At 73.3% G+C, this 57,671-nt stretch carries 43 protein-coding genes and 1 tRNA gene (1 of these 44 running past the window's edge); 28 read left to right on the top strand and 16 right to left on the bottom strand.

What is annotated here, in order from left to right; genetic code table 11:
• Nucleotides 1-101: 101 nt before the first annotated feature.
• The 5 genes from AC07FV_RS06240 to AC07FV_RS06220 all read right to left on the bottom strand — a co-directional run bounded on the left by AC07FV_RS06240 (nucleotide 102) and on the right by AC07FV_RS06220 (nucleotide 6,975).
• On the bottom strand, nucleotides 102-2,303 hold the full coding sequence (locus tag AC07FV_RS06240; protein ID WP_479085037.1) for a 3-hydroxyacyl-CoA dehydrogenase NAD-binding domain-containing protein: 2,202 nt from the start codon (nucleotides 2,301-2,303) through the stop codon (nucleotides 102-104).
• A gap of 48 nt (nucleotides 2,304-2,351) precedes the next feature.
• Nucleotides 2,352-3,566: an acetyl-CoA C-acetyltransferase gene (locus AC07FV_RS06235; protein WP_479085036.1), complete on the bottom strand. Its 1,215-nt coding sequence runs from the start codon at nucleotides 3,564-3,566 to the stop codon at nucleotides 2,352-2,354.
• 84 nt (nucleotides 3,567-3,650) lie between these two features.
• The gene (locus AC07FV_RS06230; protein WP_479085034.1) at nucleotides 3,651-4,799 is read right to left on the bottom strand and encodes an acyl-CoA dehydrogenase family protein; all 1,149 of its coding nucleotides are present in this window, start codon (nucleotides 4,797-4,799) and stop codon (nucleotides 3,651-3,653) included.
• Nucleotides 4,796-5,821, bottom strand: coding sequence for an LLM class F420-dependent oxidoreductase (locus AC07FV_RS06225; RefSeq protein ID WP_479085033.1), 1,026 nt, complete (start codon nucleotides 5,819-5,821; stop codon nucleotides 4,796-4,798). Before AC07FV_RS06225 ends, AC07FV_RS06230 begins: the two co-directional genes overlap by 4 nt.
• Entirely contained in the window at nucleotides 5,821-6,975 is a 1,155-nt protein-coding gene (locus tag AC07FV_RS06220) for a CaiB/BaiF CoA transferase family protein (protein ID WP_479085031.1), read from the bottom strand. The genes AC07FV_RS06225 and AC07FV_RS06220 overlap by 1 nt, the downstream gene beginning before the upstream one ends.
• A gap of 263 nt (nucleotides 6,976-7,238) precedes the next feature.
• Between AC07FV_RS06220 and AC07FV_RS06215 the strand changes: the two genes are divergently transcribed.
• The 4 genes from AC07FV_RS06215 to AC07FV_RS06200 all read left to right on the top strand — a co-directional run bounded on the left by AC07FV_RS06215 (nucleotide 7,239) and on the right by AC07FV_RS06200 (nucleotide 10,997).
• Nucleotides 7,239-7,976, top strand: coding sequence for a TetR/AcrR family transcriptional regulator (locus tag AC07FV_RS06215; RefSeq protein ID WP_479085029.1), 738 nt, complete (start codon nucleotides 7,239-7,241; stop codon nucleotides 7,974-7,976).
• A 73-nt stretch (nucleotides 7,977-8,049) separates the two neighbouring features.
• Nucleotides 8,050-8,559: a DUF4334 domain-containing protein gene (locus AC07FV_RS06210; RefSeq protein ID WP_479085027.1), complete on the top strand. Its 510-nt coding sequence runs from the start codon at nucleotides 8,050-8,052 to the stop codon at nucleotides 8,557-8,559.
• Nucleotides 8,556-9,647, top strand: coding sequence for an NAD(P)-dependent alcohol dehydrogenase (locus AC07FV_RS06205; protein ID WP_479085026.1), 1,092 nt, complete (start codon nucleotides 8,556-8,558; stop codon nucleotides 9,645-9,647). The genes AC07FV_RS06210 and AC07FV_RS06205 overlap by 4 nt, the downstream gene beginning before the upstream one ends.
• A gap of 153 nt (nucleotides 9,648-9,800) precedes the next feature.
• Nucleotides 9,801-10,997, top strand: coding sequence for a TetR/AcrR family transcriptional regulator (locus AC07FV_RS06200; protein ID WP_479085025.1), 1,197 nt, complete (start codon nucleotides 9,801-9,803; stop codon nucleotides 10,995-10,997).
• A 147-nt stretch (nucleotides 10,998-11,144) separates the two neighbouring features.
• On the opposite strand, the gene AC07FV_RS06195 is transcribed toward AC07FV_RS06200, so the two are convergent.
• Nucleotides 11,145-12,344 (bottom strand): oxygenase MpaB family protein, encoded by a 1,200-nt coding sequence (locus AC07FV_RS06195; RefSeq protein ID WP_479085024.1) that lies wholly within the window; start codon nucleotides 12,342-12,344, stop codon nucleotides 11,145-11,147.
• 182 nt (nucleotides 12,345-12,526) lie between these two features.
• Complete coding sequence (locus AC07FV_RS06190) at nucleotides 12,527-14,425, bottom strand: CASTOR/POLLUX-related putative ion channel (RefSeq protein WP_479085023.1); 1,899 nt, start codon at nucleotides 14,423-14,425, stop codon at nucleotides 12,527-12,529.
• 288 nt (nucleotides 14,426-14,713) lie between these two features.
• Between AC07FV_RS06190 and AC07FV_RS06185 the strand changes: the two genes are divergently transcribed.
• The 14 genes from AC07FV_RS06185 to AC07FV_RS06120 all read left to right on the top strand — a co-directional run bounded on the left by AC07FV_RS06185 (nucleotide 14,714) and on the right by AC07FV_RS06120 (nucleotide 35,244).
• Nucleotides 14,714-16,744, top strand: a complete 2,031-nt coding sequence (locus AC07FV_RS06185; RefSeq protein WP_479085021.1) for a flavin monoamine oxidase family protein — start codon at nucleotides 14,714-14,716, stop codon at nucleotides 16,742-16,744.
• A gap of 97 nt (nucleotides 16,745-16,841) precedes the next feature.
• On the top strand, nucleotides 16,842-17,735 hold the full coding sequence (locus AC07FV_RS06180; RefSeq protein WP_479085019.1) for an NAD-dependent protein deacetylase: 894 nt from the start codon (nucleotides 16,842-16,844) through the stop codon (nucleotides 17,733-17,735).
• 238 nt (nucleotides 17,736-17,973) lie between these two features.
• The gene (locus tag AC07FV_RS06175) at nucleotides 17,974-18,618 is read left to right on the top strand and encodes a bifunctional 4-hydroxy-2-oxoglutarate aldolase/2-dehydro-3-deoxy-phosphogluconate aldolase (protein WP_479085017.1); all 645 of its coding nucleotides are present in this window, start codon (nucleotides 17,974-17,976) and stop codon (nucleotides 18,616-18,618) included.
• On the top strand, nucleotides 18,615-19,568 hold the full coding sequence (locus tag AC07FV_RS06170) for a sugar kinase (protein WP_479085015.1): 954 nt from the start codon (nucleotides 18,615-18,617) through the stop codon (nucleotides 19,566-19,568). Before AC07FV_RS06175 ends, AC07FV_RS06170 begins: the two co-directional genes overlap by 4 nt.
• A gap of 55 nt (nucleotides 19,569-19,623) precedes the next feature.
• Nucleotides 19,624-20,340 carry a FadR/GntR family transcriptional regulator gene (locus AC07FV_RS06165; RefSeq protein ID WP_479085013.1) on the top strand — a complete coding sequence of 239 codons (717 nt, stop codon included), beginning with the start codon at nucleotides 19,624-19,626 and terminating at the stop codon, nucleotides 20,338-20,340.
• Between the two features lie 88 nt (nucleotides 20,341-20,428).
• Nucleotides 20,429-21,334, top strand: a complete 906-nt coding sequence (locus AC07FV_RS06160; RefSeq protein ID WP_479085011.1) for an endonuclease/exonuclease/phosphatase family protein — start codon at nucleotides 20,429-20,431, stop codon at nucleotides 21,332-21,334.
• Nucleotides 21,335-21,444: 110 nt separating this feature from the next.
• A complete protein-coding gene (locus AC07FV_RS06155; RefSeq protein WP_479085010.1) occupies nucleotides 21,445-22,455 on the top strand; it encodes a LacI family DNA-binding transcriptional regulator in 1,011 nt (336 codons plus the stop codon).
• Between the two features lie 332 nt (nucleotides 22,456-22,787).
• Nucleotides 22,788-27,074, top strand: a complete 4,287-nt coding sequence (locus tag AC07FV_RS06150; protein ID WP_479085008.1) for a discoidin domain-containing protein — start codon at nucleotides 22,788-22,790, stop codon at nucleotides 27,072-27,074.
• Nucleotides 27,075-27,150: 76 nt separating this feature from the next.
• Entirely contained in the window at nucleotides 27,151-28,152 is a 1,002-nt protein-coding gene (locus AC07FV_RS06145) for a LacI family DNA-binding transcriptional regulator (protein ID WP_479085007.1), read from the top strand.
• Between the two features lie 152 nt (nucleotides 28,153-28,304).
• A complete protein-coding gene (locus AC07FV_RS06140) occupies nucleotides 28,305-29,720 on the top strand; it encodes an extracellular solute-binding protein (RefSeq protein WP_479085005.1) in 1,416 nt (471 codons plus the stop codon).
• A gap of 67 nt (nucleotides 29,721-29,787) precedes the next feature.
• Nucleotides 29,788-30,741, top strand: coding sequence for a carbohydrate ABC transporter permease (locus tag AC07FV_RS06135; RefSeq protein WP_479085003.1), 954 nt, complete (start codon nucleotides 29,788-29,790; stop codon nucleotides 30,739-30,741).
• 16 nt (nucleotides 30,742-30,757) lie between these two features.
• Complete coding sequence (locus AC07FV_RS06130; RefSeq protein WP_479085002.1) at nucleotides 30,758-31,633, top strand: carbohydrate ABC transporter permease; 876 nt, start codon at nucleotides 30,758-30,760, stop codon at nucleotides 31,631-31,633.
• A 109-nt stretch (nucleotides 31,634-31,742) separates the two neighbouring features.
• On the top strand, nucleotides 31,743-33,347 hold the full coding sequence (locus tag AC07FV_RS06125) for a glycoside hydrolase family 13 protein (protein ID WP_479085000.1): 1,605 nt from the start codon (nucleotides 31,743-31,745) through the stop codon (nucleotides 33,345-33,347).
• Between the two features lie 115 nt (nucleotides 33,348-33,462).
• Nucleotides 33,463-35,244: an ATP-binding SpoIIE family protein phosphatase gene (locus AC07FV_RS06120; protein WP_479084999.1), complete on the top strand. Its 1,782-nt coding sequence runs from the start codon at nucleotides 33,463-33,465 to the stop codon at nucleotides 35,242-35,244.
• A gap of 34 nt (nucleotides 35,245-35,278) precedes the next feature.
• Here the strand turns inward: AC07FV_RS06120 and AC07FV_RS06115 are convergent, their stop codons facing one another.
• Entirely contained in the window at nucleotides 35,279-37,168 is a 1,890-nt protein-coding gene (locus AC07FV_RS06115) for an ABC transporter ATP-binding protein (protein WP_479085764.1), read from the bottom strand.
• Nucleotides 37,169-37,417: 249 nt separating this feature from the next.
• Between AC07FV_RS06115 and AC07FV_RS06110 the strand changes: the two genes are divergently transcribed.
• From AC07FV_RS06110 to AC07FV_RS06095, 4 genes are all read left to right on the top strand, one after another.
• The gene (locus AC07FV_RS06110) at nucleotides 37,418-38,317 is read left to right on the top strand and encodes a lysylphosphatidylglycerol synthase transmembrane domain-containing protein (protein ID WP_479085763.1); all 900 of its coding nucleotides are present in this window, start codon (nucleotides 37,418-37,420) and stop codon (nucleotides 38,315-38,317) included.
• Between the two features lie 235 nt (nucleotides 38,318-38,552).
• Complete coding sequence (locus AC07FV_RS06105; protein WP_384699770.1) at nucleotides 38,553-39,632, top strand: mechanosensitive ion channel family protein; 1,080 nt, start codon at nucleotides 38,553-38,555, stop codon at nucleotides 39,630-39,632.
• Between the two features lie 142 nt (nucleotides 39,633-39,774).
• Nucleotides 39,775-41,994, top strand: coding sequence for an NADP-dependent isocitrate dehydrogenase (locus tag AC07FV_RS06100; protein WP_479084998.1), 2,220 nt, complete (start codon nucleotides 39,775-39,777; stop codon nucleotides 41,992-41,994).
• Nucleotides 41,995-42,156: 162 nt separating this feature from the next.
• The gene (locus AC07FV_RS06095; protein ID WP_479084996.1) at nucleotides 42,157-42,954 is read left to right on the top strand and encodes an N-formylglutamate amidohydrolase; all 798 of its coding nucleotides are present in this window, start codon (nucleotides 42,157-42,159) and stop codon (nucleotides 42,952-42,954) included.
• A 30-nt stretch (nucleotides 42,955-42,984) separates the two neighbouring features.
• On the opposite strand, the gene AC07FV_RS06090 is transcribed toward AC07FV_RS06095, so the two are convergent.
• From AC07FV_RS06090 to AC07FV_RS06080, 3 genes are all read right to left on the bottom strand, one after another.
• On the bottom strand, nucleotides 42,985-43,506 hold the full coding sequence (locus AC07FV_RS06090) for a hypothetical protein (protein ID WP_479084995.1): 522 nt from the start codon (nucleotides 43,504-43,506) through the stop codon (nucleotides 42,985-42,987).
• Nucleotides 43,503-44,078, bottom strand: coding sequence for an RNA polymerase sigma factor (locus AC07FV_RS06085; protein WP_053140199.1), 576 nt, complete (start codon nucleotides 44,076-44,078; stop codon nucleotides 43,503-43,505). The genes AC07FV_RS06090 and AC07FV_RS06085 overlap by 4 nt, the downstream gene beginning before the upstream one ends.
• Nucleotides 44,079-44,149: 71 nt before the next feature.
• Nucleotides 44,150-45,583 carry a S8/S53 family peptidase gene (locus AC07FV_RS06080; RefSeq protein ID WP_479084993.1) on the bottom strand — a complete coding sequence of 478 codons (1,434 nt, stop codon included), beginning with the start codon at nucleotides 45,581-45,583 and terminating at the stop codon, nucleotides 44,150-44,152.
• 201 nt (nucleotides 45,584-45,784) lie between these two features.
• Here AC07FV_RS06080 and AC07FV_RS06075 point away from each other — a divergent pair, with 201 nt between their 5' ends.
• Nucleotides 45,785-48,427: a CHAT domain-containing protein gene (locus tag AC07FV_RS06075; RefSeq protein ID WP_479085761.1), complete on the top strand. Its 2,643-nt coding sequence runs from the start codon at nucleotides 45,785-45,787 to the stop codon at nucleotides 48,425-48,427.
• 11 nt (nucleotides 48,428-48,438) lie between these two features.
• On the opposite strand, the gene AC07FV_RS06070 is transcribed toward AC07FV_RS06075, so the two are convergent.
• Nucleotides 48,439-50,256: a LuxR family transcriptional regulator AbsR2 gene (locus tag AC07FV_RS06070; protein WP_479084991.1), complete on the bottom strand. Its 1,818-nt coding sequence runs from the start codon at nucleotides 50,254-50,256 to the stop codon at nucleotides 48,439-48,441.
• A gap of 72 nt (nucleotides 50,257-50,328) precedes the next feature.
• On the opposite strand from AC07FV_RS06070, the gene absR1 reads away from it, so the two are divergent.
• Complete coding sequence (gene absR1, locus AC07FV_RS06065; RefSeq protein WP_479084990.1) at nucleotides 50,329-51,408, top strand: beta-glucuronidase AbsR1; 1,080 nt, start codon at nucleotides 50,329-50,331, stop codon at nucleotides 51,406-51,408.
• A gap of 211 nt (nucleotides 51,409-51,619) precedes the next feature.
• On the opposite strand, the gene AC07FV_RS06060 is transcribed toward absR1, so the two are convergent.
• Nucleotides 51,620-51,693, bottom strand: a tRNA-Pro gene (locus AC07FV_RS06060).
• Between the two features lie 190 nt (nucleotides 51,694-51,883).
• Between AC07FV_RS06060 and AC07FV_RS06055 the strand changes: the two genes are divergently transcribed.
• Nucleotides 51,884-52,852, top strand: coding sequence for a bile acid:sodium symporter family protein (locus tag AC07FV_RS06055; RefSeq protein WP_479084988.1), 969 nt, complete (start codon nucleotides 51,884-51,886; stop codon nucleotides 52,850-52,852).
• A 28-nt stretch (nucleotides 52,853-52,880) separates the two neighbouring features.
• Here AC07FV_RS06055 and AC07FV_RS06050 read toward each other — a convergent pair whose 3' ends face one another.
• Nucleotides 52,881-53,327 carry an N-acetyltransferase family protein gene (locus AC07FV_RS06050; RefSeq protein ID WP_479084987.1) on the bottom strand — a complete coding sequence of 149 codons (447 nt, stop codon included), beginning with the start codon at nucleotides 53,325-53,327 and terminating at the stop codon, nucleotides 52,881-52,883.
• A 257-nt stretch (nucleotides 53,328-53,584) separates the two neighbouring features.
• Here AC07FV_RS06050 and AC07FV_RS06045 point away from each other — a divergent pair, with 257 nt between their 5' ends.
• The 3 genes from AC07FV_RS06045 to AC07FV_RS06035 all read left to right on the top strand — a co-directional run bounded on the left by AC07FV_RS06045 (nucleotide 53,585) and on the right by AC07FV_RS06035 (nucleotide 56,313).
• Nucleotides 53,585-53,932 (top strand): cupin domain-containing protein, encoded by a 348-nt coding sequence (locus AC07FV_RS06045; protein WP_479084985.1) that lies wholly within the window; start codon nucleotides 53,585-53,587, stop codon nucleotides 53,930-53,932.
• Between the two features lie 108 nt (nucleotides 53,933-54,040).
• Complete coding sequence (locus AC07FV_RS06040) at nucleotides 54,041-55,204, top strand: Gfo/Idh/MocA family protein (protein WP_479084984.1); 1,164 nt, start codon at nucleotides 54,041-54,043, stop codon at nucleotides 55,202-55,204.
• A 104-nt stretch (nucleotides 55,205-55,308) separates the two neighbouring features.
• Nucleotides 55,309-56,313, top strand: coding sequence for a Gfo/Idh/MocA family protein (locus AC07FV_RS06035; protein ID WP_479084982.1), 1,005 nt, complete (start codon nucleotides 55,309-55,311; stop codon nucleotides 56,311-56,313).
• Nucleotides 56,314-56,341: 28 nt separating this feature from the next.
• Here AC07FV_RS06035 and AC07FV_RS06030 read toward each other — a convergent pair whose 3' ends face one another.
• Complete coding sequence (locus AC07FV_RS06030; protein ID WP_479084980.1) at nucleotides 56,342-56,755, bottom strand: VOC family protein; 414 nt, start codon at nucleotides 56,753-56,755, stop codon at nucleotides 56,342-56,344.
• 112 nt (nucleotides 56,756-56,867) lie between these two features.
• Nucleotides 56,868-57,671, bottom strand: the 3' portion of a protein-coding gene (locus AC07FV_RS06025) for a sugar phosphate isomerase/epimerase family protein (RefSeq protein ID WP_479084979.1). 99 nt of this gene lie beyond the right edge of the window; the window shows 804 of its 903 coding nt (coding positions 100-903); its start codon lies off the right edge, out of view; it ends in the stop codon at nucleotides 56,868-56,870.

Here is a 57,671-nt window from a genome sequence, read left to right as displayed (position 1 = left end):
GAGGAGCGGGAGGGGGGTCGGGGCGAGGGCCGGGGGCGGGGCCGGGACCGGGAGCCCGCGCACCCCCGGCCGGAGCCACCGGACAGGTCCCTCTGTCGGGATCAGCGGTCGGTGAAGGTCTCCCCCCGCTCGGCCTTGCGCAGCAGCAGTGCGGGCGGGGCGAAGCGCTCGCCGTGTCGTGCGGCCAGTTCCCGCGCGCGGGCCACGCAGCCCGGCAGCCCCGTCCCGAACCGGGCGCCGCCGTCGTAGCCGTTGAGGTACTGCAGGACGCCGCCCGTCCACGGTGGGAATCCGATGCCGAGCAGCGAGCCGACGTTGGCGTCCGCGACCGAGCCCAGCACCCCCTCCTCCAGGCAGCGCACCGCGTCCAGGGCTTCGACGAAGAGCATCCGGTCCATCAGCTCGGTCAGGTCGGCCGGTTGCCCCGCCGGATCGGTGAAGTGTTCGCGCAGTCCCGGCCAGAGCCCGGCGCGCTTGCCGTCGACGTAGTCGTAGAAGCCGGCGCCGCCGGCCCGGCCGGTGCGGCCGAACTCGTCGATCATGCGGTCCACCACCGCGTCCGCGGGATGCGGTTGCCAGGTGCGGCCCGACGCTTCGGCCGCGCTGCGGTTCTCCTCGCGGATCCGGCGCGGGAGGGTGAGGGTGAGTTCGTCCATCAGGCCGAGGACCCTTGCCGGGTAGCCGGCCTGGGCGGCGGCCTGCTCGACGGAGGCCGGCTCGATGCCCTCCCCGACCATGGCGACGCCCTCGTCGAGGAAGCGTCCGATGACACGGGAGGTGAAGAACCCGCGCGAGTCGTTGACCACGATCGGCGTCTTGCCGAGCCGGCGCACCAGGTCGAAGGCCCGCGCCAGCGCCTCGTCCCCCGTCTCCTCCCCCTTGACGATCTCCACCAGCGGCATCCTGTCGACCGGTGAGAAGAAGTGCAGGCCGACGAAGTCCCGCGGCCGCCCGACCCCCTTGGCGAGGACGGTGATGGGCAGGGTGGAGGTGTTCGAGCACAGCAGCGCGTCCGGCGCGACGACCTCCTGCACCTCCTGGAACACCTGGTGCTTGACACCCGTGTCCTCGAAGACCGCCTCGATCACGGCGTCGCAGCCGGCCAGGTCCCGGACGTCGGTCGTCGCGGTGATGCGGGCCAGCAGGGCGTCCGCCTGCTCCCGGGTGGTCCGGCCGCCGGACACGGCTCGGGCGCACAGCCGCTCGGAGTGGGCCCGGCCCCGCGCCGCCGCCTCGGCGGAGACGTCCTTCAGGACGACGTCGAGCCCGGCCCGGGCACAGGAGTGGGCGATGCCCGCGCCCATCATGCCCGCCCCGAGCACGCCCACCCGGGTCACCCCGCGCGGTGCGACGCCCGCCGGCCGGCCGGCACCGGAGTCGACCGCCTGGAGGTCGAAGAAGTACCCCTGGATCATGTTCTTGGTGATCTGCCCGGTGACCAGTTCCGTCAGGTACCCGGCCTCCACCACGAAGGCCGTGTCCAGGTCGACCTGGGAGCCCTCCACGGCCGCCGCGAGGATGCCGCGCGCGGCCGGGCACGGGGCGCCGCCCGTCTTCCTGGTCAGGAGCGCGGTCAGGGCGGGGAGCCGCGCGGCCAGCTCCGGGTCCGCGGGAGTGCCGCCGGGGATGCGGTGGCCGGGGGCGTCCCAGGGCTGCGTGGACCGCGGGTGCGCGTCGATGAAGGCGCGGGCCGCCGCGAGCAGTTCGCCCGGGCCGGCGGCGATCTCGTCGACGAGACCCGCCTCGAGGGCGCGCGCCGGACCGTACCGGGTGCCTTCCAGGAGCACCTTCCGCAGCGCGTCCACGACGCCGAACATGCGGACCGTGCGGGTCACTCCGCCGCCGCCGGGGAGCAGCCCGAAGGTGACCTCGGGGAGCCCGACCAGGGCGGCGGGGCTGTCCAGCACCACACGGTGGTGGCAGGCCAGGGCGATCTCGTAACCCCCGCCCAGCGCCGCGCCGTTGATCGCGGCGACCACGGGTGCGCCCAGGGTCTCCAGGACGCGCAGCGCGCGCTTGACGCGCATCCCGGCCTCGAAGGAGGCGCCCGCGGTCTCCGGTGTGACGGAGATCAGGTCGCGGAGGTCGCCGCCGGCGAAGAAGCTCTTCTTGGCGGAGGTGACGATGACGCCCCGGACGGAGTCACGGCGCTCCGCCAGCCGCGCCGCGACGGCGTCCAGCGAGTCGATGAACGCGGCGTTCATGGTGTTGACGGACTGGTCCGGGTCGTCGAGGACGAGGGTGACGACGCGGTCGTCGCTCTCCTCCCAGCGGATGGTGGTGGGCCGTGCGGTGGTGTCCATGGCTGAGGTCTCCCGGGAAGGCGGACGGCTGCGGGTCCGGACGGTCGGTCAGAGGCGTTCGACGACGGTGGCGATGCCCATGCCGCCGCCGACGCACAGGGTCGCCAGCCCGTACCGCAGGTCGCGTCGCGCCAGTTCGTCGACGAGGGTGCCGAGGATCATCGCGCCGGTGGCGCCGAGGGGATGCCCCATGGCGATCGCCCCGCCGTTGACGTTGACCTTGTCCAGGCTCAGGCCCAGGTCCTTGGCGTAGCGCAGGACCACGGCGGCGAAGGCCTCGTTGATCTCGACGAGGTCGATGTCGCCGATGGTCAGCCCGGCCTTGGTGAGCGCCTTGCGGGAGGCGGGCGCGGGTCCGGTCAGCATGATCGTGGGGTCGGCCCCGGACACCGCCGCGGAGACGATCCGGGCGCGCGGGGTCAGGCCGTGGCGCTCGCCGGCCTCCGCGCTGCCGAGGACGACGAGGGCGGCGCCGTCGACGATGCCGGAGGAGTTGCCCGCGTGGTGGACGTGGTCGATCCGCTCCACCCAGTGGTACTTCTGGAGCGCCACCGCGTCGAAGCCGGCCGTTTCGCCCGGCCGCGCGAAGGAGGGGGTCAGCCCGGCCAGGCTCTCGGCGGTGGTGCCGGGCCGCATGTGCTCGTCCCGGTCGAGGACCAGCCGCCCGGTGCGGTCCCGCACGGGGACGACGGAGCGCTCGAAGCGCCCGTCCTTCCAGGCTGCGGCGGCCCGCTCCTGGGAGAGCGCGGCGTAGGAGTCCACGTCGTGCCGGGAGAAGCCCTCCAGCGTGGCGATCAGGTCGGCGCCGATGCCCTGCGGGACGAAGCCGGTGGCGTGCGCGGTCCGCGGGTCCAGGGCCCAGGCGCCGCCGTCACTGCCCATCGGGACCCGTGACATGGACTCCACGCCGCCCGCCAGCACCAGGTCCTCCCAGCCCGAACGGATCTTCGCCGCAGCGAGGTTGACGGCTTCGAGTCCGGAGGCGCAGAAGCGGTTCTCCTGTACGCCCGCCACCGTGTCCGGCAGTCCCGCGAGGAGGGCGGCCGTCCGGGCGATGTCCGCGCCCTGGTCGCCCAGGGGGCTGACCACGCCGAGCACGATGTCGTCGACGGCCGCCGGGTCGAGGTCCGGGAAGCGGCGGAGGGTCTCGTGGATCAGGCCGACGACCAGGTCGACCGGTTTGGTGCCGTGCAGGGCCCCGCCGGCCCTGCCGCGTCCGCGCGGGGTGCGGATCGCGTCGTACACGTACGCGTCGGTGCTCACCTTAGGTGCCTTCCGGGTCGGGTGGGTCGGAGATCGCGGACACCGCGTACGGGTGGCCGGCGGTGGTACGGGTCCGGTGCGGACTCAGTGGAGCAGCGAGCGGCCGATGATCTCCTTCATGATCTCGGTGGTGCCGCCGTAGATGGTCTGGACCCGGCTGTCGAGGAACGCCCGGGCGACGCGGTACTCGCTCATGTAGCCGTAGCCGCCGTGCAGTTGGAGACAGCGGTCGACGACGCGCTTCTGCAGTTCGGTGGCCCACCACTTGGCCATCGAGGCGTGCACGGCGTCGAGCCGCCCCTGGCCGTGCTCGGTGACGCACCGGTCGACGAAGGCCCGGGTGACGGCGGTCTCGGTGGCCATCTCGGCGATCTCGAAGCGGATGTGCTGGAGGCCGGACAGCGGTCTGCCGAAGGCCTCGCGTTCCTTGACGTACCGCGTGGTGACGTCGAGGATCTCCTCCGCCGCGGCGGCGGCGCCGATGGCGATGGCCAGGCGCTCCTGGGCCAGGTTGCCCATGAGGTAGGTGAAGGCCCGGTTCTCCTCCCCCAGCAGGTTCGCCTTGGGGACCCGCACGTCGTCGAAGAACAGTTCGGCGGTGTCCTGGGCCTTCTGGCCGATCTTGTCGAGGTTGCGGCCGCGTGCGAAACCCTCCGCTCCGCGCTCGACGACCAGCAGGCTCTGTCCGCCGCTGCCGCCCTCGGGGGTGGTGCGGGCGACCACGACGACGAGGTCGGCGAGGATGCCGTTGGAGATGAAGGTCTTGGCCCCGTTGAGCAGGTAGTGGTCGCCCTCGTCGGTGGCGGTGGTGCGGATGCCCTGGAGGTCGGAGCCGGCGCCGGGTTCGGTCATGGCGATGGCGGTGACGAGGTCGCCGGAGGTGAAGCCGGGCAGCCAGCGCCGCTTCTGCTCCTCGTCGGCGAGCCGGGTCAGGTACGGGCCGACGATGTCGTTGTGCAGGCTCAGGGCCAGCCCGGAGGCCCCGGCGCGGGCGAACTCCTCGATGAGGACGGCGCTGTAGCGGAAGTCATCGGTGCCGCCGCCCCCGTACTCCTCGGCCACGGCCATGCCGAGCAGGCCCTGCCGGCCGGCCGAGCGCCAGACCTCGCGGTCGACGACGCCTTCCTTCTCCCAGCGTTCGTGGTGCGGGGCCACCTCCTTGCTGAGGAAGGCCCGCACCGTCTCGCGGAATGCCTCGTGGTCGGGACCGTACAGACGGCGTTCCAGTGTCACAGCCAACTCCTCACGCGCTCGATCAGCCGAGCGTGGTCGGGACCGACGGGGGTGACGTTGAGCATCGTCACGCCCGCCTCGCGGAAGACCTCGACGCGGTCGCGGACGTAGCCCTCGGGGCCGGCCAGGCACAGCCGCTCCAGCAGTTCGGCCGGGACGGCGGCCTCCGCGTCCTTCTTGCGGCCGGCGAGGTAGTGCTCCTGGACGGCGGCCGCGGCGGCCTCGTATCCGTAGGAGCAGACCAGGTCGTGGTAGAAGTTGCGGCCCGGCGCGCCCATGCCGCCGACGTACAGGGCGACGGTGGGACGCATCAGGTCGCGGACGGCCTCGGCGTCGTCGCCGACGGCGAGGAGCCCGCCCGCGACGACGGACAGCGGCCCGAGCGCGGGATCGCGCCGCGCGGTGCCCTCGGCGAGCGGCTTGCCCCAGACCTCGGCGGCGTGCTCGGGGACGTAGAGGAAGGGCAGCCAGCCGTCGGCGATCTCGGCGGTCATCCGGACGTTGGCCGGGCCGAGGGCGGCGACGTGCACGGGGATGGTGTCGCGGACCGGGTGGTTCAGCAGCTTGAGCGGCTTGCCGGCCGTGCCCCCCTTCTCCGGCGGCAGGGGCAGGTCGGTGATGCCGTGGTGCTCGATCACCTCGCGCCGCCAGATCCGCCGGGACAGCTCGATCACCTCGCGGGTGCGGCCCAGCGGGCGGTCGTAGCGGCGGCCGTGCCAGCCCTCGACGACCTGCGGCCCGGAGGCGCCGATGCCGAGCAGGGCGCGGCCGCCGGTGAGGGCGTCGAGTCCGGCGGCGGTCTGGGCGATCAGTGCGGGGGTGCGCGAGTAGACGTTGAGGATCGCCGAGCCGATCCGCATCCGCTCGGTCCGTGCGGCGAGGTACCCCATGACGGTCGGGGAGTCGAAGCCGTAGGCCTCGGCCACCCACACGGCGTCGAGGCCCGCGGACTCCAGGGCGGCGGCCCGGTCCGCGGCGGCGCGCGGATCGCCGGCGTAGGCGAGGGGGGAGGACAGTTCCATCAGCGGTGGTCCTTCAGCAGTTCGGGTACGTCCCAGTCGCGGGCCACGTCGGGGGTGTGGGCGCCGGGGACGGCCGGCGGGCGCCGGAGGGTGCCGGGGGTGCGGGAGAAGCGGGGGGCCGGCGCGGGCTGGGTCACGCCGAACGCCTCGGTGTAGGTGCCGCGTGCGCTCAGGTGCGGGTGGCCGGCCGCCTCGTGCAGCGAGAGCACGGGGGCGACACAGGCGTCGGTGCCTTCGAAGACGGCTGTCCACTCCTGTCGGGTGGCGGTCTTGAACCGGGCGGTGAACAGGGCGCGCAGCTCGGGCCAGTTGCGTGGGTCGGTGCGGTCGGGCAGCTCCTCGGCGTCCAGGTCCAGGAGGGCCACGTACGCCGCGTAGAACTGCGGTTCCAGGGCGCCGACCGCCATCCAGCCGCCGTCGGCGGTCTCATAGACGCCGTAGTGGGGGCAGCCTCCGTCGAGGAGGTTGCGGCCGCGGTCGTCGCGCCAGGTGCCCTCGGCGAGCATGCCCCAGAACATGGCGGTCAGGTGGGCGGTGCCGTCCACGATCGCGGCGTCCACCACCTGGCCGCGGCCGGTGGCACGGGCGGTGAGCAGCGCGGCGAGGACGCCGGTGGCCAGGTAGAGGGAGCCGCCCGCGTAGTCGCCCAGCAGGTTGACGGGGAGGGCGGGCGGCCCGTCCGGTGCGCCGATCATGGAGAGGGCTCCGGTGGTGGCGATGTACCCGACGTCGTGTCCGGCCCGGGGCGCGAGGGGCCCGTGCTGGCCCCAGCCGGTCATCCTGCCGTACACCAGCGCGGGGTTGGCGGCCGTGCACTCCTCGGGTCCGATCCCTAGCCGCTCGGCGACACCGGGACGGTACCCTTCCAGCAGGATCTCGGCGCGTGCCGCCAGCGCCCGCACGGTCCGGGGGCCCTCGGGGGTCTTCAGGTCGACCACCACGGAGCGCTTGTTGCGGTTGGTGACGTCGTGGGAGGGGGCGCCGCCGAGCGGTGAGGGGCCGGGGCGGTCCACGCGCACCACGTCGGCGCCCAGGTCGGCGAGGAGCATCGCGGCGAACGGGCCGGGGCCGATCCCCGCCAGTTCGACCACGCGCACGCCGTCGAGCGGTCCCGCGGTGCGAGGGCCGGGAGGGTCGGGGCGGTGAGGGCTCATGGGTTCCTTTCCCGGAGCGCGGCGGACACACCGCCTGGCTCGACCGAGGACTTACTGAGCGTTCGCTAAAACGTAGGAGCGGGACGGCGACCGGTCAACTCCCCTGACAGGTCGAGTTTTCGAGGGATCACGTCGGGGAAGTGACCTCAGGCGAAGAGAAGTTCACCGAAATTCCTGATCGATCGCTAAGTAACCTTGAGGGAGATTTTCCGCAGGCGGGGCCGTACCATGTGGCCGACCGCCGTCCGTCCCGAGGAGAGCCGTTGAACACCGAGCCGAGCCAGGACCCCACGCCCCCGGCGGCACACTGGCGCTCCTACGGACCGCTGGACCTGCACCCGATCCTGCTGCACGCCATGGAGGCCTTCAACGAGCAGGGCTACCACGGCACTTCGGTCCGTGACATCGCCGGCCGGGTAGGCGTCACCGTGCCCGCGCTGTACTACCACTACGCGAACAAGCAGGCCCTGCTGGCCACCCTGCTGGAGACCTCCATCAAGGACGTCCTGGACCGCTGCCGGTCCGCGGCCGGCGAGGGCGGGGACGACCCGCTGGCCCGCTTCAGCGGCATGGTCGAGTCGATCGTGCTCTACATGGCGCACCGGCGGCGGCTGGCCTTCCTGGACACCGAGATCCGCAGCCTGGAGCCCGAGAACCGGGCCCGTTACGTCGCCCTGCGCGACTACCTCGAACACATGCTGCTGGACACGGTCGAGGCGGGCCGGGCGCAGGGCGTCTTCACCACGCCGATCCCGGCCGACGCCGTGCGTTCGGTGCTCATCATGTGCCAGGGCGTCGCCAACTGGTTCCGCGCGGACGGCCCTCTCAGCGCCGAGGAGGTCGCCGAACGCCACGTCCTGCTCAGCCTCGGCACCGTGGGCCACCCCGGCGTGGTCACCGGCGCCACGACGCTGCCGCTCCCCCGGCGCTCCTCGCCGCGCGTCCCCTCCCCCGCCCGGACTCCCGCCGACCGGGACACCGCACCGCCCGTGCCGCGCTGAGGCGCGGGACACCGCGCGTCCCCTGCCCCCACCCCCCGAGACCCTCCGCGACTCCAGCCGAGAGGACACCCGCATGGACCTGCCCGAGGCCCGCGCCCGCTTCCAGCAGCTCAGGAAGGCGGACGGTCGCGTCGTCGCCGCCGAACTCGACGACATCTGGACCGTGTTGCCCACCGCCCGCCCCGAGGAGATCCTCGGTGAGTGGAAGGGCGGCGAGTTCGACACCGGTCACCCGCTCAACGGCGTGCTGGCGCAGGCCGACTGGTACGGCAAGACGTTCGCCTCCGTGCACGACGCCAAGCCGCTGATCTGCCGCGACGCGGAGGGCGCGCTGTACTCCAACCGCGAGCTGGGCCAGGGCGAGGCCAGCCTGTGGACCGTCGAGTTCCGCGGCGAGGCGACGGCCACCATGGTCTACGACGGCAGGCCGGTCCTCGACCACTTCAAGTGGGTGGACGACACCACGCTGATGGGAATCATGAACGCCAAGGGAGTTCCGGCCGAGGGCCCCTACTACTACTTCTTCCTCGAGCGCGCTCCGGAGCCCCCGCACGAGGGCGCACGGGCCGGCGCGGGCTCGTGAGACGTGTCCGCGCGGCGGTCAGCGCGGCGCCGGGCGCCCCGTTCGCCGTCCGGGAGGCGGACCTGGAGGATCCGCGGCCGGACGAGGTGCTGGTGAGGATGACCGCGGCGGGCGTCTGCCACACCGACCTGGGGATGCGGGACGCCTGGCCCGGCCGGCTCACCCCGATGGTCTTCGGACACGAGGGCGCGGGCCGGGTCGAAGCGGTGGGCCCGGAGGTGACGGGGGTCGCACCCGGCGACCACGTCTGCCTCACCTTCGCCAGTTGCGGCGCCTGCGAGCAGTGTGCGGCCGACCAGCCGGCCTACTGCCACGAGGCGCGGGCGAGGAACTTCTCCGGCGGCCGCCCGGACGGCACCACTCCGCTCTCCGTCGACGGCACGCCGCTCCGCGCGGGCTTCTTCGGTCAGTCCAGCTTCGCCACCCACGCCGTCGTCCACGCCCGCGGCGTGGTCAAGGTGCCTGCCGATCTGCCCGCGTCGGTGGCCGCGCCGCTGGGCTGCGGAGGCCAGACGGGCGCGGGCACCGTACTCAACCGGCTGCGCCCCGAGCCGGGCTCCTCGCTGGTCGTCCTGGGCGCGGGCGGGGTCGGCCTCAGCGCACTGATGGCCGCGGTGGCCGTGGGCTGCGACCCGGTGGTGGCCGTCGATCCGGTCGCCTCCCGCCGCGCCCTGGCCAGCGGGCTCGGCGCCGCGGCGGCCCTGGCCCCCGGGGACGGTCTGGTGGCGGCCCTGCACGAACTGACCGGCGGTGGCGCGCACCACGTCGTCGACACCACCGGCCGTCCCGAGACGGCCCGCCAGGCCGTCGGCGCGCTGCGCCCGCGCGGCGAGCTGGCCCTCCTCGGCCTCGGTGGCGAGGTGGCGTTCGACGTGACGACGCTGCTCGCCAAGGGCGTCCGGGTGCACGGGCTGATCGAGGGGGACTCCGATCCCCGGCGCTTCCTGCCCGAGCTGATCGACCTGCACCGGCGTGGCCTCTTCCCCCTCGACCGGCTGGTCACCACGTTCCCGTTCGAGGACATCGGCGCGGCCGTGGCGGCCATGGAGGACGGGAGCGTGGTCAAACCGGTCCTCACCTTCGCCTGAGGCACCGTGCCGTCGCCGGGAGCCGCGGTGCCGGGGTACCGGGGTACCGGGGTGTGCGTCCCTCACGCACCGCACGCGGTGGCCGCAGGGGGTGCCCCGGGGGTCCGCGCCGAGGGGGACGGGCCGCTGACGGCGTGTGATTGACTGCTGCGCATGGCTCCCGCCTCCCCACCCGCCCGTCCCGGGGCGACCGCCGGTCCGGCCGCGGCCACGCGGCCCCGCAACCGCAAGCAGCTCATCGTCGACGCGGCGGGACGGGTCTTCAGCGAGCGCGGCTACCACAAGGCGTCCATGGAGGAGGTCGCCGCCGGCGTGGGGATCACCGCGGCCGCTCTCTACCGGCACTTCCCCAACAAGTACGCGCTGTTCGCCGAGTGCGCCCACGTCATGGTGGACCGACTGGTCGCCGCCCTCGACGAGGTGCCGTCCGACGCGGCCCTGTCCGAGGTGCTCACCGCCCTCACCCGGGTCGCCGTCGCGCACCGCGCTTCGGGCGGCGTGTACCGCTGGGAGGCCCGTTACCTCGACCGAGCGGACCGCCGGCGTCTCGCGGTGAAGTTCGCCCGCCTCGTCGGGCGGGTCGACGAGGCGGTCCAGCGCGAGCACCCGCTGCCCGACGAGCGGCTGCGGGCCATGGCGGCGCTCGGTGCGATCGGCTCCATCTCGATGCACCACACGTCCATCGCCGGGCGGCGGGCCGAGAGCCTGCTGCTGGCCTCCGCGCTGCGGGTGGCGGCGACCGATCCGTCCGCCGGCCGGCCGGCCGCGCATTCCGTACGGCTGCCGGTCCGGCCGGTGCCGCGCACGCGCCGCGCGGAGATCCTCGCGGCGGCCATCCCGCTGTTCGCCCGGGACGGGTTCGCCAACGTCACCAACGGGCAGATCGCCGAGGCGGTGGGGCTGACCCCCTCCGCGCTCTACCGCCACTACCCCGGCAAGGTCGACATCCTGGCCGAAGCCTGCCTCCAGGCGGCGGGACTGCTGGCCCAGGGGGTGGAGCAGAGCCTGCACGAGGTGACCGACCCGCACGACGCCGTCGTGGCGCTGGCGGCGACGTACGTGGCCTACTGCTTCGAGTGCACCGAGCTGAACAGCGTCGCCGAGGCCGAGCTGGCGGGCGTGCCGGCCGACCTTCGGCGGCCCCTGGTCCTCGCGCAGCGCAACCACATCGCCGTCTGGGAGCAGCAGGTGCGGCTGACCCGTCCGGAGCTGGATCCGCGCCAGGCCCGGGTGCTGGTGCACGCGGGGTTCGGGGTGGTGGTCGAGGCGGGGCGCAGACTGCGGTGGCGGGACAGCCCGGACCACCGTGCGGCCGTGACCGCCCTGGTCGTGGGTGCGCTGGGGCTGTGAACGGCCGTCGCGGCCCGGCGACGGCGGGGTGGCGCGGGACGAGGACGGGGCGGCACGCGTGTGAGGCTCCCTCCCGCGCGTGCCGCCCCGTCGCCCGTCGTCGGTCCCGGTGCCGCGGGACCGATGCGGGTGGGCCGGACCGTCGGCTCAGCCCTTCCTGTTGCCGGTGGGGATCGTGATGGGGGTGGTCTTCCCCGAGGTCCCCTTGTTGAGGAACAGCATGGCCAGGGAGCGCACGAACTGGTCGAACATGTAGAAGGTGCCGGGCATCACGGGCGAGAGCCCTTCGCGGAACAGGATGAAGGCCGGCCACGCGGTGCGGACCAGGGCCGCCGACGCGTAGTCGCGCTTCAGCCCCAGCCAGTCGCCGACGTCGTCACTGAGGACGTAGCGCACGAACTCGTTCAGGAACCCGCGCGTGACACCGAGGTCGATCTGCGCGGTCAGTCCGAGCAGTTCCTCGGCCAGCGCGATGCCCTCGGTCGACGGCGAGAGGATCGGGGTGAGCAGCTGCGCCGACTGCTTCTCGGCCGCCGCCCAGGTCCGGGGTATGTGCTCGTAGGGCACCCCCAGCAGGTGGACCGCGACCTGCCACGAGTGCAGGAACGCCTCCTGGTCCGCCGCCGGGTACGGGATCCGCCAGTCGAGCAGCTTCCGGTGGACGTAGGTGCCGAGGCTGTGGAAGGTGACCAGGATGTCGGCGGCGCTGATCGGTATGGACTCGTCGGCGACGGCCCGCCAGTGCGGCGACTGGGGCAGCAGGTGACGGACCGCGGCGTGCACCACGCGGGTCTTGTTGGCGGTGACGACGAACTGGCCCCTCGGCTCGAAGGCGCCCAGCTCGGCCAGGTCGTAGCCGAAGGTGAACGTCTTGGCCGCCCGGTCCTGCATGTCGGCGCCGCCCGCCGACCAGTAGACGCTCTTGGCCTCGCGCGGGATCACGGTGCTCATGATGCCGCTGCCGAGCCCGTACAGCATGAAGAGGTACGTGTCCCTGCGCCGGTTGAAGTCGGCGGCGCGGGCCAGTTTGACGGGGTCCGCCCACGAGGGCAGCCGGTTGACCTGCCGCAGGTACGCGGTGAACTCGGCCGGCAGGCCCCCGGGCAGCGGGTCGTTGTTGTTCACCCAGGACGCCCACGCGGTGTTGATCGCCGGCACGTGTCCCTTGTCGAGCATCGAGGCCATCAGCGGATCCGCCGCCTCGTCCCAGATCCACTCCGGACCGGTCCCCGCGGCGGCCTTGCCCGCCGTCCCCGTCGAGGCCCATGCCTGGACGGGGTTGGTCACGCCCACGATGCCGAGTGCGACGCCGAGCGACAGAGCCTTTCGCCTGCTGAGGTTCTCCATTGACTTACCTGCTTCCCTGAGGGGCCAGATGGTTCCAGGTGCGCTCGCAGACCTGCGAAATGCGCGTCCGAGGCGTGATGGCCCTCGCCGCACAGATGTGATTTCCGATTAACATAGCGAGGTGCGTTGCCGTCGGCAATGGTGAGGACCGAGGGCTCGTGTCCGACGTCGCCGGCCGTCCGTCAGTCCGCGCCGATGACGACCACTTCGTCCCCGGCCGCCCAGCGGCGCCGCTCGCCCTTGGGCGGATTGATCCGCACTCCGTAGCCGGGGCTCGACGTCGAGCCGTCCAGGCTCCGGTAGCCGATGGCGCATTCGCCGCGGCGCCGTGCCGCGGCCACCACCGTGGCGAAGGACGTCTCGCGCCCGGTCGGCACGTAGTCCCCGGCCGGCCGCAGCCGGACCCCCGCGCCCTCCGCGGAGAACAGTTCCTCGAACACCGCCGCCAGGTGCCGGTTCTGGGAGATCTGTGCCATGAGCAGGCCGATGAGCTTGCCGCTGATGATCACGTCGGCTCCCGGGCCGATGGGAGCCAGGGGCCGGTTGCGGTCGTCGATCAGCTCGGTGACCACGGGCAGTTCCCGCCCGCTGGTCTCCTCCATCCGGCGCAGCAGCAGGAGGGTGACGAGCGTGCGGTTGTCGGGATCCTCCGCCGGCTGCCCGCGGTCGGGATCCCGGCCGAGCACGATCACGCTGTCGTAGGAGTGGACGTCCAGGCGTCGCAGGGTCTCCGGGCGGGTGACGTCGCCGTGGTGCAGCGTCAGGCTCATGCCGGTGCCGCCGCCCTCGCCGGCCTCCTCCACCTGACGGTCCGTCACCTCGTCGGGCTCCGCCACCACGTCGACGGCGGATCCGGGCAGGGCACGGCGGCACAGCTGGTCGACCATCAGCGGTGCCCGACGGTTCCAGCCCAGCAGGAGGACGCGCTCGGCCCGGGCCGGTGTCGGCGGTCCGGAGACGATCGCCGCCTCGTCCACCAGACCCGCGCAGTCGGCCGTCCGGGCCGTGTCGTCGTCCTCGGTGATGACGACGAGCAGGTCGCCCGGGGCGAGGGGCGTCTCGGGCGGCGGACTGAGCAGCGGGGTGCCCGCGCGCACCAGCCCGACCACGCTCGACGTGGGGTAGGACAGCAGCGCGTCGCCGAACGGGCGGCCGGTCAGGGGCCCCGCGCCGACCAGGTAGAACTCGTCGCCGGCGAAGTCGAGGAGTTCCTGGTGGACGAGGGAGATCCCGGGGCGGCGGGCGGCCTGGACGATCAGCCGGGCGGTGACGGTGTCGCTCTCCAGCACGATGCCGCCCGGCCCGGCGGCGAGACGGGCGGCCAGGCGGTACCGCTCGTCCCGGACGGCGGCGACGACGGGCGGACGGTGCGCCGCCCCCGCCAGGGCCGCCCTGAGCGCCAGCAGCGTCTTGACCACCTCGGCGTCGGCCTCGGGCTCGTCGTGCGGCAGGACCAGCACGACACCGGCCGTGGCCGGGCTGGCCAGGGGAAGCACGGTGGGGTCGGTGGGGGGACCGCTGCGGCAGATCAGCCGCGTACGGCCGACGGAGCCCAGCTTCGTGCCCAGGGCCTCCTCCATGAGGGTCTTGTCACGGTCGGCCAGCACCGCCACCGCGGCCCGCCGCTGGTTGGCGTTGGCGGCCACCAGTTCGCTCACCACGGTGAAGACCTGCTCCGACCAGCCCAGGACCACGGCGTGCCCGTGTTCGAGCACGGTGGAACGGCCCCGGCGCAACGCGGTGAGCCGGTCCGTGAGCGCCGTCGTGACCAGGCCGACGAGCGTCGAGACGTACAGCAGGGTGACCAGCGCGAGCAGCACCGACATCGTCACCCGCAGTGGCGTGCCCGTCGCCCCGCCCAGCCGCAGGGTCTCCCCGGTGAGCCGCCACACCTCCGCCAGCCGGTCCGCCGGGGACGCCGGCGCGTCGGGGTCGGTCCACACCACCACCGCACTGGCCGGTACGACCACGGCCAGGCACAGCAGGGCCATCCAGCCGACGAGAGCGGCGGCGCCGCGGGCCAGCGTGCTGTCGAACCAGTAGCGGGCTCTGTCACCCAACGGAGTGCGCCGCTGCGCCACCCTTCCCCCTTCATCGCGTCGCACCCCGCGGGCCGCGTCGGCCTCGCGTACGCGATGTGCCGCGCGGGCCCGCCGGAGAGCACGGCCTCGGGCACACCAGTCGCAGTGTGCGGGACCGGCCACCGCGTCCGACGGCGTTCGCGTGGCGTTCATCCCTTCGGGTCTGCCGGGACCCCTCGCGGCGGCCGACCAGGCACGACGTCAGGGTCCGCCACCGTTTAGCTCCTTCGTGTCAACGCCGGAGCGAAGGCCGGGTGCCCCGTCCCGGCCGCCGGTACAAAGGCCGCCATGACCGAAGATCACGCAGCGATGCGTTCAGCAGGCGGAGTCTCCCGCAGGAGTTTCGCGGCGGTGGCCGGCACGGCCACGGCGGCCACCGCCCTCACCGGGGGTGTCGCCGCGGCCCGGCCCGCACCCGCCGCCCCGGCCGTCGGCGCCGCACCCGCCGCACCCGCCGTCCCTGCCGCCCGGCGGGAGACCGACTTCGACCGGTGTCTGGCCGTCGCCCGCGCCCTGCTCGTGCTGGACGCCGACGACCGCCCCCTGGTCCCGCGTTACCGGAGCGTCCTCCAGAAGGGGCTGCCCGCTCAGCGGCGGACCCGACCGAAGAACGTCCTGGTCGTCGGCGCCGGCCCGGCCGGACTGGTGGCCACCTGGCTGCTGCGGAACGCGGGCCACCGGGTGACGGTGCTGGAGGCCAACGGCAACCGGGCGGGCGGGCGCGTCAAGACCTTCCGCAGCGGGGGCCACGAGCGCGCCGAGCAGCCCTTCGCCGACCCCCGCCAGTACGCCGAGGCGGGCGCGATGCGCCTCCCGGGCAGCCACCCCCTCGTGATGGAGCTGATCGACCGGTTCGGCCTGGAGAAGCGGCGCTTCCACTACGTCGACGTCGACAGCGAGGGACGCCCCGCCCACCGCACCTGGATCCACGTCAACGGCATCCGGGTCCGGCGCGCCGACTACGCCCGTGCGCCCCGGCGCGTGAACCGGTCCTTCGGTGTCCCCAAGGCGCACTGGGACACTCCCGCCGCCGCCATCCTGCGCTCCGCGCTGGACCCGGTGCGCGACGAGTTCAGCCACCTGGACCGGGACGGCAAGCGGGTCGACAAGCCGCTGCCGGAGCGGCTGCGGGGCTGGGCCCGGGTGGTGCAGCGGTTCGGCGACTGGTCGATGTTCCGCTTCCTGACCGAGGAAGCCGGCCTGGACGAGCGGACCATCGACCTGATCGGCACCCTGGAGAACCTCACCTCACGCCTGCCCCTGTCCTTCATCCACAGTTTCACCGGCTCCTCCCTCATCAGCCCCGACACCCCCTTCTACGAGCTGGAGGGCGGCACGGCCGTGCTGCCGGACGCCCTGCTGGAACGGGTGCGCAAGGACGTGCGCTTCGACCGGCGGGTCACGCGCATCCAGTACCACCACCCCGACCGCCCGTCGCCGGACGCCGACCACGTCCGGGCCAAGGGGCCGCACGTGTGGGTGGACACGGTCTCCGAGGGCCGCGGCGGCCCCGTCGTGCGCGAGCAGTTCACCGCGGACGTCGCCGTGGTCACGGTGCCGTTCTCCGGGCTGCGCCACGTCCAGATCGACCCGCCGATGTCGTACGGCAAGCGGCGGGCGGTGTGCGAACTGCACTACGACAGTGCGACCAAGGTCCTGCTGGAGTTCAGCCGCCGCTGGTGGGAGTTCGACGAGGCCGACTGGAAACGCGAGCTGCGGGCCGTCGACCCGGGGCTGTACGACGCCTACCGCACCGGCCGCGCCGCCGACGACGGCAGTCTGCTCGGCGCCCATCCGTCCGTGCCCTCCGGGCACATCACCGCGGGTCAGCGCACCCACTACGCCGCCAACCGCTCGATCACGCGGGAGCAGCCGGAGGCGGTCGACGTCGTGGGCGGCGGCTCGGTGTCGGACAACGCCAACCGGTTCATGTTCCACCCCTCCCATCCGGTCCCCGGCAGTGCGGGTGGCGTGGTCCTGGCCTCGTACAGCTGGGCGGACGACGCCCTGCGCTGGGACTCCCTGGAAGACGACGCCCGGTACCCGCACGCACTGTGCGGTCTCCAGCAGGTCTACGGCCGCCGCATCGAGGTCTTCTACACGGGCGCGGGCCGCACCCAGAGCTGGCTGCGCGACCCCTACGCCTACGGGGAGGCGTCCGTGCTCCTGCCCGGCCAGCACACGGAGCTGCTGCCCGCCATCCCCGCCCGCGAAGGACCGCTGCACTTCGCCGGGGACCACACGTCGGTCAAGCCGGCGTGGATCGAGGGGGCCGTGGAGTCCGCCGTGCGCGCCGCGTGGGAGATCCACACCGCATGAGCCGAGCGGCGTCCGTCCGGGGCCGCCCGGCCGGACGCCGCCCGGGCGGCCCGGCGACCGCGGAAGCGGGCGGCGGCCCGTTCCGTACCCTGGGTGCATGCGCATGCGTCCCACCTTGAGCTGGACCCCGACGGAGGGCCTGCCGCCGGGCACCGCGGACCTGGAACCGGTCGTCGAGGCGCTGGGCGCCGGGGGCGTGCTCGTGCTCAGCGGGGCGGGGATCTCCACGGAGTCCGGCATCCCCGACTACCGCGGGGAGGGCGGCAGCCTGAGCAGGCACACCCCGATGACCTACCAGGACTTCACGGCCGACGCCCAGGCCCGGCGCCGGTACTGGGCCCGCAGCCACCTCGGCTGGCGCACCTTCGGCCGCGCCCGTCCCAACGCCGGGCACCGGGCCGTGGCCGCGTTCCAGCGGCACGGCCTGCTCGGCGGGGTGATCACGCAGAACGTGGACGGTCTGCACCAGGCCGCCGGCGGCGAGGACGTCGTGGAACTGCACGGCAGCCTGGACCGGGTCGTCTGCCTCTCCTGCGGCGCCCTCACTCCGCGCCGCGCACTGGCCCGGCGCCTGGAGGCGGCCAACGCCGGCTTCGCACCGGTGGCCGCCGGCATCAATCCCGACGGTGACGCCGACCTGACCGACGAGCAGGTCGGGGACTTCCGTGTGGTGCCCTGCGCGCGTTGCGGCGGCATCCTCAAGCCGGACGTGGTGTTCTTCGGCGAAGCCGTTCCCCCGGCGAGGGTCGAGCACTGCCGGGCACTGGTCCGCGGGGCCACCTCGCTGCTGGTCCTGGGCTCCTCGCTGACGGTGATGTCGGGGCTCCGCTTCGTCCGCCAGGCGGCGCAGGCCGGGAAGCCCGTGCTGATCGTCAACCAGGACCCGACCCGGGGCGACGGCCACGCCCTCACCCGCGTCGCGCTTCCGCTGGGCGCGGCCCTCACCACCGTAGCCGACCGCCTGGGCGTTCCCGTCGACCCGGTGGCGTAGGCCGGGCCCGGGCGGCGGACACCCCCCTTGGCAAATTTCGTTAATTAACATTTAATCGGTGCGCTTGATCGTTCTTCTCCCGACCCGGCTCAGGAGCCCCGGAGGATCAACCGCGGCGAGGCCTTCGACGTCCCGCCGCGACGGCTGCTGTGCCGGGCCGGGACCGAGGAGGGCGGGGCGGCACGCCCGCCCGGCCGTTCCTCCCGCACCACACAGTCCCCCCGCACCGGAGCCCTGCATGGACCTCACCGACTTCACCACCCGTCTGAGCCGCGACCGGCTCGCCGCCATCGTGCGCGGACGCTCGGCGGACGCCGCCCTGCGCACCGTGCTGACGCTCGTCGAGGAGGGGGTCGGCCTCGTCGAGGTGTCCCTCACCACCGACGACGCCTGCGGTGTGATCGCCCGGGCGGCCCGCGCGGTCGGCGACGACGCGTTCGTCGGGGCAGGCACCGTCGTCACCCGGGACGACCTGCTGCGCGCCCGGGACGCCGGTGCGACCTGGGTGGTCACCCCCGCCGGCGGCGAGGCGGTCACCGCCGCCGTGCGGGAGCGGCTGCCCGTCCTGGCGGGCGCCCTGACGCCCACCGAGGCCGTCGCCGTCATGGCCGCGGGAGCCACCGCGGTGAAGCTCTTCCCCGCCTCGTCCGGTGGGCCCGCCTACCTCAGGGCCCTGCGCGACCCGTTCCCCGACATGCCGCTGGTGCCCGTCGGCGGGGTCGACGCGGACCTCGCCGCGGAATACCTCGCGGCCGGCGCCCTCGCGGTCGGCGTCGGGTCGCCGCTGGTCGGCGACGCCGCGCACGGCGGGGACCTGGGCCTGCTCCGCGAGCGGGCCCGCCGGTTCCGCGCGGTGTGCGGCGGACGGGAGCCGGGCGCATGAGGGCCGACGTCCTGACCTTCGGCGAGACGATGCTGTCCCTGCAGACCGAGGGCCCCCTGACCACCGGGAACCCGGCCCGCACGGCGGTGGCCGGCGCCGAGTCCAACGTCGCCGTCGGCCTGGCCCGCCTGGGCCATCGCGTCTCCTGGGCCGGCCGGCTGGGCGCGGACGAACCGGCCCGCCTCGTCCTGCGGACCCTGCGCGGCGAGGGCGTCGACGTGCGGCACGCCACCACCGACCCCGAGGCCCCCACGGGCGCCCTGATGCGCGAGCGCCTCGCGGGCGACGTCGCGCGCGTGCACTACTGGCGCGCCGGTTCGGCCGCCTCCCGTCAGCGCCCCGAGCACCTGACCGCCGCGCTGACCGAGGGCGCGCGCGTCCTGCACGTCACCGGCATCACCTGCGCCCTGGGCCCCGGTCCGCTCGCGACGGTGGCCGACGCGGTCGCGTACGGGCGCGACCACGGCTGGACGGTGGTGCTGGACGTCAACCACCGGGCGCGCCTGTGGGCGGCGGAGGAGGCGGCGCGCGTCCTGCGCCGGCTGCGCGACGGCATCGACATCGTGATCGCCTCGGACGACGAACTCCCGCTGATCGCCGGCGACGACGACGCGGACGAGACCGCGCGGGTGGCGGAACTGCTGGCCGCCGGAGCCCGCGAAGTGGTCGTCAAACGGGGCGGCGACGGCGCCGACGCGTACGGTGCCGACGGCCGGCACCTCCACCAGCCCGCCCACCGCGTGCCGGTCGTCGACACGGTCGGTGCCGGGGACGCCTTCTGCGCCGGGTACCTCTCCGGTCTCCTGGACGGCCTGGAACCGGCCGCCCGTTTGCGACGCGCGGCCACGACCGGCGCTTTCGCGGTCGCCGCACGGGGCGACTGGGAAGGGCTGCCGCACCGCGACGAACTCGCCCTGCTCAACGCCCCGCCCGGCAGCGCCCTACGCTGAGCCCCGGCAAGCACCCGCCGGCCCCCGTCGTCCCGAGTCCAACCAGGAGATCCGCATGGCGTCCTACTCCGGCCGAGGCGTGCACGGACAGGTCGTGCACCGGCTGGGCGCGCGCATCGTGGGGGGCGACTTCGCCGAGGGCGAGATCCTGGACGTCGGCGCCCTCGGGGCGGAGCTGGACGTGAGCCTGACCGTCATGCGGGAGGCGCTGAAGGTCCTGGCCGGCAAGGGGCTGACGGACGCGCGGCAGAAGCGCGGTACCTACGTCAGGGAGCGGGCCCACTGGAACCTGCTGGACGCCGACGTGATCCGCTGGCGGATGGAGACCGGTGACGGCGCCCAGCTGCTGCGCGACCTCGCCGACGTGCGTTCCGTCGTGGAGCCCGCCGCCGCGCGCCGGGCCGCCCTGCACCGGACCGACGCGGACCTGACCGCCCTGCGGGCCGCCCTGGAGGCCCTGGGGCGGGCCCGGTCGGACGCCGCCGCGGTCGTCGAGGCGGACGCGGCCTTCCACCGGGCACTGCTCGCCGCCAGCGGCAACGAACTGCTCGGCCGGATGGACCTCCTTCTCGGACCCGGCCTCAGGGAACGCGACCGGCTGGTCCACGCGCACGGCGACGCCGACGACCCCGTGCCCAGTCACCGTGCGGTGCTCGACGCCGTCCGGGACCGGGACCCCGACCGCGCCGAGTCCGCCATGCTGGCCCTGCTCGCCAAGTCCGCCGCGGACACCGACCAGCTCCTGCCGACCGCAACCCGGCCCCCCGGGTGACGCGTCCTGGGGATCAAGGACGAGCGGACGGGAACCGACGGTGCGGTGGACACGGGTGCGGGGCGGAACGGTCCGGACGCGGGGGCGGGTGCCCGCCGGGTTCGCGGTGGTGACGGCGGCCGTGCTGCTGTTCCACGGGCTGGTTCCCAACGCGGTGCTGGGGTTGGGCAGTCTGCTGGAGTCGTTCCTGCCGTGGCTCGGCCTCGCGGTCGTGGTGCCGCTCGTCCTCGCGCTGCTGCGCCGGTCCGCGCTCGCGCTGGTCGCCGCGCTGCTCCCCGCGGCCGCCTGGACGTACCTCTTCGGTGCGTCGCTCCTGCCCGCGCCCGAGCCGGGCGCCGCCGACCTCGTCGTGGTGCAGCACAACGTCAGTGACGAGAACACCGACCCCGCGGGTACGGCCCGGGCCCTGGCCGACGCGGGGCCCGACCTCATCGCCCTCCAGGAGCTGGTCTCCCCCGCCCTCGGCGTCTACAGCGAGACCCTGGCCGCGCGCTACCCGTACCGGGCGGTGCGGGGCACGGTGGGCCTCTGGTCGAAGTACCCGCTCACCGACGTCCGTTCCCTGGACATCAAGCCGCGCGGCCTCGCGCGGGAGTGGAACCGCGGGCTGCGCACGGTGGTCCGCACGCCGGGTGCCGAGATCGCCGTGTACGTCGCGCACCTGCCCTCGGTCCGCGTCGGGGCCGGCGGCCTCGCGGCGTCCCTGCGCGACGAGAGCGCCGGTCTGCTGGGTGACGCCGTCGCGGCCGAGAGGCTGCGCCGGGTGATCCTGCTGGGCGACCTCAACGGCACGGTGCACGACCGTGCGCTGAAGCCGCTGACCTCACGGCTGGAGGGGGCCCGGCGGGGGGTCGCCCTCAGCTTCCCGGCCTCCTTCCCGCTGGCCCGGATCGATCAGGTCATGGCCCGTTCCGCGACCGTCGGCCACATCCGGACCCTGCCCGCCACCGGCAGCGATCACCTCCCGGTGGCCGCCCGCGTCAGGATCGACTGAGCCCTCGCCACCTGCCGGACCGCGGCGGCACGGACCGCGCGACGGGACGCGGCGGCCTCGCGCCGACCGACGAGCAAGCCGCTTGCGGGGCTTGCGTTAGCCTTGCGCCTGTGACGCGACGACTTGCTCAGGTGGCGAAGAAGGTCGGGGTCAGCGAGGCCACGGTGAGCCGGGTCCTCAATGGCAAGCCCGGGGTGTCCGAGGCGACCCGGCAGTCCGTGCTGAGCGCGCTGGACGTCCTCGGGTACGAGCGCCCGACGCAGCTGCGGGGTGAGCGGGCCCGGCTGGTGGGGCTGGTCCTGCCCGAGTTGCAGAACCCGATCTTCCCGGCGTTCGCCGAGGTCATCGGGGGCGCGCTGGCCCAGCAGGGGCTGACGCCGGTGCTGTGCACGCAGACCAAGGGCGGTGTCTCCGAGGCCGACTACGTCGAACTGCTCCTCCAGCAGCAGGTGTCGGGCGTCGTCTTCGCCGGCGGGCTCTTCGCCCAGGCCGACGCCCCGCACGACCACTACCGCCTCCTCGCCGAACGCAACATCCCCGTCGTGCTCATCAACGCGTCCATCGAGAACCTCGACTTCCCCTGCATCGCCTGCGACGACGCCGTCGCCGTCGAGCAGTCCTGGCGGCACCTCACGTCACTGGGCCACGAGCGCATCGGTCTGGTGCTCGGCCCCGGCGACCACATCCCCTCCCGCCGGAAGCTGGCCTCCGCGCGGGAGGCGGCGCAGGCCATGGGCGCCGCACTGCCCGAGGAGTTCGTCGAGCGGTCGATGTTCTCCCTGGAGGGCGGGCAGGCAGCCACCTCCCGCCTCCTGGACCGCGGCGTCACCGGCATCATCTGCGCCAGCGACCCCCTCGCCCTCGGCGCCGTCCGCGCCGCCCGCCGACGCGGCCTGCACGTACCCCACGACGTCTCCGTCGTCGGCTACGACGACTCCGCCTTCATGACCTGCACCGAACCACCCCTCACCACCGTCCGCCAACCCATCGAGGCCATGGGACGCGCCGCCGTCGACCTCCTCTGCGCCCAGATCCAGGGCACCGAAGTCCCCCACGGCGAGCTGCTCTTCGAACCGGAACTCGTCGTCCGCGGCTCCACCGCCCAGGCATCGCCCAAGTAACGGGACCCTGCCCGCCGCGATCTCCGCGCTGCGCAAATTTCTTGCAGGGACTGGCAATGGCTTGCGGCCGCCCGATGCGGTCGATGAAAGCCGCTGCTCCAGGCCACTTCCTGGCCGCCCGCATGCCCTCACAGGGAACGACGTGCCTTGATCGGCGCTGGTTTTCCGTGTCCGTCCTGTGGACGACTGGACAGTTCTCTGCAACTCTCTGAGCGCTTTCGCGTAAATGCCGAAGAACTTCCATGAACTTCGAGTGTCCACCTGATGAGCGCATCCGACTGAGCCGTGCCTCGTGGCCCTGCGGCGCGAGGCGGAGATCGGGGACAGAACAGATGAGAATCCGGAACTGGAGATCACGTGCCCTGTGCGCCGTGGTCGCCACCAGTCTCCTGGCGCTGGGAGGGCCGCTGCTATCGGCCTCGGCGGCCGGGGGCCCCAACATCGCCGTGGGGGACCCCGCGTCGGCGAGCAGCTCGCACGGCGAGTACGGCGCGGCCAACATCACCGACGGCAACCAGGGCACGTACTGGCAGAGCGGCGGCGGCAGCCTGCCGCAGTGGGTCCAGACCGACCTCGGCACCACCGAGCGGATCGACGAGGTCGTCCTGCGCCTGCCCGCCGGCTGGGAGAGCCGCTCCCAGACCCTCTCCGTGCAGGGCAGCGCCGACGGCACCAGCTTCAGCACGCTGAAGGGCTCGGCCGCCTACACCTTCAGTCCGGGGTCGGGCAACACGGTCACCGTGTCCTTCCCCGCCACCCGGACGCGCTACGTGCGGGTCGACGTCACCGCGAACACCGGGTGGCAGGCGGCCCAGCTCTCCGAGCTGGAGGTCCGCGCGGCGGGCGAGTCGTCCGCGAACCTCGCCGCGGGGCGCACCCTGACGGCCAGCAGTTCCAACGGCCCGTACACGACCGGCAACGGCAACGACGGGAACCGGGCCACCTACTGGGAGAGCGCCAACAACGCGCTGCCGCAGTGGCTCCAGGTCGACCTCGGCTCCTCCCGCCGCGTCGACCGCGTCGTGCTCCGGCTGCCGGACGGCTGGCCCGCCCGCAGCCAGACCCTGAAGCTCCAGGCCGGCGCGAACGGCTCCACGTTCACCGACCTCACCGCGGCCCAGGCCCACACCTTCAGCCCGGCCGGCGGCCAGTCCGCCACCCTCACCTTCGACGCGACGACCACCCGGTACCTGCGCGTCCTGGTGACGGCGAACACGGGGCATCCCGCGGCGCAGTTCTCCGAGCTGGAGGTGTACGGTCCGGCGACCGGTGACACCCAGGCGCCCACCGCGCCCGCGAACCTCGCCCTCACCGAGCCCGCCACCGGCCAGATCAGGCTGACCTGGAACCGGGCCACCGACGACACGGCCGTCACCGGCTACGACGTCTACGCCGACGGCGAGCTGCTGACCTCACTCGCCGGTGACGTCACCACGTACACCGACACGCGGCCGGCCGGGACCACGGTCACCTACTTCGTGCGGGCCAGGGATGCGGCGGGCAACCAGTCGGCGAACAGCAACGCGGTGACCCGGCGCGGCGACACCGGTGACACCCAGGCGCCCACCGCGCCCGCGAACCTCGCCCTCACCGAGCCCGCCACCGGCCGGATCAGGCTGACCTGGAGCGCCTCCACGGACGACCGGGGCGTCACCGGGTACGACGTCTACGCCGACAGCCGGCTCCGCGACAGCGTCGCCGGGGACGTCACCACCTACACCGACACCCAGCCCGCCTCCGCGCACGTGACCTACTTCGTGCGGGCCAGGGACGCCGCCGGCAACCGGTCCGGCAACAGCAACTCCGTGACCCGCACCGGCGGCGGAAGCGGATCGAACCTGGCCGTCGGCAAGCCGATCAGCGCCTCGTCCGTCGTGCACACCTACGTCGCCCAGAACGCCAACGACAACAGCACGTCGACCTACTGGGAGGGAGCACCGGGCAGCTATCCGAACACGCTCACCCTGAAGCTCGGCGCCGACGCGGACGTCAGCCGCGTCGTGCTCAAGCTCGCCCCGGACGCCGCCTGGTCGAAGCGCACCCAGACCGTAGAGGTCCTCGGCCGGGGACAGGACGCGTCCGGCTTCACCGGCCTGGTGGCTGCCAAGGACTACGTCTTCGACCCGGCGAGCGGCGGCAACAGCGTGTCCATACCGGTCGAGGGCCGGGTGGCGGACGTCCAGCTCAGGTTCACCTCCAACACGGGCTCGACGGCCGGGCAGGTCGCCGAGTTCCAGGTCATCGGCACCCCCGCGCCGGGCCCCGACCTGGAGGTGACCAAGCTGACCACCTCGCCCGCCTCCCCCGTGGAGTCGGACGCGATCACCGTGTCCGCCACCGTCCGCAACAGCGGTCCGGCCGACGCCCCGGCCGGCGAGGTCGCCCTGCGGCTGGGCGGCACGAAGGCCGCCACCGCCGAGGTGGGTGCCCTGCGGGCGGGTGCCGAGACCACGGTCGGCGCGTCCGTCGGGGCGCGCGAGGCGGGCTCCTACGAACTGAGCGCGGTCGCCGACGAGGCGAACGAGATCGTCGAGCAGAACGAGACCAACAACACCTACACCCGGCCCGAACCGCTGGTGGTCGCGCCGGTCCAGAGCTCCGACCTGGTCGCCGCGGTGACCACCTCGCCCTCCGGCCCGGCCGCCGGCGACGACGTGAGCTTCAAGGTCGCGCTGCGGAACCAGGGCACCCGGGACTCCGCGGGCGGTGGCCACGCGGTCGCCCTCTCCCTGGTCGGCTCCGACGGCACCACGGTCAGGACCCTGACCGGCACGCACACCGGTGTCATCGCCGCCGGCAGCACGGCCCCCGCCCTGACCCTCGGCCCCTGGAAGGCGTCCAACGGCTCCTACACCCTGAAGGTCTCGGTCGCCGCCGACGCCAACGAACTGCCGGTCAAGCGGGAGAACAACACCTCCACACAGCCCCTGTTCGTCGGGCGCGGCGCCAACATGCCGTACGACATGTACGAGGCGGAGGACGGCACGGCCGGCGGCGGCGCCAAGGTGGTGGGCCCCAACCGCACCGTCGGCGACCTCGCGGGCGAGGCCTCCGGCCGCCGGGCCGTCCACCTCGACGCGACCGGCGAGTACGTCGAGTTCACCACGAAGGCCGCCACCAACACCCTGGTGACGCGGTTCTCGATCCCGGACGCTCCCGGCGGCGGGGGCATCGACGCCACGATCAACGTCTACGTCGACGGCGTCCTGAAGAAGGCGCTCCCGCTCACCTCCAAGTACGCCTGGCTGTACGGGAACGAGGCCGCGCCCGGCAACTCCCCCGGCGCCGGCGCGCCGCGGCACATCTACGACGAGGCGCACCTCATGCTCGGTGAGACCGTGCCGGCGGGCAGCCGGATCCGGTTGCAGAAGGACGCCGCGAACACCACCCACTACGCCATCGACTTCGTCAACCTGGAGCAGGTCGCGGCGGTTGCGAACCCCGACCCGGCGGCGTACACGGTGCCGGCCGGCTTCACGCACCAGGACGTGCAGAACGCGCTCGACCGGGTCCGCATGGACACCACCGGCAAGCTGGTCGGCGTCTACCTGCCGCCCGGCGACTACCCGACGTCGAGCAAGTTCCAGGTGTACGGCAAGGAGGTGAAGGTCGTGGGCGCGGGACCCTGGTTCACGAAGTTCCGCGCTCCCTCGACGCAGGACAACACCGACATCGGCTTCCGGGCCGACGCGAGCGCGAAGGGCTCGTCGTTCGCGAACTTCGCCTACTTCGGCAACTACACCAGCCGCATCGACGGGCCGGGCAAGGTGTTCGACTTCTCCAACGTGTCGGACATCGTGATCGACAACATCTGGAACGAGCACATGGTCTGCCTCTACTGGGGCGCCAACACCGACCGGGTCACGATCAAGAACTCCCGGATACGCAACATGTTCGCCGACGGCGTCAACATGACCAACGGCTCGACCGACAACCTCGTGTCCAACAACGACGCCCGGGCGACCGGTGACGACAGCTTCGCGCTGTTCTCGGCGATCGACGCGGGCGGCGCGGACATGAAGAACAACCTCTACGAGAACCTGACGACGACGCTGACCTGGCGCGCCGCGGGTCTGGCCGTCTACGGCGGCTACGGCAACACCTTCCGCAACATCCACATCGCGGACACCCTGGTCTACTCGGGCATCACCATCAGCTCCCTGGACTTCGGCTACCCGATGAACGGCTTCGGCACCGATCCGACGAGCTTCGAGAACATCTCGATCGTGCGGGCCGGCGGGCACTTCTGGGGCAGCCAGACCTTCCCCGGCATCTGGGTGTTCTCCGCCTCCAAGGTGTTCCAGGGCATCCGGGTCACCGACGTCGACATCGTCGACCCGACCTACAGCGGGATCATGTTCCAGACGAACTACGTGGGAGGACAGCCGCAGTTCCCGATCAAGGACACGGTCTTCACCGACGTCTCCGTGACGGGCGCGCGCAAGAGCGGTGACGCGTTCGACGCCAAGTCCGGTTTCGGTCTCTGGGCCAACGAGATGCCCGAAGCGGGGCAGGGGCCGGCCGTCGGCGAGGTCACCTTCAACGGGCTGAGGCTCGACGGCAACGCCGTGGACGTCCGGAACACGACGTCCACCTTCAGGATCATCCGCAACCCGTAGCCCGACACGTTCCACTGTCGGACGACTCAACGACTGGCGCAAGCTCCTTGCAGGAGTTTGCGCTAGTCTTGCATTCGTGACGCGACGACTTGCTCAAGTAGCGAAAAAGGTCGGGGTCAGCGAGGCCACGGTCAGCCGGGTCCTCAACGACAAACCCGGCGTGTCCGAGGCGACCCGGCAGTCCGTGCTGAGCGCGCTGGACGTCCTCGGGTACGAGCGCCCGACGCAGCTGCGGGGTGAGCGGGCCCGGCTGGTGGGGCTGGTCCTGCCCGAGTTGCAGAACCCGATCTTCCCGGCGTTCGCCGAGGTCATCGGGGGCGCGCTGGCCCAGCAGGGGCTGACGCCGGTGCTGTGCACGCAGACCAAGGGCGGTGTCTCCGAGGCCGACTACGTCGAACTGCTCCTCCAGCAGCAGGTGTCGGGCGTCGTCTTCGCCGGCGGGCTCTTCGCCCAGGCCGACGCCCCGCACGACCACTACCGCCTCCTCGCCGAACGCAACATCCCCGTCGTGCTCATCAACGCGCCCATCCCCGACCTGGACTTCCCGTGCATCGCGTGCGACGACGCGGTGGCCGTCGAGCAGTCCTGGCGGCACCTGGTCTCCCTCGGGCACGAGCGCATCGGGCTGGTGCTCGGTCCCGGCGACCACATCCCCTCCCGGCGCAGGCTCCAGGCCGCCGTACGGGCGGCCGGCGGCTCCGTGCGGGACGAGTTCGTCGAGCGGTCGATGTTCTCCCTGGAGGGCGGGCAGGCAGCCACCTCCCGCCTCCTGGACCGCGGCGTCACCGGCATCATCTGCGCCAGCGACCCCCTCGCCCTCGGCGCCGTCCGCGCCGCCCGCCGACGCGGCCTGCACGTACCCCACGACGTCTCCGTCGTCGGCTACGACGACTCCGCCTTCATGACCTGCACCGAACCACCCCTCACCACCGTCCGCCAACCCATCGAGGCCATGGGACGCGCCGCCGTCGACCTCCTCTGCGCCCAGATCCAGGGCACCGAAGTCCCCCACAGGGAGCTGCTCTTCGAACCGGAACTCGTCGTTCGGGGGTCGACGGCACAGGTGGCCGCCCGATAGCAGGAACCTCGACATCTTCAGCAAGCTGTCGAGCAATTACGAAATCAGCGCGAGATATTGCGTTCACTTGTTCACGGTGGTTGAGTGTGCGGCGCCCCACAACGCATCGGCGGTGGGGCGCCTTCCTCGTTCATGCCCGAAGGGGACCACCCATGAGAAGTGCTCGGTTCCGCCGTACCCGCCGTGCCGGCGCCATCACGCTCGTCTCCGCTCTCACGCTGACCGCTCTGGCCGCCTGCGGCACGAGCAGCAGTGACGACGGCGGCGGTTCCGAAGGCGGCAGCGGGTCCTCCGACCCGGCCGCTCCACTGGACGCGAAGACCAAGGTGACGATCACCATCGACTGCATGCCCCCGGCGGCGAAGGCGGCCGAGCTGAAGGAGTGGAAGGAGGACGTCAAGGCGTTCAACAAGATCTACCCGAACGTCACCATCGACGGCCGCTCCACCCCGGGCCAGTGTCTGGAGCCGCCGCGCTTCACCGCGATGCTCAAGGCCAAGTCCCAGCCCGACGTCTTCTACACGTACTTCACCGACCTGCCCCAGGTGCTGGACAACGACGGCGCCGAGGACATCACCGCGTACGTCAACGACAAGACCGTCCCCGCGCTCGAGGACATCGACCCGAACGTCATCGGCCAGCTCAAGCACGCCAACAAGCTCTACGGGCTCCCGGAGAGCAACTACACGATGGGGCTGCTGGTCAACCGGGGACTCTTCGAGAAGGCCGGCCTCGACCCGGACAGCCCGCCGCGCACCTGGGCCGAGGTGCGCACCGCGGCCGAGAAGATATCCGGCCTGGGCGACGGCATCGCCGGCTTCGGCGAGTACAGCGCCGGCAACACCGGCGGCTGGCACTTCACCGCGCAGATGTACAGCCTCGGCGGCGAGGTCGTCGACGGGAGCGGCAGGAAGGCGGCGTTCAACGACGCGATCGGCAAGCAGGTCGCCGAGAACCTCCACGCCATGCGCTGGGAGGACGAGAGCATGGGCAAGACCCAGCTGCTCAAGTGGGGCGACCTCCAGAAGCAGATCGCCACCGACAAGCTCGGCATGTTCCTCGCCGCGCCCGACGACATCACGTACATGGTGCAGCAACTCGGCGCCGACTACGAGAACTTCGGCATGGGGCCGATTCCGGGCGAGAAGAACACCCTCGCCGGCGGCAACGGCTACATGATCAAGAAGGGGATCTCCGCCGACAAGATCAAGGCGGCCGTCGCCTGGCTGAACTTCAAGAACCTCACCGTCGGCAAGGGCCAGTTCGACTGGGCCCGCAAGAAGGCCGACAAGCTGCCGGTCGGGCTCCCGCAGCCCAACTTCTGGCTGAACGGGTCGAAGACCGAGGACGACGCGGCCCGCGTCGAGCACGCCACCATGCCGGTCGCGAACTTCAAGGCGTTCATGGACGCCCCGGTCCCGGGCAAGGCCGAACCGCCGAAGGCCCAGGAGGTCTACAAGGTCCTGGACAACGTGATGTCCGGCCTCCTCACCAACGAGGACGCCGACATCGACAAGCTGCTCTCCACCGCCGAGCAGCAGGTCGACCAGGTCCTGGCCACGCAGTGACCGGCTCCCTCGGGGGGCGGGCCGCACCGCCCCCCGGGGCCCATGAGATCAGTCCCAAGGAGCGACGATGTCGGCCCCCAGCCTGACCCCGAGCAAGGCGGCGGTATCCCCCCACCCCCAGCCGCCGCCGGACCGCGCGCCCGCCGGGTCCTTCGCCAGGAGCCTGCGGCGCAACCTCACCGCGCACGGCTTCCTCATCGGCGCGGTCCTCTGCTTCGCCTTCTTCTCCTGGTACCCGATGGTCCGGGAGTTCCTCCTCGCCTTCCAGACGACGGACCAGGGCGAGGTCTCCTGGGTCGGCCTGGACAACCTGCGCACGGTCTTCGACGACCCGGCCTTCTGGCAGGCCTGGCGCAACACCCTGCTCTTCACCGTCCTGGCCCTCGTCCTCGGCTTCGCGGTGCCCTTCGTCGTCGCGCTGGTCATCAACGAACTCCGGCACGGCAAGGGCTACCTGCGGCTGCTGGTCTACCTGCCCGTGATGCTGCCGCCGGTCGCCGCCGTCCTGCTCTTCAAGTACCTCTACGACCCCGGCTACGGCCTGCTCAACGAGCTGCTCGGCTCCGTCGGCCTGCCGGAGCAGCAGTGGCTCCAGGACCCGGACCTGTCCATGCTCTCCGTCGTCGTCGCCTCGACGTGGATGAACATGGGCGGCGCGGCCCTCATCTACCTCGCCGCGCTCCAGGGCATCCCCGGCGAGCTGTACGAGGCGGCCGAACTCGACGGCGCCGGCCTGCTGCGCAAGATCTGGCACGTGACGATCCCGCAGACCCGGCTCATCCTCGCGCTGATGCTGCTCATGCAGGTCATCGCCACCATGCAGGTCTTCGTGGAACCCTTCCTGCTCACCGGCGGCGCAGGCCCCGAGGGCTCGACCACCACCGTCGTCTACCTCATCTACCAGTACGCCTTCAACTTCAACAACTACGGCGCCGCGGCCGCCCTCGGTCTGCTGCTTCTCGTACTCCTCGCCGGTGTCTCGGCGGTCTACGTGAGGCTGACCCGCGCCGAGGACGAGTAGGCCGGGGGAAGAACCGATGTCCACACGCACCCTCATCTCGCCGGCCGCGCTCGCCCGGCCGCGCGGCAAGCGCCTGTACTGGCTCACCTTCGGCCTGGTCGTCACGGTGTTCACCGTGGTCTTCCTCGGCCCGATGTACTGGATGGTGTCCAGCGGCTTCAAGGACACGCAGGAAGCGGTCCGGACCCCGCCGACGCTGATCCCGGAGTCCTTCGAGTCCGACAACTACACGCAGGCCTGGAACGTCATGGACCTGGCGGGCCTGCTCGGGAACACGCTGTACTACGCCTTCGGCGCGCTCGCCTTCCAGCTGGTGTTCGACGTGGCGGCGGCCTACTCGCTGTCCAAGCTGCGCCCGGTCCTCGGCAAGGCCATCCTCGGCATGATGCTGGCGACGCTGATGATCCCGGCGACGGTGCTGGTCGTGCCGCAGTACCTCACGGTGCTCGACGTGCCGATCTTCGAGCGCAACCTGCTGAACACCCCGTGGGCGATCTGGCTGCCCTCGGTGACCAACGCCTTCAACATCTTCCTGCTGAAGCGCTTCTTCGACTCGATCCCGAGGGAGCTGCTGGACGCCGCGTCCATGGACGGCGCCTCGCCGCTGCGTACGCTCCGGTCGATCGTCCTGCCCATCTCGCGGCCGATCCTCGGCGTGGTGTCCATCTTCGCGGTCGTGGGAGTCTGGAAGGACTTCCTCTGGCCCATGCTGACGCTGCCCGACCCCGCCAAGCAGACGCTGAACGTCGGCATCTACTCCCTGTCCAACGGTGTGCCCGTCAACGTGCTGATCGCCGCGCTGACCATGGCCTCGCTGCCGACCCTGATCATCTTCCTGATCTTCCAGCGCAACATCATGAGCGGACTCACCGCCGGCGGGCTCAAGGGCTGAGGCCCCACCCCGTCCGGACGTCCCCGTCAGCCTTCGCCGCCGGCCCGTCCGACGCCCCGCCCCGTCCGGGCCGGCGGCGAAGATCCACCCTGCCCGAAAGGACCGTCACGTGGCAGCCCCCAACCCGCCCCGCACCGCCGACTGGTGGCGCGACGCCGTCATCTACCAGGTGTACCCCCGCAGTTTCGCCGACGGCGACGGCGACGGCACCGGTGACCTCGCGGGCGTCCGGGCGAGACTGCCCTACCTCGCCGAACTCGGCGTGGACGCCGTGTGGTTCACCCCCTGGTACGTCTCCCCGCTCGTCGACGGCGGCTACGACGTCGCCGACTACCGCACCATCGACCCGGCCTTCGGCACCCTCGGCGAGGCCGAGAAGCTGATCGCCGAGGCCCGGGAGCTGGGCATCCGCACCATCGTCGATATCGTCCCCAACCACGTCTCGGACCAGCACGCCTGGTTCCGGGCGGCGCTGGAGGCCGGCCCCGGCAGCGCGGAGCGGGAGCGGTTCCACTTCCGGCCCGGCCGCGGTCCGAGCGGCGACCTGCCGCCCAACGACTGGCCCTCCCAGTTCTCCGGCCGCACCTGGACCCGGGTCCCGGACGGCGAGTGGTACCTGCACCTGTTCACCCCGGAGCAGCCCGACCTCAACTGGGCCCACCCCGAGGTGCGCCGGGAGCACGAGGACGTGCTGCGCTTCTGGTTCGAGCGCGGGGTGGCGGGGGTGCGCATCGACTCCGCCGCGCTGCTGGCGAAGGACCCCGCGCTCGCGGACTTCGAGGAGGGCGTCGATCCGCACCCGTACATCGACCAGGACGAACTCCACGACATCTACCGCTCCTGGCGGACCGTCGCCGACGCGTACGGGGCGGTCTTCGTGGGCGAGGTGTGGCTGCCCGACGCCGAGCGCTTCGCCCGCTACCTGCGCCCCGACGAACTGCACACAGCCTTCAACTTCAACTTCCTCTCCTGCCCCTGGGAGGCGGACCGGCTGCGCCGCACCATCGACGACACCCTGGCCGAGCACGCGCCGGTCGGCGCCCCCGCCACCTGGGTGCTCTGCAACCACGACGTCACCCGCACGGTGACCCGGTACGGCCGCGAGGACACCGGTTTCGACTTCGCGCGGAAGGCCTTCGGCACGCCCACCGACCTGTCCCTGGGCACCCGGCGCGCCAGGGCCGCCGCGCTGCTGACGCTGGCCCTGCCCGGGTCCGTCTACGTGTACCAGGGGGAGGAACTCGGTCTGCCCGAGGCGGACGTCCCGCTGGACCGCATCCAGGACCCCATGCACTTCCGCTCCGGCGGCGTCGATCCGGGCCGGGACGGCTGCCGAGTCCCGCTGCCGTGGTCGGCCGACGCACCGTACTGCGGTTTCGGCTCGGAGACGGAGCCGTGGCTGCCGCAGCCGGAGGGCTGGTCGGCGTACGCGGCCGACCGCCAGGAAGCCGATCCGGAGTCGATGCTGTCCCTCTACCGCCGGGCACTGCTCCTGCGACGCTCCACCGACGGGTTCGGCGACGGCCCGCTGCACTGGCTGCCGGCGCCGCACGGCGTTCTCGCGTTCCGGCGGACGGCGGGCCTGACCTGTGTCGTCAACCTGTCCGCCGACCCGGTGGCGCTGCCCGCGCACGACGCGCTCCTGCTGGGCAGCGGACCCCTCGACGAGGACGGGCGGCTGCCGCGGGACACCGCGGTGTGGCTGCGCGGCTGAGGTGCTGCCGGTGGGCCTTCCCGGACGGGCGGGCCCACCGGGCGGTCGCCGCCGTCGCCGGTCGTCCCCGAGCAGGGCAGAATCGGGGGGAGGAGGCCCTGGGAGGAGGCGACGCGTGCGGGAACGACCCTGGCTGCGCGGGGCCCGTCGGCCACCCGAGCCCCTCTACGGCCGCCGACGCGCGCTGAAGGCCGCGCTGCACCCGGTGACCGACGCGGTGCGCGCCCGGCGCCGGCTGGCCTGGCTGAACGAGGCCGGCATGCGCATCGGGACCACCCTGGACCTGCGCCGGACGGCCGAGGAACTGGCCGGCTTCACCGTGCCGGAACTGGCCGACGGCTGCGCGGTGGACCTGCTGGAGTCCGTGCTCCGGTTCCAGGACGTCGACCGCTTCGAGGGCTCGACCGGCACGCCCGAGCTGCGGGCCATGGCGGTCTCCGAGGTCCCGGGGCTGGATCTCGCGCCGGACCTGGTCGGTGAGCTGTCCGTGTACACCGCCGACCGGCTGGTGCGTACGTGCCTGACCACGCGCAAACCCGTCCTGGTCGCGCGCATGCGGCCGTCCGACTTCGACTCCGTGGCGCCCAACCGGAAGGCCGCCGACCTGATGCGCCGCGCCGGCGTGCACTCGTACCTGGCGGTGCCGCTGATCGCCCGGGGGGTGCTGCTGGGCCTGGCCGACTTCGTCCGGGCCGGGAGCCGGACACCGTTCACCCAGGCCGACGTGGCCCTGGTCACGGAGCTGGCGTCGCGGGCCGCCCTGTACATCGACAACGCCCGGCTCTACGGGCGCGAGCACGAGCACGTGGTCACGCTCCAGCGGGCCCTCCTCCCCCGGTCCAGCCCGAGCACACCCGGACTCGACGTGTCCTCGTGCTATGACCCGGCCGGTGATCCGGCCGCCGTGGGCGGCGACTGGTTCGACGTCGTCGCCCTGCCCAGCGGCCGGACCGCGCTGATGGTGGGCGACGTGATGGGCCGCGGCCTGGCCGCCGCCGCGACGATGGGCAGACTGCGGACGGTGGCCCGGACGCTGATGGCGCTCGACATCGCGCCCGAACGGCTGCTGGCCCGGCTGGACCTGGCCGCCCGCGACCTGGAGGAGGACCAGGTCGCCACCTGTCTGTGCGCGGTCTACGACCCGTACGGCAGCACGTTCCGCATCGCCAGCGCCGGTCACCCGCCGCCGCTGCTGACCGGGCCCGACGGCACCGCCTCGTTCCTGGACGTACCCGTCGGGGCGCCGCTGGGCGCGGGGGTGATCCCGTACGACCCGGTCGACTGCCCCGTGCCCGAGCGGGGCCGGCTGACGCTGTACACGGACGGTCTGATCAGGTCGCGCGCCGCCGATCTCGACACGCGGCTGGACCGGCTGCGCGAGGCGGTCGGGGGCGGGGCCCCGGGGGACGGCACGGCGGGCCGGTCGATCATCGAGCGGGTCGGCGGCGACCGGTCCGACGACGCGATCGTCCTGGTCGCCGGCGCCCGACCGCTCGGCCCCGAGGGCGCCGTGTACGTCCGGACGCTGCCGCCGGACGGCAAGGCCGCCGGGCAGGCCCGCACCGCGGTGCGGGAGCAGTTGGCGAAGTGGGGCCTGCACGACCTGGTCGACACGACGGAGCTGGTGGTCAGCGAACTGGTCGGCAACGCCCTGCGGTACGGGAACGCCCCCGGTGAGCTGCGGCTGCTGCGCGACGAGCGCCTCTCGGTGGAGGTCTCCGACTCCGGGCCGGACCTGCCGCAGATCCAGCACGCGGACGTGAGCGACGAGAGCGGGCGCGGCCTCCAGCTGATCAACATGCTGTGCCGGCGCTGGGGCTCCTGCCGCACGCCCGAGGGGAAGGTGGTCTGGGCCGAGCAGGACCTGCCGGTGCGGGCCGGGGCGACCGGCCCCTGACCGCCCCGGCCCGCATCCTCGCGCGTCCGGGCCCTCAGGCCGCCCGCTCCGCCTCGTCCTCGTCCGGCGTCCCCCGTCCGAACTGGGTGCGGTGCAGCTGGGCGTAGCGGCCGCCGGCGACGACGAGTTCGTCGTGGGTGCCGCGTTCCACGATGCGGCCCGCCTCGACCACCAGGATCTGGTCGGCCGCCCGGATCGTGGACAGCCGGTGGGCGATCACCACGGCGGTCCGGTCCGCGAGGGCTTCGGCCAGTGCCTCCTGGACGGCCGCCTCGGAGGTGTTGTCGAGGTGGGCGGTGGCCTCGTCGAGGATGACGACGCGCTGGCGGGCCAGGAGCAGCCGGGCGATCGTCATGCGCTGGCGCTCGCCTCCGGAGAGGCGGTAGCCGCGCTCGCCGACCACGGTGTCGAGGCCGTCGGGCAGGGACCGTACGAGATCGACCAGGCGGGCGCGGCCCAGCGCGTCCCACAGCTCGGTGTCGGTCGCCCCGGGCCGGGCCAGCAGCAGGTTGGCGCGGACCGTGTCGTGGAAGAGGTGGCCGTCCTGGGTGACCATGCCCACGGTGTCGCGCAGGGACCGGGCGCTCAGGTCGCGGACGTCGACGCCGCCGACGCGCACGGTGCCGCCGTCGGTGTCGTACAGGCGCGGCAGCAGCTGGGCGATGGTCGACTTGCCCGCGCCGGAGGAGCCGACGAGCGCGATGGTCCGGCCGGGCTCGGCGCGGAAGGAGAGGCCGTGCAGGACCTCGGCGCCGCCGCGGGTGTCCAGGGAGGCGACCTCTTCGAGCGAGGCCAGGGAGACCTTGTCGGCGGACGGGTAGCCGAAGCGGACGTCGTCGAACTCGACGGCGACCGGGCCCTCGGGGACCGGGCGGGCGTCGGGCTTCTCGTCGATGAGCGGGGTCAGGTCCAGCACCTCGAAGACCCGCTCGAAGCTGACGAGGGCGCTCATCACCTCGACGCGGGCGCCGGCGAGCGCGGTGAGCGGCGCGTACAGGCGGGTCAGGAGCAGCGCCAGCGCCACGACGGCGCCCGCGTCCAGGGTGCCGCGCAGGGCGAGGAAACCGCCGAGTCCGTAGACGAGGGCCAGGGCGAGCGCGGAGACCAGGGTGAGCGCGGTGATGAACGCCGCCTGGGCGGTGGCGGTGCGTACGCCGATGTCCGCGACGCGGCGGGCGCGTTCGGCGAACTCGGCCGACTCGTCCTCCGGACGGCCGAAGAGCTTGATCAGGGTGGCGCCGGGGGCGGAGAAGCGCTCGGTCATGCGGGTGCCCATGGCCGCGTTCAGGGTGGCGGCCTCGCGTTGCATGCGGGCCATGCGGCGGCCCATGTGCCGGGCGGGGAGCACGAACACCGGGAGCAGCACCAGCGCGAGCAGGGTGATCTGCCAGGACAGGGTGAGCATGACGGCCAGCGTGAGCAGCAGGGTGACGAGGTTGCTGACCACGCCGGAGAGGGTGTTGCTGAAGGCGCGCTGGGCGCCGATGACGTCGTTGTTGAGACGGGAGACCAGGGCGCCCGTACGAGTACGTGTGAAGAACGCGACGGGCATGCGCTGCACATGATCGAACACAGCCGTGCGCAGATCGAGGATGAGTCCCTCCCCGAGCACCGCCGACAGCCTGCGGGAGAGGATGCCGAGGGCCGCCTCCGCGACCGCGATGAGCGCGATCAGCAGGGCCAGGCGCACGACCGTGCCCTCGTCGTCGCCGGCCACGATCGCGTTGACCACCCGTCCGGCGAGGACGGGGGTGGCGACGGCCAGCAGCGCGGTGGCCACCCCGAGCAGGACGAACCGGGCGATGCGGCGGCGGTGCGGGCGGGCGAAGGCGATGATGCGGCGCAGCGTGGCGCGGGCGAGGGGCCGGCGTTCCTGCTCGGCGTTCATGACGCTGTACATCTGGGTCCAGGCTGTGGTCTCCATGCTCATAGGGGGGACCGTAGGACCTCAATCTTCCTTGAGGTCAAGGGCGCGGGGGCGAACGCGTCGCCCGCGGTCCGTAAGCCCTCGTCCGCGCGTCGGCCATCCGTAGTTGGCGCGGCTGGGGGAATGTCTCGTGGTGTGACAGCGGTACAGCTCCCCGAGAAGCCCGTCCCCGGCCTCCTCCCCGCCCCCGTCCCGGCCGCCGTGCGCCGGGAGGGCCGCATCCGCCTGGCCCGGCGGATCTTCTGTGTGCTCCCCCTGCTGCTGGTGGCCGTGGTCGCGGTGCGGCACCTGCCGGTTCTCTCCGAGGGCTTCGGCCATCTCACCACCGCCCGCTATCCCTGGCTGCTGGCCGCCGCCTGCGCGACCTGTCTGACCTGGGTCGCCGCGGCCTGCACCCGGCAGGGCGCCGTGGTGGAACGGCTGCCGCGCCGGCGCCTGGTCGCCACGCAGTTCGCCGCGGGCGCGGCGAACCACCTGCTGCCGACGGGACTGGGTGCGAGCGCGGTCAACCTGCGGTTCATGTCGGTGTGCGGGCTGTCGCTCGCCCGTTCCTCGGCGGCCCTCGCCCTGTACCTGCTGGCGGAGAGCGTCGGCCGGGTGGCCCTGCTGGGCGTCCTGCTGATCGCCTTCCCCGACGCGCTGCGGCTGGGCACCCTGCTGCCCGAGGGGGCCGTGCAACCGCTGCTGATCGTCGCCGGCGCCGTGCCGGCCGTGGCGGCGGGCGTACTGGTGCTGGTGCCCCGGGTGCGCGGGGCGGTGGAGTCCTTCCTGCGGACGGCGCTCGGCGAGGCGCGCTCGGTGCACGCCCGCCCGGCGCGGGCGCTGGCCCTGTGGGGCGGCGCGCTGGCCTTCCCGGCGCTCCAGGCGGCGGTGCTGGTCCTGGTGGGGCGGGCGCTGGCGCTGCCGGTGCCGGTCGCGCACATGGCGGTCGCCTATCTGGCGGCGACCGTCGCGGTCGCGCTGGTGCCGACGCCCGGCGGTATCGGTTCCGTCGAGGCGGCGCTGGTGGTGGCGCTGGTCGCGGCGGGCGGTCCGGCGGCGGTCGCCACGGCGGTGGTGCTCGCCTTCCGGCTCCTCACGGTCTGGCTTCCGCTGCTGCCGGGGGCCCTGACACTGGCCGCGCTGGTGCGGATGCGGGTGATCTAGGGCGGTGGCGCGGGAACGCAGTGGGCGGCGGACGGGGGGGTACGGTCGCCCGCTCCTCCGAGCGGTGCGGACCACCGCCTCGGATACGGCAGGATGAACGCTCGCGCCGGTCGAACTGTCTTGCGGACCGGTGTGATCGCACACCCCGGAATCGAGCAGGTGACGACGTGACGCAACTTCACATCCGGCTGTCGGCGGGGGCCTTCGCCCGCGCCGTATCCCCTGGAGGCGACCGGTGACGGACGACCTGACCGTGGACCACCTGGTGCCCGCCGCGATAGCGCTGGCCGCCGGCCTGGCGGGGGCGTTCCTGCTGCGCATGGCGCTGCGCTGGCTGGCCGGTCACGCCGACCGCACGCGGTGGGGCGGGGACGACGTCATCGTGGCCGCCCTGCGGACGGTGGTGCCGTGGGCGGCCGTCTCGGCCGGCGTGGCGGGTGCGGCGGCGGCGCTGCCGCTGAAGCGCGCGGTGCAGCACGGCACCAACCAGGTCCTGACGGTCCTGTTGATCTTCGTGGCGACGGTGACGGCCGCCCGGGTGATCGCCGGCCTGGTGCGGACGGTGACCTCGTCCCGCTCCGGGGTCGCCGGCTCGGCCACGATCTTCGTGAACATCACCCGCATCCTGGTGCTCGCCATCGGCTTCCTGGTGATGCTGCAGACCCTGGGCATCTCCATAGCGCCGCTGCTCACCGCCCTGGGCGTGGGCGGTCTGGCGGTCGCGCTGGCCCTTCAGGACACCCTGGCCAACCTCTTCGCCGGCATCCACATCCTGGCCTCGAAGACCGTGCAGCCGGGTGACTACATCCAGCTCAGCAGCGGGGAGGACGGCTACGTCGAGGACATCAACTGGCGACAGACCACGGTCCGCGACCTGTCCAACAACCTGGTCGTGATCCCGAACGGCAAGCTCGCCCAGTCGAACATGACCAACTTCATGCGGCCCGAACAGCAGCTGACCATCATGGTCCAGGCCGGCGTCTCCTACGACAGTGACCTGGAGCACGTGGAGCGGGTGACGACCGAGGTGGTCTCCGAGGTGATGACCGAGATCGCCGGAGCCGTGCCGGAGCACGAGCCGGCGGTGCGGTTCCACACCTTCGGCGACTCGCGGATCGGGTTCACCGTGATCCTGGGCGTCGGCGAGTTCAGCGACCAGTACCGGATCAAGCACGAGTTCATCAAGCGCCTGCACCGGCGCTACCGCGAGGAGGGCATCCGTATTCCGGCGCCCGCCCGGACGGTGGCGCTCCAGCAGGGCACGGTGGTCTTCCCGCAGCAACGGACGGGCGGGGACGCCGTTCCTTTCGCCTGATCCCGTACCCTTTCGTCCCCTTGTCCGACAGGGGTCCGCGCGGCCGGTTGTCCGGAATCACCGTGCGACCCCTGTCGAGCCGAGGTCGGTCACGAGATATCTTGATGTCGAGCAATGTTGCAGACGTGGAGCGGAGCACCCGGTGACTGACTCGACCATCATCTATACGCACACTGACGAGGCCCCGGCCCTGGCGACGTATTCGTTCCTGCCGGTGATCCGGGCGTACGCCTCGCAGGCGGGTGTCCCCGTCGAGACCCGCGACATCTCGCTGGCCGGCCGGATCATCGCCCTGTTCCCGGAGTACCTGACCGAGGACCAGCGCATCCCGGACGCCCTCGCGGAGCTCGGCGAACTGGCCAAGACCCCCGCGGCCAACATCATCAAGCTGCCGAACATCTCGGCGTCCATCCCGCAGCTCAAGGCCGCGATCGCCGAGCTGCAGGACCAGGGCTACGCGCTGCCGGCCTACCCGGACGACCCGAAGACCGACGAGGAGCGCGACATCCGCGCCCGCTACGACAAGGTCAAGGGCTCCGCGGTCAACCCGGTCCTGCGCGAGGGCAACTCCGACCGCCGCGCCCCGGCCTCGGTGAAGAACTACGCCAAGAACCACCCGCACCGCATGGGCGCCTGGACCGGCGAGTCGAAGACGAACGTCGCGACCATGGGCGAGAACGACTTCCGCTCCACCGAGAAGTCCGTGGTGATCGCCGAGGACGGCGCGCTGCGGATCGAGCTGGTCGGCGACGACGGCACCACCACGGTGCTGCGCGAGTCGGTACCGGTGAAGAAGGACGAGGTCGTGGACGCCTCCGTGCTGCGCGTCGCCGCGCTGCGCGAGTTCCTCACGGCGCAGGTCGCCCGCGCCAAGGCCGAGGGCATCCTGTACTCGGTGCACCTGAAGGCCACCATGATGAAGGTCTCCGACCCGATCATCTTCGGCCACGTGGTCCGCGCCTTCTTCCCGAAGACCTTCGCGCAGTACGGCGAGGCGCTCGCCAAGGCCGGCCTCACCCCGAACGACGGTCTGGGCGGCATCTACAAGGGCCTGGAGTCCCTGCCCGAGGGCGCCGAGATCAAGGCCTCCTTCGACGCCGAGCTGGCCGAGGGCCCGGAGCTGGCCATGGTCGACTCCGACAAGGGCATCACCAACCTGCACGTGCCCTCGGACGTCATCATCGACGCCTCCATGCCGGCCATGATCCGCACCTCCGGCCACATGTGGGGCGCGGACGGCCAGGAGCACGACGCGCTCGCCGTCATCCCGGACTCCTCCTACGCCGGTGTCTACCAGGCCGTCATCGAGGACTGCCGCGCCAACGGCGCCTACGACCCCTCCACCATGGGCTCGGTGCCGAACGTCGGCCTCATGGCGCAGAAGGCCGAGGAGTACGGCAGCCACGACAAGACCTTCGAGATCCCGACCACCGGCACAGTCCGCCTGGTCGACGCCGACGGCAACGCCGTCCTGGAGCAGACGGTCTCCGCCGGCGACATCTTCCGCGCCTGCCAGACCAAGGACGCGCCGATCCGCGACTGGGTGAAGCTGGCCGTCACCCGCGCCCGCGCCACCGGCGACCCGGCCGTCTTCTGGCTGGACGAGGGCCGCGCCCACGACGCCAACCTGATCGCCAAGGTGAAGGCGTACCTGCCGGAGCACGACACCGAGGGCCTGGACATCAAGATCCTGTCCCCGGTGGAGGCGACCAAGCTGTCGGTGGAGCGCATCCGCCGCGGTGAGAACACCATCTCCGTCACCGGCAACGTGCTGCGCGACTACCTGACCGACCTCTTCCCCATCCTGGAGCTGGGCACCAGCGCCAAGATGCTGTCGGTCGTCCCGCTGATGGCGGGCGGCGGCCTCTTCGAGACCGGCGCCGGCGGCTCCGCGCCCAAGCACGTGCAGCAGCTCGTGAAGGAGAACTACCTGCGCTGGGACTCCCTCGGCGAGTTCTTCGCCCTGGTGCCGTCCCTGGAGCAGTACGCCGAGGTCACCGGCAACACCCGCGCCAAGGTCCTCGCCGACGCCCTCGACCGCGCCACGGCGACCTTCCTCAACGAGGACAAGTCCCCGACCCGGCGCGTCGGCGGCATCGACAACCGCGGCAGCCACTTCTTCCTGTCCCTGTACTGGGCGCAGGAGCTGGCCGCGCAGAGCGACGACGCGGACCTGGCCAAGGCCTTCGCCCCGTTCGCCGAGACGCTCGCCGCCGACGAGCAGAAGATCGTCGAGGAGCTGAACGCCGTCCAGGGCGAGCCGGCCGAGATCGGCGGCTACTACCAGCCCGACCCGGCGAAGGCCGCCGAGGTCATGCGCCCGTCGGCCACCTGGAACGAGGCGCTGGCGTCCCTCGCCTGATCCTCGCGGCCGGACGCACGTCCCGGCGGGCACCCCGTCTCCGCGCGGCGGAGACGGGGTGCCCGTCTGTGTCCACCCCGCCCTGCCCACACCGCCGGGTCGGCCCCGCTGTGTCCACCCCGCCGGGTCGACCGGCGCCCCACGACCTCACGGAGCGGCCCCATGACCGACGCCCCGCCCGCCTTCGCGCTGCTGCCCGGCGCCGCGGCGTCCCCCGTGATCCTCCACGTGCCGCACTCCGCGCGGGAGATCCCGGCCGACGTCCGCCCCGGCATCGTCCTGGACGACCCGGCGCTGGAACGGGAGCTGGACCACATCACCGACGCGCACACCGCGCGGATCGCCGAGGCGGCGGCCGCGCTGGCCGGGGTCACGCCCTGGCGGTTCGTGAACCTGGCGTCGCGACTGGTCGTCGATCCGGAGCGGTTCCCGGACGAGCGGGAGGAGATGACGGCCGTCGGGATGGGCGCCGTGTACACCCGGACCACGCACCGCGAGGTCCTGCGGGCCGCGGACACCGACCCGGCGCCGCTGATCGAGCGGTTCTTCCGCCCCTACGCACGCGCGATGACCGACGCGGTCGCCCAGCGGCTCGCCGCCACCGGACGGGCCGTCATCGTCGACGTGCACTCCTACCCCACCGCGCCCCTCCCCTACGAGTTGCACGGTCGCGGCCCGCGCCCGCCGGTCTGCCTGGGCACCGACCGTTTCCACACCTCGCCCGAGCTGCTCGCCGCGGCCCGTGAGGCGTTCGCCCCGTGCGGGGAGACCGGCCTGGACAGCCCGTTCAGCGGGACGTACGTGCCGCTGGAGTTCCACGGGAAGCGGCGCGAGGTCGGCGCGCTGATGGTGGAGATCCGCCGGGACACCTACATGAGCGAACCGGGTGGCCCGGCCGGGCCCGGACTGTCCCGCCTCGCCGCGTCGCTGGCGGCGCTCGTCGACGCGGTGTCTGACTGACCCGGTCCGGTCACCCGCCCGGCCGGTGGGTCAGGCGCGCAGCCACTGCGTCACGACCACCTCGCGACCGGTGGCCAGCCGCAGCGCGAACGGGCCGCTGGGCGGGGCCTCGCCGGTGAAGCGGCCCATGGCGTCGGCGGTCAGTCGCGCGTGGGACCGGGGACCGCTGAGCACCTCGATCCGGGCCGGGCCCGGCGGCAGCACCTGTCCGATCAGCCCCTCCGCCGTCACCTCGACGTCGACGGTCACCTCGTCCACGCTGAAGGTCAGCATGCGGGGCGGGTCGCTCGCCCCCCTGACCGGGATGGCGTCGACCAGCGAGTCGAAGGTCAGCTCGGCCACGCGGGCGTCCAGGTCGTGCAGGGCGAAGGCGTCGACGGCGATCCGCCGCAGCTCCGTCGGGACCGGGTCGAGGATCGCGGCCGCCTGCCGCAGTTCCTCCTCCAGCAGGCCGGCGTCCCACTCGCCGTCCGGGAAGGCGCCGTCGCCGGACCCCCCACCGAGCCCTTCGAGGGGCCCGTCGCCGAAACCGTCGTCGTGCATGTCGCTCATGATGTCCCCCGTGCCTCGAGTCGGGCCCGCAGCCTGCGCAGACAGCGCTGGCGCATCGGCCCGATGCTGCCCACCGCGATCCCCAGCGCGGCGGACACCTCCTGATAACTGGGTGGTGGCGAGGAGATCAGCACCCGGAGCAACTGGCGGCACCGCTCGCCCAGTTCCTCGAACTCCTGCCACAGTCGCCGCACGCGCTCGGTCTGCGCGGCGGCCTCCTCGGAGTCGAGCACCGACTCCTCCGGCGTGCGTTCCTCGCTGGGCCGGTCCAGCAGCTGCGGATCGTCGGTCGGTGTCCACCGCTTCGACGCCCTGATCAGCTTCAGGCACTCGTGCCGTGCCGTGCTCGCCAGCCAGGAACCCGTCTTCTCCGGTTCGCGGATGCGCCCCAGGTGCTGGGCGAAGCGGAACCAGGCGGTCTGGTACACCTCGTGCGCGTCGGCGTCGGACAGCCCGTGGGCCCGCACGACGGACCACACCAGCGGGCCCAGCCCGTCCACCAGCGACTTCCATGCCGCCGCGTCCCCGTCGGCGGCCAACTGGACGAGCACCCCGACATCTGCACGGTCCACGGTCCCACCCCTCGTGTACGACACGTCATCGTACGCCGCGGAGCAGGTGGTTCCGCCCGGCACGGGGCCGCTCACACCCCGCCGGCCGGTGCCTCGACGGTGACCGGGTGCCAGGTGGGCGGCAGCAGCGCCGGCACGTGCGCCCCGCGCACCTCCGCGTACTCGGAGTTGGCCGCGAGCAGTTGCCCCCGGGCCGCCCGCGGGTCCCGCTCCTTGTGCGCCGTCATGTGGGAGGCGATCAGGCCCGCGACCACGGGGGTGGCGAAGGAGGTGCCGCTCCACTGGGCGTGCCCCTCGAACATCACCTGGTCCGGTTTGACGGGGGCCTCGCCGGGCTCGCTCAGCACGCCGTTGTGCTTGGGGTACTGGCAGGTGCAGGCGTAGGCGAAGCCGTACCGGCAGGCGTCGTAGGTGGAGTGCTGGTAGACGTACGGCACGGGCGTGCCGAAGCCGGTGAGGGCGCTGGTGAGCCGCTCGCCGGGGGCGTAGACCTTCACCCAGCCGCCGTGGTTGCTGAAGCAGGCGCCGAACTCGCCGTCGGCGCGCAGCGCGCCGACCGACAGCACGGACGACTCCCAGCCCGGCAGGTCGGCGTAGGCCGCGGGCCAGAACGGGGTGGCGCTGGCGTTGTTGCCGGCGGCGGCGACCAGCAGGGTGCGCTGCTCGCGCAGTTCCTCCATGAAGGCGTGCACGCCGAGCAGCCCGTCGGTGCGGCCGTTGGAGGTGCCGGCGGAGAGGCTGAGGATCTCGGGCCAGCCGCCGTGGTCGACGGCCTCGAAGAGCTTCTCGCCCAGGTCGGACTCCAGGATGGCGCCGGCGTCGTTGAGCGTGTTGCTGACGGTCACGTCGGTGTTGGGCGCGACGGCCGCGACGAGCCCGGCGATGAAGGTGCCGTGACCGACGTACTGCTGGAGGACGCCGTCGTCGTCGCACTCCCTGAGCTGGGCGTCGCCGTCGGTGTGCGCGAGCAGCGGGTAGGACCGGTAGTCGCCCATGAGGCCCGTGTCGATGACGAGGACGCCGACGGCGGTCCCCTCGTCGTAGGGGGTCTCGGCGGCGGCCGGGTTGGGCGGCTCGCTGATCGGGACGGGGATGGGCTCGTCCCCGGGGCAGGCGTTGACCGCGATGGAGACGACGTGGTTGCGGCTGATCAGCCGGCGGCCGGCCCGCCCCTCCACCGTCCGCAGGGAGCGCAGGGCGTTGGCCACGGCGACGTCGCCGCTCCGGTCGCCCTCGCCCGGGTCGGCGACCCGGATGCGGGTGATGCCGGTGCGGTTGGTCTCGGGGCTCGTCCGGCGCACCTGGTCCGGGGTGAGACCGGCGAAGGTGGTGAAGTGGTCGCGCACGGTGTCCTCGACGAGGCGTGCCTCCTCGCCGTCGCGGGCGAGGACGACGCCCTTCTCGTAGAAGAACTCGGCGGAGTCGTCCGGCCCCATCACCAGCGGGACGTCCGGCATCGAGCGCTGGATCTGGTCGAACTGCTCGCGGAATCGCTGTGGTGCCATGGCATGTCCTCCACGTAGGCGGCGGTGGTGACGGTCGGGGCCGCGACCGTGGCTGCGGTCGTCGCTGGGTCGTCGCCGGGTCGTCAATCAGAGTCGCGGGGCGGCTGATTGATACAGACACCCACCTGTGGGGCGTGGTTCCGGAGCACTACCATCCGTGGAGTGACAGCGGGAAACGAGTCGGTTCTCCAACTGCTGCCGATGGTGTTCGCCGCCCCCAACGAAGCGCTGACGCGGGCGGAGGAACTGCTCGGGGGCGATCCCGCGCCGCTGCACGCCTCGGTCGCCCATCAGGTGATCGGCATCTGGCAGCGCGACTTCGGGGACACCCGGCAGGCCCTGGCCCATCTGCGGCGCGCCCGCGACCTGGCGGCCCGGGCGGACTCGGCCGAGCGGGAGGCGGACGTGCTGGCCACGCTCGGGGTGGCGCTGGTCCACTCCGGCCGCACCCGCGAGGGCCTGGCGGCGTTCGAGCGGGGCGTGGCACGCGGCAGCGGGCACACCCGGGCACGGGTGCTGTACCGGCGGGCGTACGTGTGGTGGGTGCTGGGACGGCACCGGGAGGCGCTGGAGGACGTACGGCGGGCGATCCCGGTGCTGCGGCAGGCGGACGACGTGATCTGGACGGCGCGGGCCCTCACGCTGCGGGCCACGGTGCACCTGGCGCTCGGCGCGGTGGAGCGGGCGGACGCCGACTTCACCGAGGCGGAGGCGCTGTGGGACACCACCGGCCAGGAGCACGACAAGGCCGACGCGGTGGAGAGCCGCGGTCTCGCGGCGTTCCGCTCGGGTGACGTGCCGACGGCGCTGCGGCTGCTCGACGAGGCCGAGGAGCGGTACGCCAAGCTGGGCACGCCGACGTTCATGCTCACCATCCGGCGCTGCGAGGTCCTCATGGCGGCGGGGCTGGCCACGGAGGCGCTGGCCGAGGCGGACGGGGCGATCGCGGCGCTGGACGGTATCGGCGGGCAGTCCACCCGCAAGGCGGAGCTGCTGCTGGTCGCCGCCCGGGCGGCCCGGCTGGCGGGTGAGGCGCAGACCGCGCTGGCGCGCGCGGCCGTCGCGGTGCGGCTCTTCGCCGGGCAGCGGCGCACCTGGTACGAGACGCACGCCCGGCTGGTGCTGATCGAGGCCCGGGTCGCCACGGGGCAGGGGTCGGGCCGGCTGGTCGCGGACGCGGCGGCGGTGGCGGAGCGGCTGGCCGCCTTCGGTGCGCCGGCCGCCCCGGAGGCGTCCCTGCTCGCGGGCCGGATCGCGCTGGACCTGGGCTGGACGGCGGACGCGGAGCGGCATCTGACGGTCGCCGCGCGCAGCCGGCACGGCGGGCCGCCGCTCGCGCGGATGACGGGGTGGGCGGCGCAGGCGCTGCGGGCGCGCGCGGCGGGTTCGGCGCGGGGGGTGCTCGAAGCGTGCCGTCGCGGCCTCGACGTCCTCGACGACCACCGCATGACACTGGGCGCCTCGGAGCTGCGGGCCCGGGCCACCGCGCAGGGCGCGGAGCTGGCCGCACTGGCGCAGCGGGCGAGTCTGGTCTCGGGCGGGCCGCGGCGGCTGCTGGTGTGGAGCGAACGCTGGCGGGCGACGGTGCTGACGGCGCCGCCCACCCGGCCGCCGGCCGATCCGGTGCTGCTGAGCACGATGACGGCCTTCCGGGAGCTGGCCGCCCGCGCGGACGACGCCCGCACGGGCGGCGGCCGGCCCGTCCCCGCCCTGGAGCGCGAACAGCGCCGCCTGGAGCGGGAGATCCGCTCCCGCACCCTGCACATGCGGGGCGAGGCCCCGGGCGACGGTGACCGCTTCGACGTCGGGCGGCTGCTGGACCGGCTCGGTGACGACGTACGCCTGGTCGAGCTGGCCGTGCTCGACGGGCGGGTGCACGTGCTGCTGTGCGGGCAGGGGCGGGTGCGGCGGTTCGAGGCCGGGCTGCTGGCGGAGGCGGAGGCGGAGGCCGAGCACGTACAGGCAGGTCTGCGGAGGCTCGCCCACCCCGGGGCGGAGGCCCGGCTGCCGCTGGTGGAGGCGGCGGGCGCGCGCCTCCAGGAGCTGCTGCTCGGCCCCGCCGCGGCGCATCTCGGCTCCGGTCCGGTCGTGGTGGTGCCGCCGGGCCGCCTGCACCGCGTGCCGTGGGCCCTGCTGCCCGTGCTGCGCGAACGGGTCCTGAGCGTCTCCCCGTCGGCGAGCAGCTGGCTGCGCGCCCGGGAGACGGCGCCCCCGCCCGGGGGCCGTCAGGTCCTGGTGCGCGGGCCGGGACTGGCGAGCGACGGTGCCGAGGTCCCGGAACTGGCCGACCGCTACGGCGCGCGGGACGCCGGCGCGGGTGACGGCCGGGGCGCCGGGGGCGGTGTGCCGCGGGAGCCGGTGCGGGTGGGCCGGCCGACCGTGCTGGAGGGCGACGAGGCGCGGGTGCCGCGGGTGCTGCGGGAGCTGGACGGGGCGGCGTCGGCGCACATCGCCGCGCACGGCACCTTCCGTGCGGACAGCCCCCTGTTCTCGTCGCTGCGGATGGCGGACGGTCCGCTCATCGTGCACGACTTCGAGCGGCTGGACCGCAGCCCGTACCGGATCATCCTGTCCTGTTGCGACACCGCCCGGTTCGCCTCGGTCGGCGCGGACGAGCTGCTCGGCCTGGTCACCGCGCTGCTGCCGCTGGGCACCGCCGGGGTGGTGGCGTGCTGCGCGCCGGTCAACGACGCCGCGGTGGTGCCGCTGATGCTCGCGCTGCACAAGGGCCTGGACGCCGGGCTGTCCCTGGCCGAGGCGCTGCGCGACGCGCGGGCCGCGCTGCCGGACGACGCGGTGCACCAGGCGACGGGGTGGGCGTTCTCCGCGTTCGGCGCCGCCTGACGCCGGGCGGCTCACGCGGGCTGGGGTTCGGGCAGCTCCATCAGCCACGGCAGCGCGCCGCGGTCGCCGGCGCCCAGGCGGGTGTAGGCGCCGTAGAGGTGGTTGCCGACGGTGCGGACGGAGAGGGTGAGGCGCTCCGCGATCTGCCGGTTGCTCAGTCCGGCGGCGGCGAGCGTCACGATCTGCCGCTGCCGGGCGGTGAGTTCGCCGAGGGCCAGGCCGGAGAGGGCCGGGGTGCGGGCGCCCTCGCAGCGCCGGGCGAGGGCGACGGCACGGGTACGGGCGGTGCGGGCGGCGCCGGGGTCGCGGTGGGCGCCCGCCGCCTGGGCGCGGGCCTCGGCGGCGAAGAGCAGGAAGCCCCGCCGCTCCAGCTCTCCGGCCACCTCGTCCAGTGCCGGCCCGTCGCCCCGCGCGAGCGCGTCGGCGTGCGCGGCGAAGACGCCGGTCAGACGGCCGGCCGCCCGCTCGGGGGCACCGAGCCGGACGGCGTCGTACGGATCGCCGGCGGTCGCCAGCCGGACCGCCGCGTCCAGGTCACCGCGCGCCGCGGCGGCCCAGGCGGCGGCCGCGCCCCCGTCCTCCGCCGTCGTGTCGCCCGACTGGGCCGTCGCCAGGGCGAGTTCGTCGCGGCAGGACGCGTCGGCGGGGCTGGTCCGCAGCCCCTCGCGGGCCCAGGCCGCGGCCTCGCGGAGCAGACCGCCGAGGCGCGCGAGACGGGCCCGCGTCGCCGCGTACCGCGCCGGTACGGGCAGGCCCTCGGCCGCCAGCCACTCCCCCACGGGTGCCTCCGGCGCCCGTACGTCCCCCCGCTCGACGCGCTGCGCCAGCAGGGCCTCCTCCGCCGCCAGGGCGGGGCCGCACCGGTCCGGGGTGCGGGACAGGCGCCGGGCCCGCAGACGGCCCGCGGCGGCGCGCAGCACCGGGCCGTGCAGGGGGTGGGCGAGCCGGGTGGCACCGTGGTCGTCGACGGCGACCAGGCCCTCGGCCTCCAGGCGTTCCAGGACGGCCGTGTCGAGGTCGTCCGCGTCGAGGGGCAGCGGCTCGGCGAAGGCGAGGCGTTCGAGCGTCTCCCGCTCCGCCGGGAGGGCGCGGTCGAGCAGGTGGGCGGTGCGCTCCCGTACGGCCGCCGTGACCGGCACCGGGCCGCGCCACATCCGCCGGTCCGTGTCCGGGACCGGTTCGAGCAGGCCGCGCTCGCGCACCGCGGTCAGCAGTTCGCGCAGCAGCCTCAGGTCCCCCCGGCACAGGCGGTGCAGCCGGTCGGTGGTGAGGGGCTCCAGGGCGCCGCCCGCGCCGGCCGTGAGCAGTTCGGCGCTCTCCTGGCGGGGCAGCGGTTCCAGGGCGAGCCGCGGCAGCAACTCGCCGGACCACAGCCGGGACACCGCCCCCGGTACGGGCACCCCCTCCGCGGCGACGACCAGCAGCCGGGTGCGGCCGTGCACGGCCAGCTGGTGCACGAGGGCGGCGGAGGCGTCGTCGAGCAGGTGCGCGTCGTCGACCACCAGGAGCCGCACCCCGGACAGGGCGCGCACCGCGTCGTGCAGGGTGACGGTGCCGGGCAGCAGGTGGGCGAAGGCGGCGAAGGGGATGCCCCGGGTCTCGGGCGTCCCGGCCGCGACGGCCCGGTCGGTGCCGCGGACGGCCTCGGTCACGAGCCGGGACTTGCCGCACCCCGCCGGGCCCGTGACCACGATGCCGTTGCGTCCGGCGGTCAGGGACCGGCGCACCCGTTCCAGCTCGTCCGAGCGTCCGGTGAACGGCCAGGCGGTCTCCAGCGTCTTCGCGTCCCGCGGTGAAATCGTCACGGGAACATGAGTCGGCTTACTCATCCCTGATACAGGGTGACTTGAGTAGCCCCCGACTCAGGCGCCGGGAGCGGCCGGGACGGCACTCTGGGGGCCATGACCGCACGTTACTGCTCGCTCGCGCAGCAGCCGGAGCCCGCGTTCGCGCCGGGGCTGGCCGCCGAGCGCCTCTCCGCGCTCGTGGGCGGGCAGCGGATGTGGGTCAACGGGACGGTTCTGCACTACTGCTTCCTCGGCGGCGACACCGACTCGTCCGTCGTTCCCATGCCGGGCACCGGCCGGCCGCGGCGGGCGTCGTGGGTGGGGACCGAGGAGCAGCGGGACGTGGTGCGCGACTGCTTCCGGGAGTGGCGCGACCTGGGCATCGGACTGGTGCTCACCGAGGTCGGCGACCGTTCGGAGGCGGAGCTGCGCATCGGCTTCCGGCCCGGCGACGGTTCCTGGTCGGCGGTGGGCAAGGACGCGCTCCGGGTGGGTCTGAACGACCGGACGATGAACTTCGGCTGGGACCTGACCGCGCCCGGGGAGCGCGCGACGGTGCTGCACCAGATCGGGCACGCGCTCGGCATGCTGCACGAGCACCAGAGCCCGTTCGCCGGCATCCTCTGGGACGACGAGGCCGTGTACGCCGAGCTGGCGGGCCCGCCGAACCACTGGAGCCGGGACCTGACGTACCACAACATCCTGCGCAAGCTCGACAACGACGAGGTCAACGGCCCGGTCTGGGACCCCCAGTCGATCATGGAGTACCCGTTTCCGTCGGGGCTGATACTGGAGCCCGAGCACTACCGCTCCGGTCTGCACCCGCCGGGCACCCTCTCGGCGGCCGACAAGGAGTTCGCGCTCCGCTGGTACCCGCCGATCAACCGGCCGGGGCCGCTGGTGCCGTTCCGCTCGGTTCCGCTGGGTCTGGGGCCGGGCGAGCAGGCCGACTTCCGTGTGGACCCGCCGGAGACCCGCGAGTACACCGTGGGCACCTTCGGTGACAGCGACGCCGTCGTCGTGATCTTCGAGGTGCGGGACGGGGAGCCCCGCTATCTCGTGGGACGGGACGACGGGGGAACACCCCGCAACGCCACGATCAGGGCCCGTCTCGTCAAGGGCCGCCGCTATGTGGTCCGGGTGCGCCTGTACTCCTCGTGGGGTGCGGGGGAGACGGCGGTCATGTGCTGGTGACCGCCGGACTCCGCGGCGCCCGGGCACCGCGGCCACAGACCGGCGCCGGGGACGGCCGGGACGCGTCACCTTCGGGGGACGGTGTCTTCGGACACTGAACAGGGGTGACGCCCTCGGCCGACCGGGCCCGCCGCTTCGGGGGAGGTGGCGGGCCCGGTCACACGACGGAGGGCCCTCGCGAGCTGCTGCCCGCGAGGGCCCTCCGTCACCGTCGGGACGACAGGATTTGAACCTGCGACCCCTTGACCCCCAGTCAAGTGCGCTACCAAGCTGCGCCACGTCCCGGTGCGCGCCGCACGGCTGGTGCATCCCCGGTCGCCCGGTTTCCGTGTGATCGCGCTGGTCAAGCCTACCTCATCCGCGCCTCGGGGCAGCGCCGCCGCGGCCTTCCGACGGTCGCTGAAGCGAACCCTCCCGATGATCACATCGCGAGACGGCTTTGCGTCACGCCGCCCGCCAGGCGTTTCCTCGCACCGTGCGAACCGAACGACCCGAACACCTCAGCAACGACAGCAACGACGCCACCGGTGACCGCTCCGCGCGGCGCGCCGTCACCGTGTTCCCGCTCCTCGTCCTCGCGGCCGGCGCCCTGGGCCTGCTGCTCCCCGGCGGTTTCAGCGGGTGGGGCGAGTCGGTGCCGTACCTCCTGGGCGTCGTGATGTTCTGCATGGGCATCACCATGACGCCGGAGGACTTCCGCGGGGTCGCCAGGCGTCCCTGGGCGGTGGCCCTCGGGCTGGTCGCGCACTACGTCATCATGCCGGGGCTCGGCTGGGCCGTCGCGCACCTGCTCGACCTCCCGCCGCAGCTCGCCGCCGGTGTGATCCTCGTCGGCTGCGCGCCCAGCGGCACGGCCTCCAACGTGGTGACCTACCTGGCCCGGGGCGACGTCGCCCTGTCGGTCTCCGTCGCGACCGTGTCGACGCTCGTCGCCCCGCTGGTCACCCCGCCGCTGACGCTGCTGCTCGCCGGTGAGTACCTCCCGGTGGACGCCGGGTCCATGGTCACCGACATCCTCAAGACGGTGCTGCTGCCGGTCCTCGCGGGGGTGGCCGTACGGCTGCTGGCGGGACGGTACGTGGAGCGGGCGCTGCCGGCGCTGCCGTGGCTGTCGGCGCTGACGATCTCGGTGATCGTGGCGGTGGTGGTGGCGGGCAGCGCCGATGCCATCAAGTCGGCGGCCGGGCTGGTGTTCGTCGCCGTGGTGCTGCACAACGGCCTCGGGCTGGCGCTCGGTTACGGCGCGGGCCGCATCGCCCGGCTCGGCGAACCGGCCAGCCGGGCCATGGCCTTCGAGGTCGGCATGCAGAACTCGGGCCTCGCGGCCTCCCTGGCCACCGCCCACTTCAGCCCGCTCGCGGCACTGCCGGCCGCGGTCTTCTCCGTCTGGCACAACGTCTCCGGTGCCGTGACCGCCGCGTGGCTGTCGCGCCGCGGGCGGTGACCGCGGCCGACCGGGCCGGGGGCGCCGGTCAGGTCCGGGCCGGCGCGCGCACCATGAACACGTCCACCGGCGTCTCGGTCTCGACGGCGAACCCGTGCCGCTCGTACAGCCGTCGGGCGGGACTGCCCCGCAGCACGTTCAACCGGACCGGGTCGCCGCCGCGGTCGCACCGCTCGAGCAGCGAGCGCAGCACTCCGGAGCCGATGCCGCTGCCCTGGAGGCCGGGGGCGAGGTAGAAGTGCTCCAGCCACCGGGTGTCCGCGGCCGGTCGCAGCGCCACGCAGCCGGCGAAGGCGCCCTCGACCTCGATCACCCGGGTGTGCGTCGGGTCGAAGCCGTCCCGCAGCCGCTGCCGCACCCGCCGCTCGTCGTACCGTCCGAGCCGCTCCAGGTCCGCCCTGAGCACGACGGCCCGCAACTCCGCGACCGCGTCGACGTCCGCCCCCGACGCCGGCCGCAACTCCCACCGCACCATGGCCGCCACGCTACAGCGCGGCGCCGCCCGGCCCGGGGCGGGAGCCGGGCCGCGGCGGCCGGCGCCCGCCCGTCCGCCCGGGGCCCGCAGTGGGCGCCGGCCGGCTTCTCCTGCGTACCGCCGGAGACAGCCGGTCGAGGAGCAGGCCGGCGAAGAAGGCCACTCGGTCCGGGCGCGACGAAGTGTCCGGGCGGGCGGGCCGACACGCCGCACCCTGTCGGTCCCCGAACACCGCGGGCCCCCTCTAGCGTCACGGCATGACCCACAGTTTCGTTGTCCACGTCCCCGACGCCGAGCTCGAACCCGAGCCCCTCTCCCCCGAGCAGATCGTGTCCGGCGCCCCCGAGGTGACCGGCAAGGTCGTCTGGGAGTCGGCCGACGGCCGCCAGGTGCGCGGCGTCTGGCAGATCACCCCCGGGACCGTCACCGACACCGAGGCGGACGAGATGTTCGTCGTCCTCAGCGGTTCGGCCACCATCGAGGTCGTCGGCGGTCCGACGCTGACGGTCGGCCCGGGCGACCTGGCCGTGCTGCGGAAGGGCGACCGGACGACGTGGACGGTGCACGAGACGCTGCGCAAGGCGTACGCGATCGACCTCGGGTGAACGCGCCCGACCGGGCCCGACTTTGTCCTGTCAAAAGGTTGACATGATGCCTGTGCTCCGCCCAGGGTGGGCGGGACAGAGCAGGGACCGGTCCGTAGAGGGGCTCTCATGGTGGACGCACTCGGTGTCGCCGTCGTCGGTTTCGGCTGGATGGGCCGGGTGCACACCCAGGCGTACGCCCGGGTCCGCCATCACTACCCGGACCTGGCCGTGCGCCCGGAGCTGGTGACGGTCGCCGAGGAGGTGCCGGGTCGGGCCGAGGAGGCCGCCGCGCGATTCGGGTTCGCCTCGACCACCCGCGACTGGCGCGAGGTGGCCGCCGACCCCCGGATCGGCGCGGTCAGCATCACCGCGCCGAACTTCCTGCACCGCGAGATCGCCGTCGCGATGGCCGAGGCCGGCAAGCACCTGTGGATCGAGAAGCCGGTCGGCCTGACCGCCGACGACGCCCGGGCGGTGGCGGACGCGGTCGCCAAGGCCGGTGTCCAGGGCGCGGTCGGCTTCAACTACCGCAACGCGCCCGCCGTGGAGGCCGCCCGCGACCTGATCGCGTCCGGCGCGATCGGCACCGTCACCCACGTCCGCATCCGCCTCTTCAGCGACTACGCGGCCCATCCGGAGTCCGCGCTCACCTGGCGCTACGAGCGGGAGCGCGGCGGCAGCGGGGTGCTCGGCGACCTGGCCTCGCACGGCGCCGACCTGGCCCGGTTCCTGCTCGGCGACCTCGCGTCCCTGACCGCCGACACGGCGGTCTTCGTGCCCGAGCGGGCCCGTCCGGCCGCCGCGACGGCCGGTCACTCCCGCGCCGCGGGCGGTGAGCGCGGCCCGGTCGAGAACGAGGACTACGTCAGCTGCCTGCTGCGCTTCGCCTCCGGCGCCCGGGGTGTCCTGGAGGCCTGCCGGGTCTCGGTCGGCGAGCAGAACAACTACGGCTTCGAGGTGCACGGCACCACCGGGGCGGTCTTCTGGGACTTCCGCCGCATGAACGAACTGGGCGTCAGCCGCGGCACGGCGTATCAGGACCAGCCCGTCAGCACCGTTCACGTCGGCCCCGGGCACGGCGACTTCGCGGCCTTCCAGCCGGGTGCCGCGAACGCCATGGGCTACGACGACCTGAAGGTGGTCGAGGCCCACCGCTTCCTGCGCTCGATCGCCGAGGGTACCCCGTACGGCGCCACCCTGGTGGACGCCGTGCACAGCGCGGCGGCCCTGGACGCGATGGCGCGGTCGGCCGAGCGGGGCGCCTGGGTCGAGGTGCGCCCGCAGGGGTGAGGCCGCCACACCCGGCCAGGCGCCGCCGGCAGGCCCGCGCCGGTCGGCACGACATGTTTCGCGCGCTCGTCGAACGGCCCGACTCATCAAGGAGCAAGACCCGTATGCGCATCGGAATCCTCGGCCTCGGCCGCATCGGCGCCTTCCACGCCGAGACCCTCGCCGGACTCGCCGCCGTCGACTCGCTCGTCGTCGCCGACCCCTTCGCGCACGCCGCCAAGGCCGCCGCCGAGCGGTTCGGTGCCGACGTGGCGGACTCGCCCGAGGCGCTGCTGGCGGCGGGGGTCGACGGCGTGGTGATCGCGGCGGTGACCGACGCCCACCCGGGCCTGATCCTGGCCGCCGTGGAGGCGGGCCTGCCCGTCTTCTGCGAGAAGCCCGTCGCCCGCACCATGGCGGAGGGCGTCGAGGTGCTCAAGGCGGTGGCGGGCCACGACGCGCCGGTCCAGATCGGCTACAACCGCCGCTTCGACGCCGGGTTCGTCGCCGCACGGACGGCCGTGCAGGGGGGCGAGCTGGGCAAGCTGCACACGGTGCGGTCGACCACGCTGGACCCGGCGCCGCCGCCGGCCGGGTACATCGCCGCGTCCGGGGGCATCTTCCGCGACTGCGCGGTGCACGACTTCGACGCCATCCGCTGGGTGACCGGCCGCGAGGTGACCGAGGTCTACGCCGTCGGCGGCAACCGCGGCGCCGACTTCATCAAGGACGCCGGCGACGCCGACACCGCCGGCGCGGTCCTCACCCTGGACGACGGCACCATCGGCGTGGTGTCCAACAGCAGGCACAACGCACGCGGTTACGACGTCCGGATGGAACTGCACGGCTTCGCGGACTCCGTGGCGGTCGGTCTGGAGGAGAAGCTGCCCCTGCGCTCGGTCGAGCCCGGCGTGACCTTCCCGGGCGGTGCTCCGCACGACTTCTTCATGGACCGCTTCGCCGCCGCCTACCGCGCCGAGCTGACCGCGTTCACCCAGGTGGTCGCCGGGGCTCGGCCCTCCCCCTGCACGATCGAGGACGCCCTGGAGGCGGGCTGGGTCGCGGAGGCGTGCACCCTGTCGGTGCGCGAGCACCGTCCGGTGACGATCGCGGAGGTGCGACGGGGCTGAGCAAGGGCGGACGCGGCGGGCCCGGGTGTCAGCTCGTCGGCTCGCCGATGTTCACCATCCAGGGGACGCCGAACCGGTCCGTGCACATGCCGAAGACGTCGCCCCACATCTGCTTCTCCAGCGGCACGGTGACCGAGCCGCCCGCGGACAGCTTCTCCCAGTACCCGCGCAGCTCGGCCTCGTCGTCGCCGCTGAGGCTCACGGCGTGGGTGTTGCCCGGGCGGTGCTCCTCCCCCGGCGGCATGTCGGCGCCCATCAGGGTGAAGCCGCTCGGGGTCTGCAGCATGCCGTGCATGATCTGGTCGGCCTGCGGGCTGTCGGCCATGCCGGCCGCGCCGAACGTGTTCAGCGCCAGGGTGCCGCCGAACACCTGCTCGTAGAACTCCATCGCCTGTCGGGCGTCGCCGTCGAAGCTGAGGTAGGGATTGAGACGTGAGGTCATGACTGCCTCCCGGAACGGGACGAAGTGCCAGTTCCTGCACGCTAACGCGCGGCACTGACAACGGCCCGCCGAGCGGCGCGCCGGCGGGACCCGCCCCGCCGGCCCGCTCGCCTCAGGCGCCGCAGGAGCGCAGGAACCTACGGGTCCGTACCGCGATGGGGAGCGGCCGGTCCGGCTCGCAGGGGTACATGTCCTGCTCCACGATGGCGAACAGGTCCACGCCCAGCTTCTGCGCCGCGGCCAGCACCGGGCCCAGCTCGGGCACCCCGGCGGGCGGCTCGCACATCACCCCGCGCTGGACGGCCGGTCCGAACGGCACCCCGCCCGCCCGCACCTCAGCGAGGATCTCCGGGTCGACCTGTTTGAGGTGCAGGTAGCCGATGCGCTCGCCGTAGGTCTCGATCAGCTTGACGCTGTCGCCGCCGCAGTAGGAGTAGTGGCCGGTGTCGAGGCAGAGGTTCACCAGGTCGGAGTCGGTGGAGTCGAGGAAGCGCTCGACGTGCTCCTCGGTGTCGATGTGGGTGTCGGCGTGCGGGTGGACGACGATGTCCAGGCCGTAGGTCTCCCGCACCTGGTGGCCGAGGCGTTCCATGCCGCGGGTGAGGTGCGTCCACTGCTCACCGGTCAGCTCCGGGGGCTCGAGGATCTCGGCGGTCTTGTCGTCGCGCCAGAAGGACGGGATGACGACGAGGTGCTTCGCGCCCATGGCCCGGGTGAGGGCGGCGACGCGGCCGACCTGTTCCCAGGTGGCGTCCCACGCGGAGGGGCCGCGGTGCAGGCCGCAGAAAATGGTCCCGGCGGAGACCCTGAGACCGCGCCGGGCCACCTCGTCGGTGAGCCGGGCCGGGTCGGTGGGGAGGTAGCCGTAGGGGCCCAGTTCGATCCACTCGTAACCGGCCTCGGCGACCTCGTCCAG

This window comes from Streptomyces sp. NPDC045956, assembly GCF_056430705.1.
This window is presented reverse-complemented; position numbering and strand designations above follow the sequence as displayed.

Excerpts from the sequence above, each read along its gene's own strand:
- AC07FV_RS06240 (WP_479085037.1), bottom strand. The coding sequence starts at position 2,303 with ATGGACACCACCGCACGGCCCACCACCATCCGCTGGGAGGAGAGCGAC.
- AC07FV_RS06225 (WP_479085033.1), bottom strand. The coding sequence starts at position 5,821 with ATGGAACTGTCCTCCCCCCTCGCCTACGCCGGCGATCCGCGCGCCGCC.
- AC07FV_RS06220 (WP_479085031.1), bottom strand. The coding sequence starts at position 6,975 with ATGAGCCCTCACCGCCCCGACCCTCCCGGCCCTCGCACCGCGGGACCG.
- AC07FV_RS06210 (WP_479085027.1), top strand. The coding sequence starts at position 8,050 with ATGGACCTGCCCGAGGCCCGCGCCCGCTTCCAGCAGCTCAGGAAGGCG.
- AC07FV_RS06200 (WP_479085025.1), top strand. The coding sequence starts at position 9,801 with ATGGCTCCCGCCTCCCCACCCGCCCGTCCCGGGGCGACCGCCGGTCCG.
- AC07FV_RS06195 (WP_479085024.1), bottom strand. The coding sequence starts at position 12,344 with ATGGAGAACCTCAGCAGGCGAAAGGCTCTGTCGCTCGGCGTCGCACTC.
- AC07FV_RS06185 (WP_479085021.1), top strand. The coding sequence starts at position 14,714 with ATGACCGAAGATCACGCAGCGATGCGTTCAGCAGGCGGAGTCTCCCGC.
- AC07FV_RS06180 (WP_479085019.1), top strand. The coding sequence starts at position 16,842 with ATGCGCATGCGTCCCACCTTGAGCTGGACCCCGACGGAGGGCCTGCCG.
- AC07FV_RS06175 (WP_479085017.1), top strand. The coding sequence starts at position 17,974 with ATGGACCTCACCGACTTCACCACCCGTCTGAGCCGCGACCGGCTCGCC.
- AC07FV_RS06170 (WP_479085015.1), top strand. The coding sequence starts at position 18,615 with ATGAGGGCCGACGTCCTGACCTTCGGCGAGACGATGCTGTCCCTGCAG.
- AC07FV_RS06165 (WP_479085013.1), top strand. The coding sequence starts at position 19,624 with ATGGCGTCCTACTCCGGCCGAGGCGTGCACGGACAGGTCGTGCACCGG.
- AC07FV_RS06150 (WP_479085008.1), top strand. The coding sequence starts at position 22,788 with ATGAGAATCCGGAACTGGAGATCACGTGCCCTGTGCGCCGTGGTCGCC.
- AC07FV_RS06140 (WP_479085005.1), top strand. The coding sequence starts at position 28,305 with ATGAGAAGTGCTCGGTTCCGCCGTACCCGCCGTGCCGGCGCCATCACG.
- AC07FV_RS06135 (WP_479085003.1), top strand. The coding sequence starts at position 29,788 with ATGTCGGCCCCCAGCCTGACCCCGAGCAAGGCGGCGGTATCCCCCCAC.
- AC07FV_RS06130 (WP_479085002.1), top strand. The coding sequence starts at position 30,758 with ATGTCCACACGCACCCTCATCTCGCCGGCCGCGCTCGCCCGGCCGCGC.
- AC07FV_RS06115 (WP_479085764.1), bottom strand. The coding sequence starts at position 37,168 with ATGGAGACCACAGCCTGGACCCAGATGTACAGCGTCATGAACGCCGAG.
- AC07FV_RS06095 (WP_479084996.1), top strand. The coding sequence starts at position 42,157 with ATGACCGACGCCCCGCCCGCCTTCGCGCTGCTGCCCGGCGCCGCGGCG.
- AC07FV_RS06090 (WP_479084995.1), bottom strand. The coding sequence starts at position 43,506 with ATGAGCGACATGCACGACGACGGTTTCGGCGACGGGCCCCTCGAAGGG.
- AC07FV_RS06080 (WP_479084993.1), bottom strand. The coding sequence starts at position 45,583 with ATGGCACCACAGCGATTCCGCGAGCAGTTCGACCAGATCCAGCGCTCG.
- AC07FV_RS06075 (WP_479085761.1), top strand. The coding sequence starts at position 45,785 with ATGGTGTTCGCCGCCCCCAACGAAGCGCTGACGCGGGCGGAGGAACTG.
- AC07FV_RS06070 (WP_479084991.1), bottom strand. The coding sequence starts at position 50,256 with ATGAGTAAGCCGACTCATGTTCCCGTGACGATTTCACCGCGGGACGCG.
- absR1 (WP_479084990.1), top strand. The coding sequence starts at position 50,329 with ATGACCGCACGTTACTGCTCGCTCGCGCAGCAGCCGGAGCCCGCGTTC.
- AC07FV_RS06050 (WP_479084987.1), bottom strand. The coding sequence starts at position 53,327 with ATGGTGCGGTGGGAGTTGCGGCCGGCGTCGGGGGCGGACGTCGACGCG.
- AC07FV_RS06045 (WP_479084985.1), top strand. The coding sequence starts at position 53,585 with ATGACCCACAGTTTCGTTGTCCACGTCCCCGACGCCGAGCTCGAACCC.
- AC07FV_RS06040 (WP_479084984.1), top strand. The coding sequence starts at position 54,041 with ATGGTGGACGCACTCGGTGTCGCCGTCGTCGGTTTCGGCTGGATGGGC.
- AC07FV_RS06035 (WP_479084982.1), top strand. The coding sequence starts at position 55,309 with ATGCGCATCGGAATCCTCGGCCTCGGCCGCATCGGCGCCTTCCACGCC.
- AC07FV_RS06030 (WP_479084980.1), bottom strand. The coding sequence starts at position 56,755 with ATGACCTCACGTCTCAATCCCTACCTCAGCTTCGACGGCGACGCCCGA.